The 57507-nt window shown below is 75.7% G+C and carries 52 protein-coding genes and 1 pseudogene (2 of these 53 cut by a window edge); 18 read left to right on the forward strand and 35 right to left on the reverse strand.

Annotated elements, in window-relative coordinates:
• Positions 1–1455, reverse strand: the 5' portion of a protein-coding gene (locus tag DQ238_RS08310) for a sacsin N-terminal ATP-binding-like domain-containing protein (protein ID WP_233495817.1). 1794 nt of this gene lie to the left of the window's left edge; only the first 1455 of its 3249 coding nucleotides appear in the window; its start codon is at positions 1453–1455; the stop codon falls past the left edge of the window.
• A 57-nt stretch (positions 1456–1512) separates the two neighbouring features.
• On the opposite strand from DQ238_RS08310, the gene ppk2 reads away from it, so the two are divergent.
• Positions 1513–2445, forward strand: a complete 933-nt coding sequence (ppk2, locus tag DQ238_RS08315; protein ID WP_113780828.1) for a polyphosphate kinase 2 — start codon at positions 1513–1515, stop codon at positions 2443–2445.
• An 83-nt stretch (positions 2446–2528) separates the two neighbouring features.
• On the opposite strand, the gene DQ238_RS23115 is transcribed toward ppk2, so the two are convergent.
• From DQ238_RS23115 to DQ238_RS08345, 6 genes are all read right to left on the reverse strand, one after another.
• Entirely contained in the window at positions 2529–2750 is a 222-nt protein-coding gene (locus DQ238_RS23115) for a hypothetical protein (RefSeq protein WP_199506206.1), read from the reverse strand.
• Positions 2750–3214, reverse strand: coding sequence for a MaoC family dehydratase (locus tag DQ238_RS08325; RefSeq protein ID WP_113780829.1), 465 nt, complete (start codon positions 3212–3214; stop codon positions 2750–2752). Before DQ238_RS08325 ends, DQ238_RS23115 begins: the two co-directional genes overlap by 1 nt.
• Positions 3215–3230: 16 nt before the next feature.
• Complete coding sequence (locus DQ238_RS08330) at positions 3231–4853, reverse strand: AMP-binding protein (protein ID WP_113780830.1); 1623 nt, start codon at positions 4851–4853, stop codon at positions 3231–3233.
• A complete protein-coding gene (locus DQ238_RS08335) occupies positions 4850–5734 on the reverse strand; it encodes an amidohydrolase family protein (RefSeq protein ID WP_113780831.1) in 885 nt (294 codons plus the stop codon). Before DQ238_RS08335 ends, DQ238_RS08330 begins: the two co-directional genes overlap by 4 nt.
• Before the next feature lie 9 nt (positions 5735–5743).
• Positions 5744–6655: an SDR family NAD(P)-dependent oxidoreductase gene (locus tag DQ238_RS08340; protein WP_113780832.1), complete on the reverse strand. Its 912-nt coding sequence runs from the start codon at positions 6653–6655 to the stop codon at positions 5744–5746.
• 158 nt (positions 6656–6813) lie between these two features.
• Complete coding sequence (locus DQ238_RS08345; RefSeq protein ID WP_199506207.1) at positions 6814–7725, reverse strand: PaaX family transcriptional regulator C-terminal domain-containing protein; 912 nt, start codon at positions 7723–7725, stop codon at positions 6814–6816.
• A 332-nt stretch (positions 7726–8057) separates the two neighbouring features.
• Here DQ238_RS08345 and DQ238_RS08350 point away from each other — a divergent pair, with 332 nt between their 5' ends.
• A complete protein-coding gene (locus tag DQ238_RS08350; RefSeq protein WP_113780833.1) occupies positions 8058–9572 on the forward strand; it encodes an aldehyde dehydrogenase family protein in 1515 nt (504 codons plus the stop codon).
• Positions 9573–9632: 60 nt separating this feature from the next.
• Here the strand turns inward: DQ238_RS08350 and DQ238_RS08355 are convergent, their stop codons facing one another.
• The gene (locus DQ238_RS08355) at positions 9633–10967 is read right to left on the reverse strand and encodes an MFS transporter (protein WP_113780834.1); all 1335 of its coding nucleotides are present in this window, start codon (positions 10965–10967) and stop codon (positions 9633–9635) included.
• A gap of 96 nt (positions 10968–11063) precedes the next feature.
• On the opposite strand from DQ238_RS08355, the gene DQ238_RS08360 reads away from it, so the two are divergent.
• The 4 genes from DQ238_RS08360 (at position 11064) to DQ238_RS08375 (ending at position 14728) form a co-directional block, all read left to right on the forward strand.
• Positions 11064–12062 carry a GlxA family transcriptional regulator gene (locus DQ238_RS08360; RefSeq protein ID WP_233495818.1) on the forward strand — a complete coding sequence of 333 codons (999 nt, stop codon included), beginning with the start codon at positions 11064–11066 and terminating at the stop codon, positions 12060–12062.
• A 228-nt stretch (positions 12063–12290) separates the two neighbouring features.
• Positions 12291–13703, forward strand: coding sequence for a DEAD/DEAH box helicase (locus DQ238_RS08365; protein WP_113780836.1), 1413 nt, complete (start codon positions 12291–12293; stop codon positions 13701–13703).
• Positions 13704–13868: 165 nt separating this feature from the next.
• Positions 13869–14084 carry a hypothetical protein gene (locus tag DQ238_RS08370; RefSeq protein WP_113780837.1) on the forward strand — a complete coding sequence of 72 codons (216 nt, stop codon included), beginning with the start codon at positions 13869–13871 and terminating at the stop codon, positions 14082–14084.
• Between the two features lie 104 nt (positions 14085–14188).
• Positions 14189–14728: a plastocyanin/azurin family copper-binding protein gene (locus tag DQ238_RS08375; protein WP_113780838.1), complete on the forward strand. Its 540-nt coding sequence runs from the start codon at positions 14189–14191 to the stop codon at positions 14726–14728.
• A 57-nt stretch (positions 14729–14785) separates the two neighbouring features.
• On the opposite strand, the gene xylA is transcribed toward DQ238_RS08375, so the two are convergent.
• Positions 14786–15964, reverse strand: coding sequence for a xylose isomerase (gene xylA, locus DQ238_RS08380; protein ID WP_113780839.1), 1179 nt, complete (start codon positions 15962–15964; stop codon positions 14786–14788).
• A 153-nt stretch (positions 15965–16117) separates the two neighbouring features.
• Here xylA and DQ238_RS08385 point away from each other — a divergent pair, with 153 nt between their 5' ends.
• Entirely contained in the window at positions 16118–17554 is a 1437-nt protein-coding gene (locus DQ238_RS08385; RefSeq protein WP_113780928.1) for an NAD(P)/FAD-dependent oxidoreductase, read from the forward strand.
• Between the two features lie 222 nt (positions 17555–17776).
• On the opposite strand, the gene DQ238_RS08390 is transcribed toward DQ238_RS08385, so the two are convergent.
• From DQ238_RS08390 to DQ238_RS08410, 5 genes are all read right to left on the reverse strand, one after another.
• On the reverse strand, positions 17777–18412 hold the full coding sequence (locus DQ238_RS08390; protein WP_233495819.1) for an alpha/beta hydrolase: 636 nt from the start codon (positions 18410–18412) through the stop codon (positions 17777–17779).
• Between the two features lie 185 nt (positions 18413–18597).
• Positions 18598–19275 carry an erythromycin esterase family protein gene (locus tag DQ238_RS08395; RefSeq protein ID WP_113780840.1) on the reverse strand — a complete coding sequence of 226 codons (678 nt, stop codon included), beginning with the start codon at positions 19273–19275 and terminating at the stop codon, positions 18598–18600.
• Positions 19276–19279: 4 nt separating this feature from the next.
• Entirely contained in the window at positions 19280–20071 is a 792-nt protein-coding gene (locus DQ238_RS08400; protein WP_113780841.1) for an SDR family oxidoreductase, read from the reverse strand.
• A 28-nt stretch (positions 20072–20099) separates the two neighbouring features.
• A complete protein-coding gene (locus tag DQ238_RS08405; protein WP_370447505.1) occupies positions 20100–21227 on the reverse strand; it encodes a glutamate--cysteine ligase in 1128 nt (375 codons plus the stop codon).
• Positions 21224–23203, reverse strand: a complete 1980-nt coding sequence (locus DQ238_RS08410; RefSeq protein WP_233495820.1) for an alpha-amylase family protein — start codon at positions 23201–23203, stop codon at positions 21224–21226. The genes DQ238_RS08405 and DQ238_RS08410 overlap by 4 nt, the downstream gene beginning before the upstream one ends.
• Before the next feature lie 107 nt (positions 23204–23310).
• On the opposite strand from DQ238_RS08410, the gene DQ238_RS08415 reads away from it, so the two are divergent.
• Positions 23311–24279 (forward strand): S1C family serine protease, encoded by a 969-nt coding sequence (locus DQ238_RS08415; RefSeq protein ID WP_233495821.1) that lies wholly within the window; start codon positions 23311–23313, stop codon positions 24277–24279.
• A gap of 668 nt (positions 24280–24947) precedes the next feature.
• Here the strand turns inward: DQ238_RS08415 and DQ238_RS08420 are convergent.
• The gene (locus tag DQ238_RS08420) at positions 24948–25523 is read right to left on the reverse strand and encodes a hypothetical protein (protein ID WP_113780844.1); all 576 of its coding nucleotides are present in this window, start codon (positions 25521–25523) and stop codon (positions 24948–24950) included.
• A gap of 369 nt (positions 25524–25892) precedes the next feature.
• Between DQ238_RS08420 and DQ238_RS08425 the strand changes: the two genes are divergently transcribed.
• The 4 genes from DQ238_RS08425 to DQ238_RS08440 all read left to right on the forward strand — a co-directional run bounded on the left by DQ238_RS08425 (position 25893) and on the right by DQ238_RS08440 (position 30143).
• Positions 25893–27602: an HNH endonuclease signature motif containing protein gene (locus tag DQ238_RS08425; protein WP_113780845.1), complete on the forward strand. Its 1710-nt coding sequence runs from the start codon at positions 25893–25895 to the stop codon at positions 27600–27602.
• A gap of 259 nt (positions 27603–27861) precedes the next feature.
• Positions 27862–28689 carry a helix-turn-helix domain-containing protein gene (locus DQ238_RS08430; protein ID WP_113780846.1) on the forward strand — a complete coding sequence of 276 codons (828 nt, stop codon included), beginning with the start codon at positions 27862–27864 and terminating at the stop codon, positions 28687–28689.
• On the forward strand, positions 28686–29084 hold the full coding sequence (locus DQ238_RS08435) for a VOC family protein (RefSeq protein WP_113780847.1): 399 nt from the start codon (positions 28686–28688) through the stop codon (positions 29082–29084). Before DQ238_RS08430 ends, DQ238_RS08435 begins: the two co-directional genes overlap by 4 nt.
• Positions 29085–29213: 129 nt before the next feature.
• Positions 29214–30143, forward strand: a complete 930-nt coding sequence (locus tag DQ238_RS08440; RefSeq protein WP_147263032.1) for a diguanylate cyclase — start codon at positions 29214–29216, stop codon at positions 30141–30143.
• Between the two features lie 78 nt (positions 30144–30221).
• Here DQ238_RS08440 and DQ238_RS08445 read toward each other — a convergent pair.
• The 3 genes and pseudogenes from DQ238_RS08445 to DQ238_RS08455 all read right to left on the reverse strand — a co-directional run bounded on the left by DQ238_RS08445 (position 30222) and on the right by DQ238_RS08455 (position 32312).
• Positions 30222–31033: pseudogene (locus DQ238_RS08445) on the reverse strand (SDR family oxidoreductase).
• Between the two features lie 87 nt (positions 31034–31120).
• Complete coding sequence (locus DQ238_RS08450; protein WP_113780849.1) at positions 31121–31300, reverse strand: hypothetical protein; 180 nt, start codon at positions 31298–31300, stop codon at positions 31121–31123.
• Between the two features lie 40 nt (positions 31301–31340).
• On the reverse strand, positions 31341–32312 hold the full coding sequence (locus DQ238_RS08455; RefSeq protein WP_113780850.1) for a YafY family protein: 972 nt from the start codon (positions 32310–32312) through the stop codon (positions 31341–31343).
• A gap of 90 nt (positions 32313–32402) precedes the next feature.
• Here DQ238_RS08455 and DQ238_RS08460 point away from each other — a divergent pair, with 90 nt between their 5' ends.
• On the forward strand, positions 32403–32918 hold the full coding sequence (locus tag DQ238_RS08460; RefSeq protein ID WP_113780851.1) for a DinB family protein: 516 nt from the start codon (positions 32403–32405) through the stop codon (positions 32916–32918).
• A 90-nt stretch (positions 32919–33008) separates the two neighbouring features.
• Here DQ238_RS08460 and DQ238_RS08465 read toward each other — a convergent pair whose 3' ends face one another.
• From DQ238_RS08465 to DQ238_RS08515, 11 genes are all read right to left on the reverse strand, one after another.
• On the reverse strand, positions 33009–34187 hold the full coding sequence (locus tag DQ238_RS08465; RefSeq protein WP_199506208.1) for a VWA domain-containing protein: 1179 nt from the start codon (positions 34185–34187) through the stop codon (positions 33009–33011).
• Between the two features lie 7 nt (positions 34188–34194).
• On the reverse strand, positions 34195–35190 hold the full coding sequence (locus tag DQ238_RS08470; protein ID WP_113780853.1) for a MoxR family ATPase: 996 nt from the start codon (positions 35188–35190) through the stop codon (positions 34195–34197).
• A complete protein-coding gene (locus DQ238_RS08475; RefSeq protein ID WP_113780854.1) occupies positions 35174–36061 on the reverse strand; it encodes an XdhC family protein in 888 nt (295 codons plus the stop codon). Before DQ238_RS08475 ends, DQ238_RS08470 begins: the two co-directional genes overlap by 17 nt.
• A gap of 139 nt (positions 36062–36200) precedes the next feature.
• The gene (locus tag DQ238_RS08480) at positions 36201–38615 is read right to left on the reverse strand and encodes an aerobic carbon-monoxide dehydrogenase large subunit (protein ID WP_113780855.1); all 2415 of its coding nucleotides are present in this window, start codon (positions 38613–38615) and stop codon (positions 36201–36203) included.
• On the reverse strand, positions 38612–39109 hold the full coding sequence (locus DQ238_RS08485) for a (2Fe-2S)-binding protein (RefSeq protein ID WP_113780856.1): 498 nt from the start codon (positions 39107–39109) through the stop codon (positions 38612–38614). The genes DQ238_RS08480 and DQ238_RS08485 overlap by 4 nt, the downstream gene beginning before the upstream one ends.
• A gap of 3 nt (positions 39110–39112) precedes the next feature.
• Positions 39113–40009, reverse strand: coding sequence for a xanthine dehydrogenase family protein subunit M (locus tag DQ238_RS08490; RefSeq protein ID WP_113780857.1), 897 nt, complete (start codon positions 40007–40009; stop codon positions 39113–39115).
• A 133-nt stretch (positions 40010–40142) separates the two neighbouring features.
• Entirely contained in the window at positions 40143–40478 is a 336-nt protein-coding gene (locus tag DQ238_RS08495; RefSeq protein ID WP_147263033.1) for a hypothetical protein, read from the reverse strand.
• Between the two features lie 159 nt (positions 40479–40637).
• Positions 40638–40925 (reverse strand): aldo/keto reductase, encoded by a 288-nt coding sequence (locus tag DQ238_RS24210; RefSeq protein WP_305037559.1) that lies wholly within the window; start codon positions 40923–40925, stop codon positions 40638–40640.
• A 105-nt stretch (positions 40926–41030) separates the two neighbouring features.
• Entirely contained in the window at positions 41031–41870 is an 840-nt protein-coding gene (locus tag DQ238_RS22735) for a nucleotidyltransferase domain-containing protein (RefSeq protein WP_158550737.1), read from the reverse strand.
• 214 nt (positions 41871–42084) lie between these two features.
• A complete protein-coding gene (locus DQ238_RS08510) occupies positions 42085–42738 on the reverse strand; it encodes a TetR family transcriptional regulator (protein WP_113780860.1) in 654 nt (217 codons plus the stop codon).
• Positions 42716–43741, reverse strand: a complete 1026-nt coding sequence (locus DQ238_RS08515; protein ID WP_199506221.1) for an MFS transporter — start codon at positions 43739–43741, stop codon at positions 42716–42718. The genes DQ238_RS08510 and DQ238_RS08515 overlap by 23 nt, the downstream gene beginning before the upstream one ends.
• A gap of 1 nt (position 43742) precedes the next feature.
• On the opposite strand from DQ238_RS08515, the gene DQ238_RS23120 reads away from it, so the two are divergent.
• Entirely contained in the window at positions 43743–43949 is a 207-nt protein-coding gene (locus tag DQ238_RS23120; RefSeq protein WP_233495822.1) for an EAL domain-containing protein, read from the forward strand.
• Between the two features lie 42 nt (positions 43950–43991).
• On the opposite strand, the gene DQ238_RS08520 is transcribed toward DQ238_RS23120, so the two are convergent.
• From DQ238_RS08520 to DQ238_RS08530, 3 genes are all read right to left on the reverse strand, one after another.
• On the reverse strand, positions 43992–45164 hold the full coding sequence (locus tag DQ238_RS08520; RefSeq protein ID WP_113780862.1) for an NAD(P)-binding domain-containing protein: 1173 nt from the start codon (positions 45162–45164) through the stop codon (positions 43992–43994).
• Between the two features lie 109 nt (positions 45165–45273).
• Complete coding sequence (locus DQ238_RS08525) at positions 45274–48630, reverse strand: chemotaxis protein CheB (RefSeq protein WP_147263034.1); 3357 nt, start codon at positions 48628–48630, stop codon at positions 45274–45276.
• Between the two features lie 202 nt (positions 48631–48832).
• Positions 48833–49876 carry an FAD-dependent oxidoreductase gene (locus DQ238_RS08530; protein ID WP_113780864.1) on the reverse strand — a complete coding sequence of 348 codons (1044 nt, stop codon included), beginning with the start codon at positions 49874–49876 and terminating at the stop codon, positions 48833–48835.
• A 76-nt stretch (positions 49877–49952) separates the two neighbouring features.
• On the opposite strand from DQ238_RS08530, the gene DQ238_RS08535 reads away from it, so the two are divergent.
• The 3 genes from DQ238_RS08535 (at position 49953) to DQ238_RS22740 (ending at position 52065) form a co-directional block, all read left to right on the forward strand.
• Positions 49953–50573 carry a maleylpyruvate isomerase family mycothiol-dependent enzyme gene (locus DQ238_RS08535; RefSeq protein WP_233495823.1) on the forward strand — a complete coding sequence of 207 codons (621 nt, stop codon included), beginning with the start codon at positions 49953–49955 and terminating at the stop codon, positions 50571–50573.
• Positions 50570–51358, forward strand: coding sequence for a trans-aconitate 2-methyltransferase (locus DQ238_RS08540; protein ID WP_113780865.1), 789 nt, complete (start codon positions 50570–50572; stop codon positions 51356–51358). The genes DQ238_RS08535 and DQ238_RS08540 overlap by 4 nt, the downstream gene beginning before the upstream one ends.
• 62 nt (positions 51359–51420) lie before the next feature.
• Positions 51421–52065 carry a TetR/AcrR family transcriptional regulator gene (locus DQ238_RS22740; RefSeq protein ID WP_158550738.1) on the forward strand — a complete coding sequence of 215 codons (645 nt, stop codon included), beginning with the start codon at positions 51421–51423 and terminating at the stop codon, positions 52063–52065.
• Positions 52066–52162: 97 nt separating this feature from the next.
• On the opposite strand, the gene DQ238_RS08550 is transcribed toward DQ238_RS22740, so the two are convergent.
• On the reverse strand, positions 52163–53533 hold the full coding sequence (locus DQ238_RS08550; protein ID WP_113780866.1) for an L-serine ammonia-lyase: 1371 nt from the start codon (positions 53531–53533) through the stop codon (positions 52163–52165).
• Between the two features lie 132 nt (positions 53534–53665).
• On the opposite strand from DQ238_RS08550, the gene DQ238_RS08555 reads away from it, so the two are divergent.
• Positions 53666–54334 (forward strand): GntR family transcriptional regulator, encoded by a 669-nt coding sequence (locus tag DQ238_RS08555; protein WP_199506209.1) that lies wholly within the window; start codon positions 53666–53668, stop codon positions 54332–54334.
• A gap of 270 nt (positions 54335–54604) precedes the next feature.
• Here the strand turns inward: DQ238_RS08555 and DQ238_RS08560 are convergent, their stop codons facing one another.
• Both DQ238_RS08560 and DQ238_RS08565 read right to left on the reverse strand, forming a co-directional pair.
• Positions 54605–55189: a sarcosine oxidase subunit gamma gene (locus DQ238_RS08560; RefSeq protein ID WP_113780868.1), complete on the reverse strand. Its 585-nt coding sequence runs from the start codon at positions 55187–55189 to the stop codon at positions 54605–54607.
• Positions 55182–57507: the 3' portion of a 2Fe-2S iron-sulfur cluster-binding protein gene (locus DQ238_RS08565; protein ID WP_113780869.1), read on the reverse strand. It continues 545 nt past the right edge of the window; 2326 of the gene's 2871 nt are visible here — the last part of the coding sequence; its start codon lies off the right edge, out of view; it ends in the stop codon at positions 55182–55184. Before DQ238_RS08565 ends, DQ238_RS08560 begins: the two co-directional genes overlap by 8 nt.

The raw sequence follows: 57507 nt of genomic DNA on the forward strand, positions 1-57507 counted from the left end.
GGACTGCCGCACGTCCTCGTGCCCGGCGACCGGCAGCCACGCGGTCTCGCGCAGCCGCTCCAGCGCCGCGGTGCCCAGCGCCGCGTCGAGCTCGGCGCCGGCCAGCCCGACCCGGGGCACCAGCGCGAGCACCGAGCCGTCCCCGCCCACCCCGCCGGCCAGCCCGGCGAGCAGGTCGGCGTAGGCGCGGGCGGCCTCGACGACCAGCGCGTCGGTGACCGGGCCGGGCAGCACGTGCCGCCGGTCGGGGCCCAGCGGGAGGGGGGCGATCAGCCGGGCCGGGAGGGCGAGGGGCTCGTCGCTGGGCGTGGGGGCGTGCACCTGCTGCGGCAGGGGCAGCGGCACCGGGCGGCCGTCGTCGTCCAGCGGCACGGCCCAGGTGACGGTGTACCCGCGCCGGTCGCGCTCCTCGACCGGCCGCTCGGCGAGCAGCTCGGCGGCCAGCACGCCGCTGCGGCGGGCCAGCCGCCAGGTGGTCGTCCGGCCGTCGTCGGTGAGGTCGGCGTCGCCGTCCCGGTGGCGCACCGCCAGCGACCGGGGGACGCCGTCGACGACGACGTCGAGCTCGGCCAGCCCGGGCAGCGCCAGCAGCAGCGTGGCGTCGAGCTGCTCCAGGGCGGTCCGGACGGCGGTCCGCGACCCGGCGCGCAGCGGCAGCACCACCTCGGTGGCCCAGCCCCCTGTCGTAGAGCCCTCTGTCGTAGAGCCCTCTGTCGTAGAGCCCTCTGTCGTAGAGCCCGCCGGCGGCGCCCCCTCGGCCGGCCACGGCAGCCGCAGCACCGGCACCGCGCCGCCGCGGCGGGCCAGCTCGTCGGCCAGCGCGGGTACCGCCGCCACCTCGGCGCGGGTGCGCGCGGCGCTGAAGGCGACCCCGCCGCTCGTCGAGCGCACCTGCGGTTCGTCGCTGACCGCCAGGACGGCGGCGAAACCGACCCCGAACCGGCCGATGGTGTCGACCGTCGGCCCACCCTCGACTCCGGAGCGGCCGACCGTGTCGACCTCGTCGCGCTTGGCCGAGGCGCGCAGCGAGGCCAGCCCCTGCACCCCGGCGGCGTCCAGCGGCGCGCCGGTGTTGGCCGCGCGCAGCACCTCGCCCCCGGCGCCGTCGTCGGCCAGCTCCAGCCGCAACCGGCCGGGCAGCCCGGCGCGGGCGGCGGCGTCGGCGGCGTTCTGGGCGAGCTCGACGAGCAGCCGGTCGCGGTAACCGCCCCGGACCAGGTCCTCCTCGGCGTTGGCGTCCTCGCGGAAGCGCGCCGGGGAGTCGGCCCAGGCGGCGAGCACCCGCCGCCGCAGCTCGGCGGTGTGGAACGGGTCGGGCGCCTCGGAGGCCTCGCGGGGGTCGGGCGTCTCCGAGGCCTCGCGGGGGTCGGGCGTCTCCGAGGCATCGAAGGGATCGGGCGTCTCCGAGGCATCGAAGGGATTGGGCGTCTCCGAGGCATCGAAGGGATCGGGCACGGCGGTCAGCATCCCAGCGGGCGTGCGAGGGGCCCGTTGCCGGGTACCCCGGAGACCGTGAGCGAGATTGATGTCTCGAGATACCGGCTGCAGGCCCTGCCGGACGAGGACTCCGACGAGGACTGGGACGACGACGGCGAGCTGTTCGGCCCCGACGGCAAGCGGGTCGAGACCTGGCGCGAGGGCTACCCGTACGCCGAGCGGCTGCCCCGCCCGGCCTACGAGCACGAGAAGCGCCGGCTGCAGATCCAGCTGCTGCGGCTGCAGAGCTGGGTCAAGGACACCGGGCAGAAGCTGGTGATCGTGTTCGAGGGGCGCGACGCCGCCGGGAAGGGCGGCACCATCAAACGGTTCACCGAGCACCTCAACCCGCGCGGCGCCCGGGTGGTGGCGCTGGACAAGCCGTCGGAGCGCGAGCAGACCCAGTGGTACTTCCAGCGCTACGTGCAGCACCTGCCGGCGGCCGGCGAGATCGTGCTGTTCGACCGGTCCTGGTACAACCGCGCCGGCGTCGAGCGGGTGATGGGCTACTGCACCGACGAGCAGTACAGGCGGTTCATGCGCCAGGCGCCGGAGTTCGAGCGGATGCTGGTCGACAGCGGCATCCGGCTGGTCAAGTTCTGGTTCTCGGTGTCCCGCCGCGAGCAGCGCACCCGGTTCATCGTCCGGCGGATCGACCCGGTGCGGCAGTGGAAGCTCTCCCCCACCGACCTGGCCTCCCTGGACCGGTGGGACGACTACACCGCGGCCAAGGAGGCGATGTTCGCCGCCACCGACACCGAGTGGGCGCCGTGGACGGTGATCAGGAGCAACGACAAGAAGCGGGCCCGGCTGGAGGCGCTGCGGTACGTGCTGTGGACCGTGCCGTACACGGACGAGGACGCGTCGGTGGTCGGCTCGCCCGACCCGAACATCGTCGTGGCGGCGGCCGACGTGCTGGAGGCCGACCGCGAGGCGCTGGAGCGCGAGGACCTGCTGGCGGCCCGGTGATCGAGCGCCGGACCCGCAGCAGCGGGAGCCCCGGTCACCGGGTCACCGCCACCGGAGGGAGCCCGTGCCGCAGCCCTCACGGGTCAGGTCTCCCGGGAGCTGGGGAACTGCGAGTCGTGCATGACGTCGACGACGGAGCGCCCGGAGCGCACCGCGGCGACCATGTCCCGCTCGCGGGCGGCGATCCGTTCGGCGAGCTCGACGACCTGCTCGGCGCCCTCCTGCGCGACGACCACCGCCCCGCAGGTGTCCAGCGCCGCCGGCCGGGCCAGCAGCGAGGCAGGCCCGGCCGGGCCTGCCGTCATCAGACGTACTGCCGGACCACGATGGTCGCCACGCACGCGGGCTTGGTGCCGCCCTCGGTTTCGAAGGTGACCGTCTGCTGGATCTGCACCCCGCCGGTGATCTCGGTGACCTCGTCGACGACGGCCTTGGCGCGCAGCTTGCTGCCCACCGGCACCGGCGAGGGGAAGCGCACCTTCTCTGTGCCGTAGTTGACGCCCATCGAGAAACCGGTGGTCTCGGTCAGCTGCGGCAGGAACCGCGGGACGAGCGAGAGGGTCAGGTAGCCGTGGGCGATCGGGCCGCCGAAGGGGCTCTCCCGCTTGGCGCGCTCGACGTCGACGTGGATCCACTGGTGGTCACCGGTGGCGTCGGCGAAGAGGTTCACCATGTCCTGGGTGATCTCGACCCAGTCGGTGGGGCCGAGCTCCTGGCCGACGAGGCCCTTGACGCCCTCGACGCCGTCGACGGTGGTGGGGGTGGCCATGGGTTCTCTCCTGTCCTCAGGTGGTCTGGTGGGCGGACGCGGCCACGCTACGGGCCCAGCCCAGGTCGGCCTTGCCCGAGGGGCTGCGGCGCAGCTCGTCGACGACGACCAGCTCGCGCGGGCGCTTGTGGTCGGCCAGCCGCTCGCCGACGAAGTCCCGGGCCTCCTCGTCGGTGAGCGCGGTGCCCGGCCGCAGCGCGACGACGGCCACGATGCGCTGACCCCACCGGGGGTCGGGGGCGCCGACCACCATGGCGTCGCGCACCGCCGGGTGGGTGAGCAGCACCTGCTCGACCTCCTCGGCGAAGACCTTCTCGCCGCCGGTGTTGACGACCCGGCTGCCGCGGCCGTGGAAGACGACGGTGCCGTCGGCCTCCAGGCTGGCCATGTCGCCGGGGACGACCCACCGCCTCCCGCCGATCTCGCGGAAGGTCGCCGCCGTGGCCTGCTCGTCGCCCTGGTAGCTGATGTGCTCGTCGACCGGCGCGGCCAGCAGCCCGATCTCCCCGGAGCCCGGCGGGACCGGCCGTCCGGCGTCGTCGATGACCGCCGCGCCCGGGAAGAGCCGGAACCGGGCGGTCTCGGTCGCCTCACCGCGCCGGGTCTCCACGACGGCGTAGGGCCCACCCTCCGAGGAGGCGACCAGGTCCCGGCAGACCGCGTCGGCGTGCCGCAGCAGGCGCTGCTTGACGTCCGCGCTCCAGGTCACCCCGACGCTGATCACCCGGCGCAGGCCGGACAGGTCGTAGGGGCGGCCGGCCGCCTCGGCGGCGTCGAGCGCGTCGGCCAGTGGGCGGGCGAAGACGTCGCCGACGATCGAGACCGTGTCCACCCCCTCCCGCTGCACGGTGGCGGCCAGCTCGTCGGGGTCGTAGGACCTCGAGGGCAGGTAGACCACGCGGCCGCCGGCCAGCAGCGCGCCGAACGTGGTGTACATGCCGGTGGCGTGCATCAGCGGCGGGGCGGGCAGGCAGACCATGGCGTCCCGGTCGAGGCCCAGCCGCGCCAGCGTGGCCCGCAGCTCCTCGAGCGTGCGCGGCAACGGCTCCCCGAGCAGGAGCAACCCGTTGGCGCAGACCACGCCGAAGAGCCAGGAGTGCCGGGAGAGCACGCCCTTGGGCCGTCCGGTGGTGCCCCCGGTGTACATCAGCCACAGGTCGTCGCCGCGCTCGATCCGCGGCGCCGGCGCGGCGGCGGAGATCGCCTGCTCGTAGGCGTCGGCCCACGGCGGGACGTCGTCCGGCCCGCCGACCTGCACCAGCGCCTGCAGCTCCGGCAGCGCGGAGCGGGCCTCGGCGAACCGCTCGGCCAGGGCGGCGTCGAAGACCACCGCCTCGGCCCGCGCGTCCTCCAGCAGGGCGACGATCTCGTCGCGCCGGTACCGGTAGTTGACGTTCAGCGGCACCGCCCGGAGCTTGAGGACCGCGTAGACGCTCTCCAGGTACTCGATGCCGTTGTAGAGCGCGACGGCGACCCGGGACTGCGGCCCGACGCCCCGGGCGGCGAGGTGCCCGGCGAGGTGGGCGGCCCGCTCGTCGAGCTCGGCCCAGGTGCGGGTGCGCTCGCCGTGGCTGACCGCCAGCCGGTCGCGGCGCAGGTCCCCGACCGTCTCCAGGACGGTCGCGAAGCTCTCGTTCACGCCCCGGGGCCGTCCAGCCCGAACAACCTCGCGGCGTTGCCCTTGAGGATCTTCGGCCGGACGGCGTCCTTCACCCCGATCCGCTCGAAGTCGGCCATCCACCGCTCGGGGGTGATGACCGGGAAGTCCGAACCGAAGAGCACCTTGTCCTTGAGCAGCGAGTTGGCGTACTGCACCAGCTGCGGCGGGAAGTACTTCGGCGACCAGCCGGACAGGTCGATGTAGACCTGCGGCTTGTGGGTGGCCACCGACAGCGCCTCGTCCTGCCACGGGAAGGACGGGTGGGCCAGGATGACCTTCATGTCCGGGAAGTCGACGGCCACGTCGTCGACGTGCACCGGGTTGGAGTACTTCAGCCGGATGCCGCCGCCGGCCCGCTGACCGGCGCCCACGCCGGTCTGGCCGGTGTGGAACAGCGCGACCAGGCCGTGCTCGGCGATGACCTCGTAGAGCGGGTAGGCCATCCGGTCGTTCGGGAAGAACGCCTGGGTGTTCGGGTGGAACTTGAACCCCTTGACGCCGTACTCGGTCACCAGCCGGCGGGCGGCCTTGACCCCGGCCGCGCCGCGGGCCGGGTCGATGCTGGCGAACGGGATGACGACGTCGCTGTGCTCGGCGGCGAGCTCGGCGACCTCCTCGTTGGTGGGCACCGGGTCCTCGCCGGTCTGGGAGACGCTGTCCACGCCGAAGGCGACCGCGGCCATCCTCCGCTCGCGGTAGTACTCGGCCAGCTCCGGCAGCGAGTACTGGGGCATCGTCCCGATGCCGAAGTACTCCCCCATGTCCTCGGCGCCGGCGGTGCGCGGGGGACCGCCCTGGACCGACTTGTGCACGTGGGTGTGCACGTCGATGGCGACGACCTGGTCGACGTCGATGGCCATGCCGGCGCCTCACCTCTCCTCGGGGACGCCGGGGATGGTGTCCGGCTTGAACGGCTGCAGGTGCGGCTGGAAGGTGGTCGGGAAGGCCTCGGCGATCGCGTCGGCGGTCCAGCCGCCCTCGCGCACCTCGGCGACGACCTCGGACGGGTGCGACCAGATGGAGATGCGGTCGCCGCCGAGGCCGAAGGCCTGGCCGGTGATCCCGGCGGCCTCGTCGGAGGCGAGGAAGACCACGAGCGCGGCGACGTCGGCGGGGGTGCCCAGGCCGCTGGCGCGGACCTCCCCGGGGATCGGCTCGCCGCGGTCGGCCTTCTCGACCAGCTCGGCCATGCCGGGGATGGTGGCGACCATGCGGGTCAGCGCGACCGGGATGACGGCGTTGACCGTGGTGCCGCTGCGCTCGAGCTCGGCGGCCCAGGTGCGCACCAGGCCGACGATGCCGGCCTTGGAGGCGGTGTAGCCGGTCTGGCCGAAGCTGGCGCGCTGGCCGGCCGGGGAGCCGATGAGGACGAGCCGGCCACCGCCGCCCTGCTCCTTGAACTGCCGGGCGGCGGCGCGGCCGCAGGTGAAGGTGCCGCGCAGGTGGGTCTGGACGACGACGTCGAAGTCGGCGTCCTCCATCTTCAGCAGCGAGCGGTCCCGCAGGACGCCGGCGTTGGCGACCATGACGTCGAGGCGGCCGAACTCCTCGACCGCCTTGGCGACGATCGCCTCGGCCGCCTCGGTGGAGCCGATCGCCGAGCCCTCGGCCACCGCGGCGCCGCCGGCCTCCCGGATGGCCTCGGCGGTCTCCTCCGCGAGCGCGACGTCGAGGTCGTTGACCACGACGGCGGCGCCGGCCGCGGCGAGCGCCTCGGCGTAGGCCTGACCGAGGCCGCGCCCGGCCCCGGTGACGACGGCGACCTTGCCGTTGAGCTGCATGTGAGTCCTCTCGACTGCGGGAACCGGACGCAGGAGGCGTGCGCCGAGCGCACGGACGCTCCTGCCGCCGCTGGCAAGTTATTCACCTCCGTGGCGGGCGTCAACGCCTGGTCGCAGTGCAGCGGTCCGGCGCCGACGGGTGGTCCGGTCCCGACGGGTCAGGAGGGCCCGGGGCCGCCGTCGGGTCCGAGCCGCTCGACCAGGCCGGCGGCGATCGCCGCCGCACCGGCCTCGTAGCGGGTCCGCAGCCGCAGCGCGACGTGCTCGGCGCGCACGGCCGGCCAGTCGGCCGGCAGGTACTCCACCGGCAGCCCCGGGTCGGAGCGGGCCAGCAGCGTCCACTCCGCGAGCAGCCACAGCTGGCGCGCCAGGTCGTCGGGCGCGCCGGGCAGCGGGTCGGGGCGGTCCCAGCGGGCGAGGAAGCGCTCGTAGCCGCGGGCGATCGTCGCCAGGTCCCACGCGTCGTCGATCAGCTCGGCGACCTGGCTGGGGGCGGCCACCTGCGCACGGAAGACCTTGAGGTGGTCGAGCACGTCCAGCTCCTGCACCAGCGCCTCGACGTCCACCACGCGCGGCGCCACCCACAGCCCGTTTTGCAGCATGCCGAAGCCCGCCCACTGCAGCCGGGAGCGCAACAGGTGCCGATCGGCCCGCCGGCTCTCGGGGAGGGAGAACCCGAGCAGCGTCCACTGCCCGTCCCACGTGCGGTTGACCGGCGACTGCCAGGCCCGCTCGCCTCCCTCGACCAGCTCCGCGCGCACCCGGGGGGACGGGGAGAGGTAGATGCGCTTGCCGCGCCGGCGCCGGTGCAGCGTGCCGCGGCGCAGCATCCGGCTGACCGTGGACCGGGCCGCGTGCTCGCCGACGCCGACCCGGGCCAGCGCGTCGATCAGCCCCGGTGTGGGGACGGCGGTCCCGGGGTCTCGCAGGTGCACGCCGCAGAACACCAGCACGTGCGTCTGCGGGCGCACGGCCACGGGCGCCAGCGGATCGGCCGCGACCAGGTCGGGGACGCCGTCGGGCTCCTCCGCGAGGTCGCCGTCGTCCCCCGAGGTCAGCACGGCGGTCACGCCGCGGACGCCGTCGTCATGGTGCACTCCTGCCGTCGTGCCGGAGGATCGGCGCGGCGGGGTCGCCCCCGTCCGTCGGCGACCCCGCACGCCGGGGGACGGCCAAGCCTCCTGCCACTCCCCGATGACGCAGAACAAGATACGCAGAGCCGTGACGATCGCCAGCAGCGTGCCTCTCTTGGGGCTGGCGACGATCCTGGAGACCGTGGCCGGCACGTTGGGCGCGGCGTGCGGCCGGGGGACCGGGTCGGCGTCGGGTTGCGCAGCAGCCCGGAGGACGTCGAGGCGGTGTTCGTCCGGTGGGGAGCGTGCGGTGGGTAGCGTGCCTGGCCATGGCGCTGGCACAGCAGGCGGACGCCTCCCTCGGGGACCGGTCCACGCCCACCTTCGCGTCCACCGACCCGGCGTCCGGCGCGGTCGTCGGCGTCTTCCCGGTGCGCGACGAGGCCGCCGTCCGGGCGGCGGTGGAGCGGGCCCGCACCGCCGCCGAGCGGTGGGCGGGGCTCGGCTTCGACGGGCGCCGCCGGCGGCTGGCCGCCTACCGCGGCTCCCTCGCCCGGCGGGTGCACGAGCTGGCCGACCTGGTGCACCGGGAGAACGGCAAGCCGCACGCCGACGCGGTCCTCGAGACCACCCTCGCGGTCGACCACCTGGCCTGGGCCGGCGCGCACGCGCGCACGGTGCTCGGTCCCCGCCGGGTCAGCCCCGGGCTGCTGGCCGCCAACCACGCCGCGTACCTCGAGTACCAGCCGCTCGGCGTGGTCGGCGTGATCGGCCCGTGGAACTACCCGGTGTTCACCCCGATGGGCTCGATCGCCTACGCGCTGGCCGCCGGCAACGCCGTCGTCGTCAAGCCCTCGGAGCACACCCCGGCCGTCGGCGAGTGGCTGGCCGCGGCCTGGCGGGCCGCCGTCCCGGACGCCGCCGACGCGCTGCAGGTCGTCACCGGGCTCGGCGAGACCGGCGCGGCGCTGTGCCGAGCGGGGGTGGGCAAGCTGGCCTTCACCGGCTCGGCCGCCACCGGCCGCAGGGTGATGGCCGCCTGCGCCGAGACCCTCACCCCGGTGCTGATGGAGCTCGGCGGCAAGGACGCGATGATCGTCGACGACGACGCGGACGTGGCCGCCGCGGCCGACGCGGCGGTCTGGGGCGCGATGAGCAACGCCGGGCAGACCTGCATCGGCATCGAGCGGGTCTACGCCACCGAGCGGGTCTACGACGCGTTCGTCGCCGAGGTCACCGCGAAGGTGCGCGGGCTGCGGCCGGGGTCGGACGACGCTGCCGCCTACGGCCCGATGACCATGCCGGGCCAGACCGACGTCGTGCGCCGGCACGTGGCGGACGCCGTCGCCGCCGGTGGCCGGGTGGCGACCGGCGGCACCGTCGAGGGCCGGTACGTGGCGCCCACCGTGCTGCTCGACGTGCCGGAGACCTCGGCCGCGGTCCGCGAGGAGACCTTCGGCCCGACGCTGACCGTCACGCGGGTGCGCAACGCCGAGGAGGCGCTGGAGCGGACCAACGCCAACGCGCACGGCCTGGCCGGCGCGGTGTTCTCCGGGTCGAGGGCGCGCGCCATGGACCTCGCCCGCCGGATGCGCAGCGGCATGACCTCGGTGAACTCGGTGCTCACCTTCGCCTCGGTGCCGGCGCTGCCCTTCGGTGGCGTGGGCGAGAGCGGCTTCGGCCGCATCCACGGCGCGGACGGGCTGCGCGAGTTCACCCGCGCCAAGGCGATCACCCGCCGGCGCTTCGCGCTGCCCGTCGACCTGATGAGCTTCGGCCGGCCGGCGTCCGCCGCCGACGCGCTGGCCCGCGTCGTGGGGCTGGTGCACGGGCGCCACCGCTGAGCGCCGCGCCGACGGCTCCTCCGCCGGGGCCCGGGTGTCGCGTCCGTGACCGGCCCCCCGTCACCCGTGGGCCTGGCCGGCGGCGGCCTGGGTGGGGGACGGCGGCAGCCCCTGCGGCCGGTCGCCGGGGGACACCGGAGTCCGGGGGACGAGGAACGACATGGCCGCCGCCGCGGTGCAGAGCGCCCCGGCGAGGAACCAGGCGAGGTCGTAGGAGCCGGTGACGTCGCGGACGACCCCACCGCCGAAGGCCGCGAGCGCCGCGCCCACCTGGTGGGAGGCGAAGACCCAGCCGAACACGACCGGCGCCCGGGTGCCGAAGAACTCCCGGCACAGCGCCAGGGTCGGCGGCACGGTGGCCACCCAGTCCAGGCCGTAGAACACGATGAAGGCGACCATGCTGACGTGCAGGTGGGGCCCGAACAGAGCCGGCAGCGCGAACAGCGACAACCCGCGCAGCCCGTAGTAGGCCAGCAGCAGCACCCGCGGATCGGCTCGGTCGGTGAGCCACCCGGAGAGCACCGTGCCGGCGATGTCGAAGACCCCGACGACGGCGAGCAACCCGGCGGCGGTGGTCACCGGCAAGCCGTGGTCGTGCGCGGCCGGGATGAAGTGCGGCTGGATCAGCCCGTTGGTCGACAGCCCGCAGATGAGGAACCCGCCGGCGAGCAGCCAGAAGGGGACGGTGCGCGCGGCCGAGAGCAGCCCGCGCACGGCCGTCCGCGCCGCGCCGGTGCGCACCGGGTCCACGTCGTCGGCCGCCGTCCCACCGTAGGGGGCCACGCCGAGGTCGCACGGCCGGTCGCGCAGCAGCCACAGCACCAGGGGGACGACGGCCAGCGCGGCCGCCGTCGTGCCCAGCGACGCCGACCGCCAGCCCCAGGTCGCGTCGGCCCAGGCGACCAGCGGCAGGAACACCAGCTGCCCGGTCGCCCCGCCGGCGGTGAGGACGCCCGAGACCAGCCCGCGCCGGGCGACGAACCAGCGGCCGGTCACCGTGGCCACCAGCGACAGCGCCATCGACCCGGTGCCCAGGCCGACGAGGACACCCCACAGCAGCACCAGCTGCCAGCTGGCGGTCATGAACACGGTCAGGCCGCTGCCGGTGGCGGTCAGCAGCAGCGCCGCGACGACGACCCGGCGGATGCCGAAGCGCTCCATCAGCGCGGCGGCGAACGGGGCGGTGAGCCCGTAGAGCGCCATGTTGACCGCGACGGCGGCGGAGATCGTGGAGACCGACCAGCCGAACTCCGCCCGCAGCGGGTCGATGAGCACCCCGGGGACCGCCCGGAACGCCGCGGCGCCGACCAGCGCCAGGAACGTCACCGCGGCCACCCACCAGGCGGGGTGGATCCGCCGGGCGGTGTCCGGGCGGGCGCGGTCGAGGACGGTCACGACCGGAGAGCATGACGGACGCCGGACTCCGCGACGAGTGGCCCGAAAGCCAACATGTGCAAGGATCCGGCCATGCCATCAGGCCCGGGTCCGGCCATGTCGCGTCCGCCCACGCCCCACGAGGTGGTCGTCGTCGCGGTCGACCGCGTCGTCGGCTTCGAGCTGGGCCTGCCCTTCCGACTGCTCGGCCTGGCCGAGGACGACCACGGCCGGCCGCTCTACCGCATCCGGATCGCCACGCTCGACGGCCGGCCGGTGCGCACCGCCGACGGCTTCTCGGTGCTGCCCGACCACGACGGGTCGATCCTCGCCGAGGCGGACACCGTGATCGTCCCGGGCATCATGGGCGGCCCCGCCGTCCTCGACGGGCGCATCCCGGACGAGCTCCGCGACGCCATCCGTCAGGCGGCTGCCCACGCGCGGATGGTGTCGGTCTGCACCGGCGCGTCGGTGCTGGCGGCGGCCGGGCTGCTCGACGGGCGCCCGGCCACCACGCACTGGCGGGACGCCGAGCAGTTCCGCCGGCTGTTCCCGACGGTCCGCCTCGACGCCGACGTGCTGTTCGTCGACGACGGCGACGTGCTCACCAGCGCCGGCGTCGCCGCCGGGATCGACCTGCTGCTGCACCTGGTGCGCCGCGACCACGGCAGCGAGGTGGCCAACCGGGTGGCCCGGCGCAACGTCGTCGCGCCGTGGCGGGAGGGCGGCCAGTCGCAGTTCGTCGAGCGGCCGCTGCCCGCGTCCGGGGACGCCGGGACGGCGGCCACCCGCGCCTGGGCCGCCGAGCGGCTGGGCGAGCCCCTCACCCTGGCCGACCTGGCCGCGCACGCGCGGATGAGCGTGCGCACGTTCACCCGCCGGTTCCGCGAGGAGACCGGGATGTCGCCGCTGCGCTGGCTGTCCGGGCAGCGGCTGGCGCTGGCCCGCCAGCTCCTGGAGTCCAGCGACGCGCCGATCGACCGGGTCGCCGCCGAGGCCGGCTTCGGCACCCCGGCGTCGCTGCGCCAGCACCTGCGGGCCAGCATCGGGGTGGCGCCGGGCACCTACCGGCGCAGCTATCGCGGCGCCGGTGTGACCGGTCCCTCCCCGGCGTAGGGCATTGCCGGACACCCGGTCTGGTTGAGTGGTCGTACCGGCGCCGCCCCGCGGCCCACTCGAGGCAGCGGGAGTCGACTGGCGTCGGACCCGCACCACCCGCGGCAGCGCCACCCCGGCGCGCCCGACCGTCCGACGTCCCGCCGACGACGTGCGCTCCTGCGCCCCGCGCACGTGCGCCGGCGTGCGCTCCCGGCGGCCGACCCCGAGCGCCCCTGAGGAACCGACATGACCCCGCACCACCCGTCCGCCCCCGCCCGCGAGGGCGCCCGTCGCCGCCGCGGCGGCCGCGGCCGGGGCACCCGCCCCGCGGCCGCCCCGCAGCCCCGTCCCGAGACCTCGCCGACCCCGCCCACCGACGGCGCCACCTTCGCCGACCTCGGCGTGCCCGCGCCGCTGGTCGAGGCGCTGGCCGCCGACGGCATCACCGCCCCCTTCCCCATCCAGGTGGCGACGCTGCCGGACACCCTCGCCGGGCGCGACGTCCTCGGCCGCGGCCGCACCGGCTCGGGCAAGACCCTGGCCTTCGGCCTGCCGCTGGTCGCCCGGCTGGCCGCCTCCGACGGGCGCCGGCAGCCTCGGCGGCCGCGCGCGCTGGTGCTGGTGCCGACCCGCGAGTTGGCCAACCAGGTGGCGGCCGTCGTCGACCCGCTGGCCCGGGCGCTGGGCCTGCGGGCGACCACCGTGTTCGGCGGGGTCGGCCAGAACCCGCAGGTGCAGGCGCTGGCCGCCGGGGTCGACGTGCTCATCGCCTGCCCCGGCCGGCTCGAGGACCTCATCGGCCAGGGGCACGCCGACCTCTCCGCGGTGGAGGTCACCGTGCTCGACGAGGCCGACCACATGGCCGACCTCGGCTTCCTCCCCGGCGTCAAGCGGCTGCTGGACCGGACGCCGGCCACCGGCCAGCGGCTGCTGTTCTCGGCGACCCTGGACAACGGCGTCGACGTCCTGGTGCGGCGCTACCTGGCCGACCCGGTGACCCACTCGGTCGACCCGGCGGTCGCCCCGGTCGCCACGATGACCCACCACGTGCTCCGGGTGGAGGCCGCCGACAAGCCGGCCGTCGTCCGCGAGCTGGCGTCGGGCCTGGGCCGCAGCGTGCTGTTCACCCGCACCAAGCACCAGGCCAAGAAGCTGGCCCGGCAGCTGACCGCGGCCGGCGTGCCCGCCGTCGACCTGCACGGCAACCTCAGCCAGAACGCGCGCGAGCGCAACCTCGAGGCCTTCAGCAACGGCACCACCCGGGTGCTGGTCGCCACCGACATCGCCGCCCGCGGCATCCACGTCGACGACGTCGCGCTCGTCGTCCACGTCGACCCGCCCACCGAGCACAAGGCCTACCTGCACCGCTCCGGGCGCACCGCGCGGGCCGGCGCCGGCGGCACCGTGGTCACCGTCTCCACCCCGGAGCAGGCCGCCGAGGTGCGCACCCTCGCCCGGCAGGCCGGGATCACCCCGGCGGTCAGCGTCGTCCGGCCCGGCGCGCCGGAGATCTCCGCGCTGACCGGGCCGGCGGCGCCGTACGTCGAGCCCGCTCCCGCGCCGCCGCCGCAGCCCGCGGGCCCGGCCGGCGGCCGGCGCCGCCGGTCCGGCGGCGCACCGGGCGCCGGGAGGACGTCGGCCGGCCGCGCCCGCCGCTGACCGACGTCGGGCCCGGCACCGGGACGGTCGACCGCGAGGCGCCGCACCGCCTCGGCGGCGCCCGGGTCGACGCCCGGTGGCAACGGGAGTTCCTCGCCCACGACCCGCGCGGACCTCGCCCGGCTCACCGTCCCGGTCCTGGCGATCACCGGGGAGGACCTGCAGGTGCCGGTCGGCGACCTCGACGTCGTGGCCGCGACGGTGCCGCGGCCGGTCGAGGTGCACCGCGTGCCGGACCTGGCGCACACGCTGCGCCGCCAGCCGGGTGCGGCCTCGCTGCGGGGGTACCAGGGTGAACTGCGCGGTCCGGTCGACCCGGAGGTGCTGGCGACCGTGGTGGGCTGGTGCCGGCGGGTCAGCGGCGTCCCGTCGCCGTCCTGAGCCGCCAGGATCGGGGGGCTTCCGCGGAGCCCGGGCAGGCCGCACGATCTCGGGCTACGGGGGCCGCCGACCGGGCGGGCTCCCGCCCGCCCGAGGAGGTCCGCGTGTCCCCGTCGTCCCGCTCCGCCCGCCGGACCTCGCCCCGGACCGCGGCCCTCGTGCTCGCGCTCGGGGCCGCCCTGCTCGGCAGCTGCTCGGACGGCGGCGACGGCGCCGGCACCACGGACGCGGCCGCCACCAGCGCCGCCGCGCCCAGCCCCACAGCGTCCAGCCCCACCGCACCGACCGGCGCCACCCCGTCGGCGTCGCCGAGCGTCACCCCGTCGGAGTCCCCGGGGTCCGCGTCGCCGACGCAGACCGAGGACCGGACGGTCACCGCCACCGAGGGCGAGATGTACGTCGAGCTCTCCGAGGACACCCTCTCCCCCGGCAGCTACACCATCGAGGTGGTCAACGAGGGCAACGTCGCCCACGACCTGGTGGTGGAGCAGGACGGCGAGGACGTCGCCGGCACCGACCGGATCGCGCCCGGCGGGTCGGCGACCCTGACGGTCACCCTCGAGGAGGGCGAGTACGTCTTCTACTGCTCGATCGGCAACCACCGCGCGATGGGCATGGAGACGACCGTGACGGTCGCCGCCTGAGCCGGCGGGTGGACGACGCGCCCCGCCGACCGGCGTCCACCCGCGGCCGGAGCCCGGTCAGCGCACGCCGAGCAGGTGCTCCAGGGCCAGCTGGTCGAGCCGCTCGAGGTGCATGCCGCGCCGCCCCATCGCGTCGGGGTCGCGCGCCTCGGCGCGCAGGTCGGCGAGCGACTCCCCCTCGCCCAGGGTGGGGACGGCGAGCTGGTCGACGCGGGCGGCGGCGAGCGCCTCGGTGACCTCGGGGTCGGCGCGGAAGGCGCGCACCCTCTCCCGCAGGACCAGGAAGTTGCGCATGCAGGCGCGGGCGGTCTCCCACACGTCGTCGGTGTCCTCGGTGCGCGGCGGCTTGTAGTCGAAGTGCAGGTAGCCGTCGTAGGCGCGCCCGGTGCCGGCCCCCTCCAGGACGTCGACGGTCCAGAACGCCCCGCGCAGGTTGCCCGCGCCGAAGCGCAGGTCCTGGTCGAAGCGCGGCCCGTGCTGGCCGTTGAGGTCGACGTGGAAGAGCTTGCCGTGCCACAGCGCCTGAGCGATGCCCTGCGCGAAGTTCAGCCCGGCCATCTCCTCGTGCCCGACCTCGGGGTTGAGGCCGACCCGGTCGGGCTCCTCGAGCTCGTCGATGAACGCGATCGCGTGGCCGACGGTCGGCAGCAGGATGTCGCCACGCGGCTCGTTGGGCTTGGGCTCGAGCGCGAAGCGGATGTCGTGGCCCTGCTCGCGGACGTAGCCGCACAGCAGGTCCAGCCCCTCCTTGTAGCGGTCCAGCGCCGCGGCGACGTCCTTGCCGGCGCCGGACTCCGCACCCTCCCGGCCGCCCCACAGCACGTAGGTGCGCGCGCCGAGCTCGGCGGCGAGGTCGAGGTTGCGCAGCACCTTGGCGATCGCGTACCGGCGCACGTCGCGGTCGTTGGCGGTCAGCGCGCCCTCCTTGAAGACCGGGTGGCCGAACAGGTTGGTGGTCGCCATCTCGACCACCAGGCCGGTCTCGGCCAGCGCCTTGGTGAAGCGGTCGAGCTCGCGCCGGCGGGCGGCCTCGTCGGGCACGAGGTCGGGGGGCAGGAGGTCGTCGTCGTGGAAGGTGACGGCGGCGGCGCCGAGCTCGGCCAGCCGGTGCACGGCCTCGACCGGGTCCAGCCGCGGGCGGACGGCGCCGCCGAACACGTCGACCCCCTGCCAGCCGACGGTCCACAGGCCGAAGCTGAAGCGGTCGTCCTCGGTGGGCGTGAAGCGATCGGTCATGCGGGGATCCTCGTCCATGCCGGCGGGGCAGGCCCCCGAGAGCACCACGGGTTGCGTGAGCTGCCGCCCGGCGGGTAGGGAGCCAGACTGACGGTGGCCCGGATCGCCGAGGGCCGTGCACGGTCACGAGACGCCGGAATGGGAGACTGCATCATGACGACACCACCCGTGACCGCCTCGGTCAGCAGCCCCCCTTCCGGTCGGCCCAGGGTCGTCATCATCGGGTCCGGCTTCGGTGGCCTGTTCACCGCGCAGGCGCTGAAGAAGGCCCCGGTCGACATCACGCTCGTGGGCAAGACCGGCCACCACCTCTTCCAGCCGCTGCTGTACCAGGTGGCCACCGGCATCCTCAGCGAGGGCGAGATCGCCCCGCCCACCCGCGAGGTCCTGCGGCGCCAGGAGAACACCCAGGTGGTGCTCGGCGAGGTCACCGACATCGACCTGGCCAACCGCACGGTCACCTCGACCATCCTGGGCCGCACCACCGTGCACCCCTACGACGAGCTGATCGTCGCCGCGGGCGCCGGGCAGTCCTACTTCGGCAACGACCAGTTCTCCGAGTTCGCCCCGGGCATGAAGAGCATCGACGACGCCCTGGAGCTGCGCGGACGCATCTTCGGCGCCTTCGAGCTGGCCGAGCTGGCCACCGACCCCGCCGAGATCGACCGGTTGCTCACCTTCGTCGTGGTGGGCGCCGGGCCCACCGGCGTGGAGATGGCCGGGCAGATCGCCGAGCTGGCCCACCGCACCCTGCGCCGCGACTTCCGCCGCATCGACCCCACGCAGGCCCGGGTCATCCTCCTCGACGCCGCTCCCCAGGTGCTGCCGCCGTTCGGCGAGAAGCTCGGCAAGGCGGCCCAGCGCCATCTGAACCGGATCGGCGTCGAGGTGCAACTGGGCGCGATGGTCACCAACGTCGACGCCAACGGCCTGGACGTCAAGGACGCCGACGGGCAGGTCCGCCGGCTCCAGGCCGCCACCAAGATCTGGGCCGCCGGCGTGCAGGCCTCCCCGCTGGGTCGGGTGCTGGCCGAGCAGTCCGGCGCCCAGGTCGACCGCGCCGGCCGGATCTCCGTCCAGCCCGACCTCACCCTGCCCGGCCACCCCGAGGTGCACGTGGTCGGCGACATGATGGCGCTGGACAAGCTGCCCGGGGTGGCGCAGGTGGCCATCCAGAGTGGTCGGTACGCCGCCGAGGCCATCCAGCGGCGGATCGCGGGCAAGGCCCCCCAGGGCCCGTTCCACTACCGCGACAAGGGCAACATGGCGACGATCTCCCGGTTCTCCGCCGTGGCCGACATCAAGAACTTCAAGTTCTCGGGGTTCTTCGCCTGGGTGCTGTGGCTCGCGGTCCACCTGCTCTACATCATCGGCTTCAAGAGCCGGATCACCACGGTGCTGCACTGGCTGGTGAGTTTCCTCGGCCGCGGCCGGTCGGAGCGGGTGGCCACCCAGCAGCAGGTCTACGGGCGGCTGGCCCTGGAGAAGCTCGGCCCCGGGTTCGCCGCCTCCGAGACCGGCGGCCCCAAGGACGACCAGGCACCGGCCACGGACGTCACCACGGACGTCGTCGAGCGCCGCACCGCCTGAACGAGGACCACCCTTCCCTCCACGCCTCGGAGGAGGACCCCTCTGCCCCCCACTGCTCGCAGGCTCGCACCAGGCCCCCTCCGGGCATCGGCCTCCTCCCGGGCACCACCCCCAGCGGAGTGAGGGGCGGGGAGGAGGAGGTCCTTCGACGAAGGGCTCGGGGAGGGGGTCCTTCTGCCTGCGGAGGGGCCGGCGGCGGGACCCTGCAGGGGGCCGGGCGGGTCAGCCGGCGTCGCCGAGCCAGCAGTCGAGCGCGGCGGCGACCAGCTCCGGCGGGACGACGTGGCCGCCGGCGAACTCCTCGTAGGTGACGTCGTAGCCGTCCGAGCCCAGCTGGCGGGCCAGCCGTCGTCCGCACCGCTCCACGGGCAGCACGCGGTCGGCGGTGCCGTGCGAGATCCAGATCCGCGGCCGGCCCTGGGGGCGCGGCGGGGTGGCGAAGCCGGGTGAGAAGGCGAGCACCGACTCGACCAGGTCACCGTTGGTCAGCCCGAGGCTGAGCGCGTAGGACGCGCCGTCGGAGAAGCCGCCGAAGGCCACCCGGGTGACCGGCTGCCGGGCGAAGACCTGCTCGAGGGCGGCGTCGAGCACCGCGACGTCCCGGCCGAGGCCGCCGGCGATGAGGTCCCACGTGGCGGCGACCGACGACGGGGCCAGCACCAGGGCGCCGCGGACGGCGGCGAGGTCGCCCACCGCGGCCAGGCTCTGCTCCGCCGTCCCGCCGGCGCCGTGGAAGAACACCAGCAGCGGTCGCGGCCCGGGGTCCCCGGCGGGCACGGCGAGCTGCGCCTCGGCGTTCGGGCCCAGGTCCAGGGCGCGCACGCCCTCCGGGTAGGGGGCCGCGGCGGGTGCGGCCACCGGGCGGCTGTCCAGCCGGCCGTCGACGGCCCGGCGGGCGGCCCCCTCCGGGGCTCCGCCGGGGCCCCGTCCCGGGCCGGCCCCGTCCAGAGGCTCGCCGCGGCCCCGTCCCGGGCGCCCCCCTGAGCTCGCGAGGGGTGGGGAGGACGGGGTCCTTCCACGGTGAGGGGTCAGGGGGTCCTCCATCAGACCGTGTGCGCCAGGGGCGGCACGTGCTCGTCGGCCCGCTCCAGGTGCAGCGGCTGCAGGGGGCGGGTGTCGTCGAAGTACAGGAAGGCGTCGTAGCGCTCGGCCAGCACGGTCGGCACGTAGTTGCCCCAGCGCTCCCGCTCTGGCCGGTAGACGACGCCGATGGCGCGGTGGTCCAACTGCCGGTCCAGTGCGGCCGGCCGGTCACCTCGCGGGAGGACCAGGAGCGCGTCCTCCCCCACCTGCTCGTGCAGCAGCGCCTCCAGGCTGCCCGCCCGGGCCTCCGGCACCGCCATCCGCTGCATCTGCGCGCCCCACTCCGATCCGGCGACGACCATCCCGCGGTAGCCGCCGAAGCCGACCAGGACGACGTCGTCGTTGGCCCACATCCAGGTCGGCCAGCGGGCGAACGCGTCCAGGACGTCGTACGGGTCGGCGTCGGCCCCCGGACGGAGCTTGACGCTGCGGTTGACCCGGTAGCAGTCGGGCCAGTCGCCCTCCCGGCCGCCTTCCGGGTCCCGCCCCGAACTCGCGAGGGGTGGGGAGGAGGCGGTCCTTCCACCGTGGCTGGCCTCCCCGACCGCGACGGTGCGGGCGTCCCCGACCCGCTCCAGCAGCGGGTCGAGGTCGGCCTCGTCCCGGAGCGGCCGGGCGAGGTCCCGCAGGCCGGTCACGGCGCTACTCCGCGCTCCCCGGCTCGGCCATCTGCCGGTGCGCCTTGGCCTTGAGTCGGTCGGGCAGGACGTCGTTGGCCGCCGCCTGCACCTTGGTCTTGACCGACCCGGCGACCACCTTGTCCTCCCCCTTCATCAGCGCCGCGAAGCCCTGCTCCGCCACCTGCGCGGGGTCGTCCTTCTTGCCGGCGCCGACCCTGGTGTCGCCCATCTCGGCGCGGTCGAAGAACTCGGTGTCGGTGGGTCCGGGCATCAGCGAGGTGACGGTGACGTCGGTGTCTTTCAGCTCCTCCACCAGCGCCTCGGCGAAGCTCTGCAGGAACGACTTCGACGCGTTGTAGACCGCCTGGAACGACCCCGGCATGGTCGAGGCGATCGACGAGGTGATGAGCACTCGCCCCTCGTTGCGGGCCACCATGTCCTGCAACACCAGCTTGGCCAGCCGCACGGTCGAGGTGACGTTCAGGTCGATGATCTCGAGTTCCTTCTCGATCGGGATCTCGACGAACGGCCCACCCTGGCCGACGCCGGCGTTGAGCGCGGCGGCCGCGAGCGGACGGCCGGTGGCCTGGACGGCGGCCCACAGCCCCTCGACGCCGGCGGCGGAGCGCAGGTCGGCCTGGAACCCCGACACGGCGGTGCCGGAGCTGCGCAGCTTGGCCGCGGCGGTGTCGATGGTGGTGTCCTCGGCGTTGACGACCAGGTCGAAACCGGCCTCGGCGAACTGCCGGGCCAGCTCGAAGCCGATGCCGCTGGAGGCGCCGGTGACGAGGGCGAGGGGTCGGGGTTCGGTCATGCCCGCCCCCTACCCGGGTCCGCGCCGCTCACGCCTCGACGGCGCCCTCCCGCACCAGCTGGGCGGCCACGGCGCGCGGGTCACCGGTCGCCGTCCAGGTGCGGCGCTGCCGCGCGGCCGACGTCCCCCGCTGCCACAGCCGGTCGAGCAGCCGGGCCACCTCGGCCTCCTCTGCGTGTGCGCGCAGGTCGTCGGCGAGCTCGGCGACCAGGCCGTCGACGGCGGCCCGCGCCGGCGCCGGCTCCCCGCGGACCGGGTCGACCAGCTCGCCGGAGAGGCCGTCCCGGGCCGCCCGCCACCGGGCGGCGCGCAGCAGCTCCGGGCGCGGGTCGGGCACCGGCTCGCCCGCCTCGGCGCGGCCGGCCAGCACCCGCACCAGCGAGCGCACCAGAGCGGCGTGCAGGACGGCGGCGTCGAGGTCGGTGCACACGTCGGCGAGCCGGAACTCCACCGTCGGCCAGCGCGCCGAGGGCCGCACGTCCCAGTACAGGTGCGAGGCGTCCTCGACCACCCCGGAGCGGACCAGCCCGTCGACGACCGCCCGGTAGCGCTCGGCCCCGCCGAGGAGCTCCGGCGGGCCGGCGTTCGGCCAGCGCGACCACCACGGCGTCCGGAAGCTCTCGTAGCCGGTGTCGACGCCCTCGTGGAACGGCGAGCTGCCGGTCATGGCCAGCAGCACCGGCAGGTACGGCCGCGACCGGTCCACGACCGCGACCGCCGTCCCCAGGTCGGGGACGCCGACGTGCACGTGGCAGCCGCAGATGTCCTGCTGGCGGGCCAGGTGGGCCCAGCGCGCCACCATCGCCTCGTACCGCGGCGCCGGCGTGACCCGCTGCTCGCGCCAGCTGCCGAACGGGTGGGTGGAGGCGGCCAGGACGGCCAGGCCGGCGCGGGCGGCGGCCGCGGCGGCCTCGGCCCGGGTGGCGAGCAGCGCGGCGCGCAGCTCGGCCAGGGTGGTGCACACGCCGGTGGAGGTCTCCACCTGCGTGGTGACGATCTCGGGGTGCACGTGCGCCCCCGCGCGGCCCTCGATCGCGGCCGCGGCGACCGTCGGACCGGGGGTCAGCGCGAACGTGACCGGGTCCACGAGGTGGAACTCCTCCTCGACCCCGACGGTCGCACCGGGCCGTGCCACCGTCCCGCCCGCCCCGGTCACGGTTCGGCGAACCAGGCGAAGCCCAGCCCGGGGACGACCAGCCGGCCGTCCCGGACCGGGAGCGGGCCGTCGCTGCCGTGCACCTGCGCGAAGGTGCCGAAGCCGGTGACGGTGTCGGCGTCGACGGTCCGGGGGTGCGGCGAGAAGTTGGCCAGCCCGACGAACGCGCCGCTGCGCGGGTGCTTGCGCCGCCACACCAGCACCGCGTCGCTGTCGGCGTCCACCACTGCGGACTCCACCCCGCCGCGCAGCGCCAGCACCGAGTTGCGGACCTCCCCCAGCCGCTGGACGGCGCGGAAGACCCGGCCCTCGAGCGTGGAGGGGTCGCAGCGGCGGGCGGCGGCGGCCCAGTCCATCGGCGGACGGTGCATCCAGCGGTTGTCCGGCGCCCGCGCGGGGTCGTCGAGGTAGCCGGTGTCGTTGCGCTGCGCGAGCTCGTCACCCATGTACAGCAGCGGGATGCCGCCCCACGCGTAGACCACCGAGTACAGCAGCACCAGCCGCCGGATGCCGGCCTCGAGCGCTCCCGGGTCGCCCCGGTCGAGCCCGTCCTCGATGCCGCACAGCGACGCGGTCGAGCCGGAGATCCGGGCGTCGCCGGTGACCTCGTTCTCCTGGAACAGCGCCCCGCGGGCGAAGGAGCCCGGGAACCTCCCCGAGTAGAAGTCGTTGAGGAACCGGCGGTGGGCGAAGCCGTTCAACCCCACGGCGGCGGCATCCTCGTCGGTGACCGCCCAGCCGATGTCGTCGTGGCCGCGCACGTAGGTGACCCAGGTGGCGGTCGGCGGGATGGGCCGCATCCGGCCCAGCGCCTGCCGGGCCAGCCGGACGTCCTGCGTGGCCAGGCTGCTCCACAGCACGACCATCAGCTGGTTGTGGTAGGCCAGCTCGCACTCGGGCCGGTACCGGTCGTGGCCGCCGAGGTAGGCCACCAGGTCGTCGGGCGAGACGATCGCCTCGGCCTTGAACACCACGCCCGGGGCGGCCAGCCGGGTGAGCGCGTGCAGCAGCTGCAGCACGCTGTGCGTCTCGGGCAGGTTCTGGCAGTTGGTGCCCAGCCGCTTCCACATGAACGGGACGGCGTCCATGCGGAAGACGTCGACGCCCCGGTTGGCCAGCCAGGTGATCTCCCCGAGCACCGCCAGCGCCACCTCGGGGTTGGCGTAGTCGAGATCCCACTGGTAGGGCCAGAACGTCGTCCACACCCAGCCGCCGGCGCCGCCGCAGGCCTCCGGCACCCAGCTGAACGAGCCCGGCGCCCGGTCGGGGAACACCTCGGGGATGGTCGCGTCGTAGGCGTCGGGCATCGTCCGGTCGGGGAAGGCGGTGTAGAAGCCGGCGTGGGCGGGGTCGCCGGCGAGCCAACCCCGCGCCCAGGGGTGCTCGCGGGCGGTGTGGTTGAGCACCAGGTCGATGCACAGGCTCATCTCCCGCTCGTGCAGCGCCGCCGCCACCCGCTCCAGGTCGGCCATCGTGCCCAGGCGCGGGTCGACCGACCGGTAGTCCATGACCGCGTACCCGCCGTCGTTCTCGCCGGGGCGGGGCCGCAGCAGCGGCATGAGGTGCAGGTACGTGGTGCCCAGCTCGGCGAGGTGGTCGAGGTGGTCGGGCAGCCGGTCGAGGGTGCCGCAGAACCGGTCGACGTAGCAGACGTAGCCCTGCACCCGGGCCCGCTGGAACCACGCCGGGTCGATCTCCCGGCGCCGGTCGATCCGGCGCAGCTCCTCGGGCCGCTCCGCCGCGGCGGCCAGCGCGGTACCCAACGCCCGGGCGAAGAGGGCGTCGATGTCGGCGCGGTGCTCGTAGAGGACGGCGAGCGGCTCGTGGACGTCGAAGAGCGCGAGGTCGACGCGGGCGACGAAGGCGTCGGCCTCCGCGGCACCCAGGGCGGCGACCGCGTCTGCCGCCAGCCGCGGCCGCAGCGCTGCCCAGGCCCGCTCCGCCGCCGTCCGCCGGGCGGCTGCCGTGACCGTCACCGGGTCAGTATCGCGGCGCTGTTCGCCCACGGCATGACCGGCGCCACAGTCGGCGCCGGAGGCGTTCACTGGTGTAAGCAGGTAAGCAAGTGATCAGGAGGTGCGCCGTGAGCGTGCTGCCGGAGCCGTCCGCCACGGGCTTCCGAGACGACATCGCGCTGGACGCCTACTCCCGCATCGTCACCGCGGTCGCCGCCCACCTCACCCCGCACGTCGCCGCCCTGCAGGTCACCGACGCGTCCGGGCGCGGTGGTGCCGGCTCGGCGGTCGTCGTCCCGGGCGACCGGCTGATGCTGACCAACGCCCACGTCGTCGGCCGGGCCCGCCGCGGCCGGGCGGTGTTCAGCGACGGGGGCGAGGCCGACGTCGACGTCGTGGGCGCCGACCCGCTGTCGGACCTGGCCGTCGTCCGCGCCCGCGGGGAGACGCCGTCGCCGGCCGAGCTGGGGGACGCCGCCGCGCTGCGGGTGGGCCAGCTGGTGGTCGCCGTCGGCAACCCGCTGGGCCTGGCCGGCTCGGTCACCGCCGGTGTGGTCAGCGGCCTGGGCCGGTCGCTGCCCACCCGCGACGGCCGGACCGCGCGGGTGGTCGAGGACGTCATCCAGACCGACGCCGCGCTCAACCCGGGCAACTCCGGCGGCGCGCTGGCCGACTCCGCCGGCCGGGTGGTGGGCGTCAACACCGCCGTCGCGGGATGGGGCCTGGGGCTGGCGGTGCCGGTCAACGACACCACGCGGCGGATCGTCGCCGCGCTGACCCGCGACGGCCGCGTCCGCCGGGCCTACCTGGGCCTGGTCAGCACCCCCGCGCCGCTGCCGGCGCCGCTGGCCGAGCGCACCGGGCGCCGGCGGGGTCTGCGCGTGGTCGACGTCGTCGCCGGGTCGCCGGCCGACCGGGCGGGGCTCAAGGCCGGCGACCTGGTGCTCGAGGCCGGACGGCAGCCGGTGGCCGAGGCGCAGAGCCTGCAGCGGCTGCTGTTCGACGAGGCGATCGGCCGGCCACTGCCGGTGACGGTGTACCGCCGCGGCGCGATGGTCGACGTCATCACCGTGCCGACCGAGCTCACCGGGGGGTGACCTCGCCAGGGGGTTGGTGATCGATGCCCACGTCCTGTCCGGTTCGTCGCCCTGGGCCGCTGCTCATCCGGTGACCGCTGCCTGGCCTGCCGTCGCGACGAACCCTGCCCACTCGACCTGTGGCGCTGGAACCGGCCCGCGGCGCGCTCAGCGACCCGACCGACAACACCGCGAAGGGCTTCCTGCACACCAACAGCAGCGGGGCCGGCACCGGCGTCTACGACCGGTGGACCCGCAACGGTCATCAGGTCCTGGCCGACGAGGCGGTGTGGCTGGCCCACGAGTTCCGGCGCGACATCGGCCAACCGGCCCGGGCCATCCAGCTGGCCGGCTGCGCGTGGCAGGCCGGCTGCCGCCATCCGTGCATCGCCGAGCACACGCCGCAGCCGTCGGCGCTCCCGGCCGCGCACCGGATCGGGCCGCAGCCGAGGCGGTCTGCACCACGGCGCTGGCCACCCGTGCCGGCGCTACCGCCCCCAGCTGGCAGGTCCTCGGCACCCGCGCCGACCTCATCGCTGGCCGCCAGGCCCGGCTCACCGGTCTCGCCGCGACGTCCTCGACGCCGATGGGAACCCGGTCCCGAGGCCGCGGCACGCGGCACCACCCGGTCACGCCGCGGCGCACCCACCGCTGCGCTTCGCGCGCACGGGGTAGCAGTCCCGGCCGCTCTACGCGGGCGGCGCTCCGCCGATGAGCGCCAGGGCTTCCTCGTACCGGCCCCCGCACTCCACCCGGGCGACGTCGGCGAACGCCCACGTGTCCGGGCGGTCCGCCCACTCGGCCTGCGGGGTGATCCCCAGCAGGTGCACCGACCGAGTGGTGAAGCGCACCGGACGGCCGACGAAGCACACCGTGGGGTCGTCCTCCTCGGCGTGCAGCGTCACCAACGACGCTACCTCGGCGGCGGTGCGGACCAACTCCGCGACGCCGTCGAGGTCCACGTCGACGCCAACCGGCGGCCACTCGCCTCGCGCGGCGAGGGCTCGCCCGACGAATGTGTCCGACCCGCCACACCGCTCGACCCTCGACACGCCGCCGAGGCGCAGAGCTGCGTAGCCGTTGAGGTGGATGTCGTGGTCCAGCTCGGCCAGCAGCACCCACGCCTGCCCGAGGCCCACGACGAAGCCGTCGAGCTCGTCGCTGCGCCGGATGCTCCACGAGACCCGGACCAGCGCCTGCTCCTGGGCCGCCTCGTCCAGCTCAGCGCGGACATCGCGGGCACTACGGGTCTTCACCTCGGACATCCGCCCAGTGTGAGCAGCCTGCGGTGCTGCCCCTCGCGACCCGCTCACGACACCAACCGTGCCGCTGACCCTCACCACCGCACCCGTCGCCGACAGCGGCGACGAGGCACCCCACCCCGGGCGACACGCCGGGGCTGGCCTGCACGGTCGTGCGCCACAGGGACGGCAAGCCCACTCGCCGCGGTGGAGCCCCGGATGGGCCTCGATCCAGACGTCCTGGCCAACACCCCTGCCGAGGTCACGGGCGGCTGAGCACGGGGACGGCGGGGCTTCGCCCCGGTCCCCGTCCGACCCGAGGCGTTCCCCCCGGGAACGTCGTCGACCGTTGAGCTGCAGAGATGTCACCCCTGCGCTCTACCCTCCGAACACGTGTTCGACGAGGAGGGTGTGATGGCCGAGGAGCCTGAAGGCGGCGAGCTGCCGGTGACGGAGTTGGCGCGACAGATGACCAGCGGTGCGGTGCGGCTGGCCGCGGCCACCGCGGCCTGGCTGGCGCTGATCGCCGAGTTCGACCGCCGGAAGGGCTGGGGCGGGGTGGGCATCCGCTCGTGCGCGCACTGGCTGGCCTGGCAGTGCGGGCTGTCCCCGGGCGTGGCGCGGGAGCACGTGCGGGTGACCCGGGCGCTGAACGCGCTGCCGGCGACCGCGGCGGCCTTCGCCGCCGGACGGCTGTCCTACGCCAAGGTCCGCGCCCTGACCCGGGTCGCCGAGCCGCACACCGAGGCCGAGTTGCTGGCGCTGGCACACGAACTCACCGCGTCCCAGCTGGAGCGGGTGGTCCGCGAATGGCGCCGCGCCGACGCCGTCGACGCCGCCACCGTGGCGGCCACGCGGCGCTTCGAGCACCACTGGGACGAGGCGGGCATGCTGCACGTGCGGCTGTGCCTGGACGCCGAGCAGGGCGCGGCGTTCCTGGCCGGGGTGGACTCGCTGGCCGAGCGCACCGCCCGCCGGGAGCGGGCCGCGGCGAAGAAGTCCGCCGCCCCGAGCGACGGTGCCGGGTGCGACGGTGCTGGGTGCGACGGTGCTGGGTGCGACGGTGCTGAGTGCGACGGTGCTGGGTGCGACGGTGCTGGGTGCGACGGTGCTGGGTGCGACGGTGTCGAGCCGGATGGTGCCAGCCCGGGTGACGTCGAGCAGGTCGAGCAGGACGAGGTGGCCCGGGCGCGGGACCGCTCCACCGCCCGGCGCTGTGCCGCGGTGGCCCAGCTGGCCGCGGCCGCGGCCGACGCCGACCGGCGGGCCGGCGACCCACCGCGCCGCGAGGTGGTCATCCACGTCGACGCCGCGGTGCTCGCCGACGACGCCGCCGCCGGCCGCGCCCACCTGGCGGGCGGGCCGGCGCTACACCCCTCGGACGTGCGGCGCATGCTGTGCGAGGCCACCGTGGTCACCATGCTCGAACGCGGCCGCGAACCGCTGGCCGTGGGCCGGGCCCGGCGGTTGGCCACCCGCGCGCAGCGGCGGGCGCTGCACCGCCGCGACGGTGGCTGCGCCCGTCTGGGCTGTGCGGAGACCCGCATCGAGCGGCTGCACGCCCACCACCTGCGGCCCTGGCTGTCCGGCGGGGGCACCGACGTGGCGAACACGGTGTTGCTGTGCGATGTCGATCACGGTCTGGCCCACGACCTGGACCTGACCATGGCCCGCCGGGACGGGCAGCTGGTGGTCACCACCCCGGATGGGCGGCGGGTGTGGGGTGCCGCCGACGCCGCCTTCCGCGATGGGGTGGCCGGACTGTCGGCACGGGACACCGATGCCGCCTTCGCCGGTGTGCCCCCGCTCGACACCGCCGTCGCACGCCGCCCGGCCGCCACCGAGACGCTCCGCGCAGAACGCGACCCGGCCGCAGCAGCCCCCGCCCTCGCCGACGACCCGGCCGCAACGACACCCACCGCCTCGATCACCCGGCTGCTGTTCCCCGACCGGACACCCGACCTGCCCGAGGCGGTGCCGGTCGACGGCGAGGCCATGGACCTGGCCTACGTCGTCGGGGTGCTGCTGGGCAACCGCGACCTGGAACGCCGCCTCGCCGCCGAGAACGCCGGGAACGCCGGCCGGCTGACCGCGGCGGCCTGACCGTGGAGCCGGCCCGGCACGTTCCCGCGGGAATGCCGGACGTGCCCGCCGCCAGTGTGGCGCGCCGACCTGCGGGGTCAGCCGCACGACGTCGCCGACCCCCCAGACCGCCGGCGGGCGGATCCCCTCATCGGCCAGCGCCCGCCCCAACCCGGCCAGAGTGGGGGGACGGTGCGCTGGGTTCACCTCCGGCCCTCGAGGACCAACACGCCGGAGCAGGTCCGGCGGCAGGATCACCCCGGGTGAGAGAGGAGGACCGGTGCTGCACCTGCGACACCGCGTGCCGGCCCCGCTGCGGCCGTTCGTCGCCGAGGCGCACGGCTACCGGGCGCCGGCCAACCCGTTCGGCGTCCACCGGGGCCTGCCCTCGCGGCACCTGACCCTGGTCGTCGAGCTGGCCGCGCCGCTGCGCGTCTCCGGCCTCGGGGCCGACGTCGCGGCGCACGCCGTCGTCGGGGGCCTGCACACCCGGCCGGCCCTGATCGACGCCACCCGGGCGCAGGACGGCGTGCAGTACGGGCTCACGCCCTCGGCCGCCGCCGCCCTGCTCGGGGTGCCCGCCGCCGAGCTCGGCGGGCGCGCCGTCGACCTGGCCGCCGTCCTCGGCCGCACTGCGGACCGGCTGGTGGACGACCTGGCGACGGCGACCAGCTGGGCGCAGCGCTTCGCCCGCCTCGACGCCGCCCTGCTCGACCGGCTGTCCGGGACGACGCCCGCGGTGCGGCCGGAGGTGCGGGAGGCGTGGCGGATGGTGCTCACCAGCGACGGCCGGCGGCGGACGGGCGAGCTGGCCGCGCACGTCGGGTGGAGCCGCCGGCACCTCGCCGCCCAGTTCCGCCTGGCGACCGGGCTCACCCCCACCCAGGCGGCGCGGATCGCGCGGTTCGAGGCCGCGCGCCGTCTCCTGCAGGATCCGCTGCGCCCGCCGCTGGCCGACGTCGCCGCGCGCTGCGGCTACGCCGACCAGCCGCACCTGGCCCGGGAGTGGCGGGCGCTGGCCGGCTGCAGCGTCGGGACGTGGCTGCGCGAGGAGCTCCCGTTCGTCCAAGACGACGAGGTCTTCGACCCGGCACCCTCTCCGGCATGACCACACCAGAACCCACCGTCTGGCCCAGCGTCGGCTTCGTCGACGTCGACGCCGGCATCGACTTCCTCACCGGCGGTCTCGGCTTCGTCGTCACCGCCTGCCACCGGGCCGAGGACGGCACCGTCGTGCACGCCGAGGCGCGCTGGCCCGACGGCGGCGGCGTCATGTTCGGCACCCGCGGTAAGCCCGGCGACTGGGGCGCGCTCGGCCCGCAGGGGGTCTACGTGGTCGCCGCCGACGCCGCCACCGTCGACGCCGTCTGGGCGCGCGTCCGCGGCAGAGCCGAGGTGGAGGTCCTCGAGGAGCTGCACGACACCGACTACGGGTCGCACCAGTTCGGCGTCCGCGACGGCGACGGCAACCTCTGGACGCTCGGCACCTACCGCGGCGCCTGACCGCTCCACCGCCGGGTGACCGAACGGCACCCTCGGTCACCCGGACAGGCGGTCGCCGCCTCACCCGATGGGGCGGCGACCGTCACACAGCGCTGCACCGCGTCCGGCCCCGCATCGATCCTGGCCGGGATGAACGGGGACCCCCTGCACCGGCCCGGTGGTACGGCGGTGCTGTCGCTGCTCTGGGCGCTGAGCGCGGTGCTGTGTGCCGTCGTTGCGCTGCAGCCGACGTCCCAGCGCACCGCCGTCCCGCTCCTCTGGGCGCTCACCGGGCTCGCCGCCGCCGCGGCCGCGGCCCTGTGGCTGCGCCGCAGCCGGCTCGGCGGCCGGACGGTGCACGCAGCCGTCGCCGTCCTGTCGCTGCTCCTCGGTCTGCTGGCCTGGCGCTCGGCCACCGCGGTCACGATCGTCGGTCTCGGCCCGGCCATGGTGGCGCTCGGCACCTTCGCCGCCCACGTCCTCTCCCGCGGCGCCGCCCGCGCGCACGTGGCGTTCCTGCTCGCCGTCACCACGGCCGGTGCCGTGGCCGCACGGCCGTCGGGGTTCGTGGCCGTCTGGGTGGCGACGGTGGTGACCGTCGCGGTGCTCACCGAGGTGCAGGCGCGGGTCTCCGGCGAACTGCGCCGGGCGGCCGGCACCGACCCGCTCACCGGGCTGGCCAACCGGCGGGCCTGGGAGGCCGAGTCGGCCCGGAACCTGGCGCACGCCCAGCGCACCGGCGAGCCGCTCACCGTGGCGCTGCTCGATCTCGACGACTTCAAGCGGATCAACGACGAACAGGGGCACGGCGCCGGCGACGCCCTGCTGCGGGCGCTGGCGACCCGGTGGAGCGCCCGGCTGCGCCTGGCCGACCTGCTCGGCCGCTACGGCGGGGACGAGTTCGTGCTCTGCCTGCCGGGCACCGACGCCGCGCGGGCCGAGGAGCTGCTGGCGCGGCTGCGGACCAGCCACCCGGCGGCCTGGTCGGCCGGTACGGCGACCGCCCGACCCGGGGAGACGCTCTCCGACCTCCTGGGCCGCGCCGACGCCGAGCTCTACCGGCACAAGCGCGGCGGCTGACCGGAGTAGTCCCCGTGCGAGCCGGTCTCCGGAGCTCGTCCGCTCACCCGACGTCGCGGCGCCCCGTCCAGCGGGTCGTCAGCCGCGTCGCCAGTCGTCGGAGGTCAGGTGCGAACCGGCCATCGGGCCCATCTGCAGCATCCCGCCGTCCACGGGCCACGAGGCGCCGGTGACGTACCCGGCGGCCGAGGAGGCGAGGAAGGCGACGACGGCGGCGACCTCGCGGGCGTCGCCGGGGCGGCGCAGCGGCACCCCGGGGCGCTCGTGACCGGGGGCGGTCGGGTCCTCGTCCTCCTGGCCGGTCATCGGGGTGGCGATCTCCCCCGGCGCGACGGCGTTGACCGTGATGCCGTGCTCGGCCAGCTCGATCGCGGCCACCCGGGTGAGCAGGCCGAGCCCGCCCTTGGCCGCGCAGTAGGCCGCGGCGCCGACCCGCGGCTGGTGCTCGTGCACGCTGGTGATGTTGACGATCCGCCCGCCTCGGCCGGCGGCCACCATCCGGCGGGCGGCGCGCTGCAGGCAGAGGAAGGCGCCGTCGAGGTCGGTGGCCAGCACCTCCCGCCAGGTCTCGAACTCCAGGTCGAGCAGCGGGGTCGAGTGGCCGGTGCCGGCGTCGTTGACCAGGACGTCGACGCCGCCGAGGGCCCGGCCAGCTCGTCGACGACGTCGGCCGCGCCGGGCAGCCGGGTGAGGTCGACGTGCCGGACCTCCGCGCGGCGGCCCAGCGCCCGAACCTGCTCCGCGGTCGCCTCGGCGTCCGCCTGCTCGCGATACCAGGTGATCCCGAGGTCGCAGCCGGCCTCGGCGAGGGCCACGGCGGTCGCCCTGCCGATGCCGGACTCGGAGCCGGTGACGATGGCGACGCGGGGTGCAGGTGCGCTGTCGGTCATGCCGGCGACGCTAGATGAAGGACCCCTCCGCGCCCCACCGCTCGCAGGCTCGCGGTGGGACCCTGCAGAGGGGCCGCGCGACGGGTTTCAGGCGGCGTCGAGGCGCTGGTCGAGGAGGGCGTCGACGTCCGCCTCGGCCTCGGCCACCCGTCGCGTGTTCTCCGCGGACGGGCAGCGGGTCTCGGCGCTGCGCGCGACACCGAGGGCGATGTAGGCGACCGCGATCTCGAGGTCGAGGGTCTCGATGCGGGTGACGGTGCGGGTCATGTCGGCCTCCCCGGGGGGCGGGGTCTCTGTGCTCCGCACGCTAGGCCGGGGGTACGACGGTTGCGGCCCGGCCGAACCGACGTCCCCACTCGTGCAGCAGGTCCAGCAGCTCCGGCGGGGATACCACGGTGACCTCCGCACCGAGCACCCCCAGCGCGAACGCCGGCCAGTCCAGCGAGTCGGTCTCCATGCGCACCCGGCTGCGGTCCGGTCCGTCCTCCTCGACCTGCGCCCACCGGCCGATGCGCTCCCGCACCCGGGCGGCCGGCGCGTCGACCAGCACCTCCACCGCCACCTGCGCCGAGGACGCCCCGATGCCGGCCCGGACGAAGGCGACGGCGTCCTCCGCGGGCAGCCGCCGGGGCGCGAAGCGGGCGCCGGTGGGCCGGGGCCGGGTGAGCCGGTCGAGCCGGAAGCTGCGCCAGTCCCCCCGGGCGAGGTCGTAGGCGACGAGGTACCAGCGCCGTCCCAGGGCCACGAGCCGGTGGGGGTCGACCTCCCGTTCGGTCGCCGTCCCGTCGGCCGCGGTGTAGCCGAAGGCCAGCCGCTCGGCGTCGCGACAGGCCTGCGCGGCGACGGTCAGCGCCGACGGGTCGACGACGTCCCGCGCCCCGCTCCAGGGCGCCGGCTCGGTCGCCGCCCGCAGCGCCTCCACCCGGCGGCGCAGCCGGGGCGGCATGACCTGCACGACCTTGGCCAACGCCCGCACCGACGACTCCGCCGTCCCGGCGATCGCGCTCTGCGCCGCCGCCTGCAGGCCGACGGCGAGCGCGACCGCCTCCTCGTCGTCGAGCACCAGCGGCGGCAGCGCCGCCCCCGGGGCGAGCTGGTAGCCGCCGTCGACGCCGCGCTGGGCCTGCACCGGGTAGCCGAGCTCGCGCAGCCGCTCGACGTCGCGGCGCAGGGTGCGCACGGAGACGCCGAGGCGGTCGGCGAGGTCGGCGCCGGCCCAGTACCGGCGTTGCTGCAGCAGGGAGAGCAGCCGCAGGGTGCGCGCACCGGGATCGGTCACGTCCCCGATCGTCCTCCCATTGCGGTCAAGATCTGACACCTGTGGTCCCTAGCGTGGTCGGTATCGGTCCCCCCAGGAGAGGCGGATGCCATGACCACGCCGACCACCACGCTGTCCCGCGAGCGCGCCGACCTCGTCGAGACCCTCGACCGGCACCGGGAGTTCCTGCGGTTCACCGTGCGCGGCCTGACCGACGAGCAGGCCACCCGGCGGACGACGGTCAGCGAGCTCACCCTGGCCGGCGTCATCAAGCACGTCGCCTCCACCGAGGCGACCTGGACCCGCTTCATCGAGGGCGGACCCGAGGCGATGAGCGCTGGTTGGACCCCCGAGGCGTGGGCCCGCGAGTGGCGGCTGGAGCCCGGCGAGACCCTCGCCGACGTGCTCGCCCGCTACGAGGAGGTCGCCCGGCACACCGACGAGCTGGTCGCGACCCTGCCCGACCTGGACGCCGACCACCCGCTGCCCGAGGCGCCCTGGTTCGAGCCCGGCGCCCGCTGGTCGGCCCGCCGGACCTTCCTGCACATCATCGCCGAGACCGCCCAGCACGCCGGGCACGCCGACGTCCTGCGGGAGTCGCTGGACGGCCAGAAGACGATGGGCTGAGCGCCTCCTCGGCCCGAGGCATGGGAAGCGATCCCTCTGTTTCGCGGCCCCTGATGCAGGGATCGCTTCCCATGCCCGCGGAAGACGGGCTCACCCCTCGCGGACGGCGGCCACCACCTGCTCCAGCGCGGCCAGGCTGTGGCCGCTGACGAACGCGTCGCACAGCGGCAGCGCCGCGGCCATCCCGCCGACCAGCGGGGCGTAGCCGGGCGCGGCCCGGCGCGGGTTGACCCAGACGATGCGGTGGGCCAGCCGGCGCAGCCGCCGCATCGCCTCGGCGACGTCCTCGGGGTCGTCGGTGGCCCACCCGTCGGACAGCACGACCACGACCGCGCCGCGGGCCAGCCCCCGGCGGCCGTGCGCGGTGACGAACCCGCCGATCCCCGCGGCCAGCCGGGTGCCGCCGGCCCAGGCCGAGTCGGTGGCGCCGGCCCGGGCCAGCGCCCGGTCGGGGTCGCGGGCGGCCAGGTGCCGGGTGAGCCGGGTCAGCCGGGTGGAGAACACGAACGCCTCGGCCCGGGCCCCGGCCACCGCCCCCTGCAGCAGCGCCAGGTAGACGCGGGTGTAGGGCTGCATCGAGCCGGAGACGTCGCACAGCAGCACCAGCCGCCGCGGCTGCGCCCGCCGGGCGGCGTGCACCAGCCGCACCGGGTCCCCGCCGGCGCGCTGGGCGGCCCGCACCGTGCGCCGCAGGTCCAGCCGGTCGGCGCGCCGCCGGGTCGGCCGGGTGCGCCGGCTGCGCCGCTGCGGCGTGCCGAGCACCAGCCGGCCGACCAGCTCCCGCACCCGGGTCAGCTCGTCCGGGGTGAGGTCGGCGAAGGAGGTGTGCCGCAGCCGCTCCTCGGGCGAGGCCGCGGCCAGGACGACGTCCCGCTCGCCGTCCTCGCCGTCCCCCGGCCCCGGGGGCGACACTCCCCGCCCCGTCGGCGCCGGCGCGTCCGCGGGCGGGCGGGAGTCGGGCGGGGCCGGGCGCATCCGCGGCTCGGCGCCGACCGGCGGGGGCGCGGTCGGGTCGCCGCGGCTGTCGGCAGGGTCGAGGCGGCCGTCGAGGGCGGCGTCGAAGACGGCGGAGAACACCGCGTCGAACACCGGCAGCTGGGCGCGGTCGGTGACCAGGGCGACCCGGCAGGTCCAGTAGAGGGTGGCGCGGTCGACCGGCGGCACGAGCTGCAGGGCCCGCGCCAGCCCGGCGGCCCGGTCCGGGGTGGTCGGCAGCCCGGCCCGGTGCAGCGCGGTGGTCAGCCCGACCGCGAGCGGGCCGGGTGCCACCGCCGGCTCAGGCACCGGCCAGCCAGGTCGCACCCCGGCTGCGGGCCAGCTCCTGGTCGTCGCGGTTCTTGAGCACCGAGCCCCAGGTGGCCTCGACCGCCGCGGGTTCCAGCCGGGTCACGCCCAGCACGTCGAGGGCGGCCACCCAGTCGATGACCTCGGCGATGCCCGGCGGCTTGACCAGGTCGAGGCCGCGCAACCGGCTCACCGCGCCGGCGGCGTCCAGAGCCAGCGGCTCGCTGCTGCCGGGCACCCGGCGGCGCACGATCTCGGCGACCCGCTCCGGCGGCGGGTGGTCGATCCAGTGGTAGAGGCAGCGGCGGGTGAGCGCGTCGTGCAGGTCGCGGGTGCGGTTGGAGGTGAGGACGACGACCGGCGGGTGGGTGGCCCGCACCGTGCCCAGCTCCGGCACGGTCACCGCCGCCTCGGCCAGCACCTCGAAGGTGAACGCCTCGAACTCGGCGTCGGCCCGGTCGATCTCGTCGAGCAGCAGCACCGCCGGCCGCGGCCCGGGGTGCTCGATCGCCTGCAGCAGCGGCCGCCGCAGCAGGTAGTCCGGACCGAACAGGTCGTCGGCGCCCAGCGGCTGCCCCGACGCCTCGGCCAGCCGGATGCCCAGCAGCTGCCGCGGGTGGTTCCACTCGTAGAGCGCCTCGGCGGCGTCGATCCCCTCGAAGCACTGCAGCCGGTACAGCGGGGTGTCCAGCACCCGGGCCAGCGCCTTGGCCGCCTCGGTCTTGCCGACCCCCGGCTCGCCCTCCAGCAGCAGCGGCTGGGGCAGGCGGACGGCGAGGAACAGCGCCGTGGTCAGCCCGGGGTCGGCGAGGTAGTCGACGCCGTCGAGGGCCGCGGCCAGCGTCGCGACGTCCGGAACCCGGTCGCGGACCTCCTCCTCCGCCCCGGCCCGGGCGGCCGAGCGGCCTTTGTGGCCACTTCGTCCGCCCGCCGGGGGGCCGAAGTGGCCACAAAGGCCGCTCGGGTCGGCGTCAGGGAGCGGGGGCATACCGGACGGGGTCGGCGAGGAAGGCGGTGCGGCAGCCGTCGCAGCAGAACCAGGTGGGGACGCCGTCGACCGTCACGTGCGGGTTGGCGTCGACGGCGGCGACGCGCATCCCGCACACCGGGTCGACCACCCGCGCCGGTCCGGTCGGCGGCACCCGGCGTCCGGCGCTGCGCCGCTCGGCGACCACCTGGGCCCAGACCGACAGGGCGATCTCCCCCGCCGTCCGGGCGCCGATGTCCAGCCCGGCCGGGCTGCGCACCCGCGACCGCTGCTCGTCGGTCACGTCGAGGGAAGCCAGCACGGCCGCGCCGCGAATCCGGCTCGCGACCAGCCCCACGTAGGGGACGCCGAGCCGCAGCGCCGCGGTCAGCGCCGGCTCCTCGCCCCGCCCGTGCGACGCGACCACGAGCGCCGCGTCGTCGGCCGCGGGTGCGGCGTCCTCCCCGGACGCCGGCTCGACGGCGAACCCGAGCGGCCCGCCGAGCGCCACCAGCGCCTCGGCGACCGGGCTGTCGCCGACCACGAGCGCGCGCGGAGCCGGCACCCGCGGCTCGAGGAAGACCTCCACCGAGCCGCCGGACAGGCACGGGTTGGCCACCGTGACCGCGCCCTCCTCCGCGGCGCCCGCCCCGGCGCCGGACACGATCCGCAGCAGCAGCGGCTCGCCCGTCGCCAGCGCCATCAGCCCGTACTCGCGCACCGACGCCTCGGCGCAGGCGCCCCCGACGAACCCGTCGACGGCGCCGTCGGCCCGGACGAGCGCAGTGTCCCCGGCGTGCGCGCTGGCCGGCCGCTGCGCCCGCACGACGGTGGCCTGCACGAACGGGACCCGGCTGCGCACCAGCTCGGCGGCCGTGTCGGCGACCGACATGCGCTCCCCCTCGCGGGCTGGATTCGTGGGTTCGGCCCCGCTGCAGGGGCCCGCCGCAGGCGCGGTGACCGGCTGGAACGGCCTTCTCGCAGGGGCCCGCGCCGAGCCCGCGAGGCGTGGGGGGCGAGAAGGTCCTTCTTCAGATCGGCGGGGTGGGGCGGCCCTGCACCGCCTCCCACACCCGTGCGGGCGTGCAGGGCATGTCCACGTGCCGGATGCCGAACGGCGCGAGCGCGTCGACGACGGCGTTGACCACCGCCGGCGGGGACCCGACGGTCGCGGACTCCCCGATGCCCTTGGCCCCGATCGGGTGGTGCGGGGACGGCGTCACCGTGTAGCCGGTCTGCCAGTCCGGCACCTCCATCGCGGTGGGGATGAGGTAGTCCATGAACGACCCGCCCAGGCAGTTGCCCTGCTCGTCGAAGCCGATGAACTCCATCAGCGCCATGCCCACGCCGTCGGCCAGTCCGCCGTGGATCTGCCCCTCGACGATCATCGGGTTGATCCGGGTGCCGCAGTCGTCGACGGCGACGAACCGCCGCACGTGCACCTTCCCGGTGCCGCGGTCGACGTCGACGACGCAGATGTAGGCCCCGAACGGGAAGGTCAGGTTGGGCGGGTCGTAGGTGACCTCGGCGTCGAGGTTGCCGTCGATGCCCTCGGGCAGCTCGACGGTGCCGTGCGCGGCGAGCGCGATCTCGGTCATCGTCTTGCCGATCGACGGGTCGCCGGCGACGTGCCAGCGGCCCTTCTCCCACTCCAGGTCCTCCGGGCGGGTCTCCAGCACCGCCGCGGCGATGGCGCGGGCCTTGTCCTTCACCTTGCGGGCGGCCAGCGCCACCGCGCCACCGCTGACCGGGGTGGAGCGGCTGCCGTAGGTGCCCAGGCCGAACGGCGTCTGGTCGGTGTCGCCGTGCACCACGTCGACGTCCTCCGGCGGGATGCCCAGCTCCTCGGCGAGGATCTGGGCGAAGGTGGTCTCGTGGCCCTGGCCCTGGGTCTGCACCGAGAGCCGGACGACGGCCTTGCCGGTGGGGTGCACCCGCACCTCGGCGCCGTCGGCCATGCCGAGCCCGACGATGTCCATGTGCTTGCGCGGGCCGGCGCCCACGGTCTCGGTGAAGAAGGAGACGCCGATGCCCATGAGCTCGCCGCAGGCCCGCTTCTCCGCCTGCTCCCGGCGCATCCCCGCGTAGTCGACCAGCTCCATCGCCATGCGCAGCGCCGGCTCGTAGTCGCCGGAGTCGTACTCCCAGCCGGTCTTGTTGCGGTAGGGGAACTGCTCGGGGCGGATGAAGTTGGCCAGCCGCAGCTCGACCGGGTCGACGTCGAGCTCGTCGGCCAGCAGGTCGACCATCCGCTCCACCAGGTACACCGCCTCGGTGACCCGGAACGAGCAGGCGTAGGACACCCCGCCGGGCGCCTTGTTGGTGTAGACGCCGGTGACCGAGCAGTGCGCGGCCTGCAGGTCGTAGCTGCCGGTGAAGATGGAGAAGAACCCGGCCGGGTACTTGGTCGGCTGGGTGGTGGCGTTGAACGCGCCGTGGTCGGCCAGCACCGTCGTGCGGACGGCGAGGATCCTCCCCTCCCGGGTGGCCGCGATCTCCCCGCGCATGACGTAGTCGCGGGCGAACGCGGTCGACATGAGGTTCTCCGACCGGTCCTCCACCCACTTCACCGGCCGCCCGGTCACGATCGAGCCGACCACGGCGCAGACATAGCCGGGGTAGATGCCGACCTTGTTGCCGAACCCGCCGCCGATGTCGGGGGAGACCACCCGGATCTTGTGCTCGGGGATGCCGGCGACCATCGCGAACAGGGTGCGGTGGGCGTGCGGCGCCTGCGTCGTCTCGTACAGGGTGAGCCGGCCGTCGACGGCGTCGTAGTCGGCGATCGCGCCGCAGGTCTCCATCGGCGCCGGGTGCACCCGCGGGTAGACCATCTCCTGGCTGACGACGACGTCGGCGGAGGCGAAGACCGCGTCGGTCTCGGCCGCGTCGCCGGCCTCCCAGTCGAAGACGTGGTTGTCGGTACGGCCCTCCAGGTCGTCGCGGATGACCGGCGCGCCGGGGTCCAGCGCCCTGCGGACGTCGACGACCGGCGGCAGCTCCTCGTACTCGACGTCGATGAGCTCGAGCGCGTCGCGGGCGGTGTAGCGGTCCTCGGCGACGACGAAGGCCACCTCCTGGCCCTGGAAGCGCACCTTGTCGGTGGCCAGCACGGCCTGGACGTCGTTGGACAGCGTCGGCGCCCAGGCCAGGTTCAGCCGCTCCAGGTCCGCACCGGTGATCACCGCGTGCACCCCGGGGTGGGCCGCCGCCTCGGTGGTGTCGATCGAGACGAGCCGGGCGTGGGCCAGCGGCGAGCGCAGGACGGCGCCGTGCAGCATGCCCGGCAGCACGATGTCGTCGAGGTAGCGGCCCCGGCCGCGGACGAAGCGCGGGTCCTCCTTGCGCTGCACCCGGCCGAAGCCGATCGGCCGGTCGGGCGCGGTGAGCGCAGGGTTGGGCTCGCGCTCCTGGGGCAGCGCGGAGCGCTCCTGCACGGTGGTCATGCCGGCACCTCCTCGGCGGGCTGCTCGGGCGCCCCGACGGGGTGCTCGGCCGCCCAGCGGACGGAGCGGACGATCGTGGCGTACCCGGTGCACCGGCAGATCTGCCCGGAGATCGCCTCGCGGATGGTGGCCTCGTCGGGGTCGGGGTCGCGGTCGAGCAGGGCGCGGGCGGTCAGCAGCATCCCGGGCGTGCAGAACCCGCACTGCAGGCCGTGCTCGGCCATGAAGCCCTGCTGCACCGGGTCGAGCGTGGCGCCGTCGGCCAGCCCCTCGACGGTGCGCACCTCGTGCCCGTCGGTCATCACGGCCAGGGTGGTGCACGACTTGACCGGCTGGCCGTCGACGAGCACGACGCAGGTGCCGCAGTTGCTGGTGTCGCAGCCCCAGTGGGTGCCGGTCAGCCCGAGCGTCTCGCGCAGGAAGTGCACGAGCAGCAGCCGCGGCTCGACGTCGCGGGTCACCTCGGTGCCGTTGACGGTCATCGTGACCTGCACGGTTCAGCCTCCTGAGACGGCGGTGGCGAGCACGTCGGCCCCGGCGCGGCCGGCGGCCGAGCGCAGCACCCGGCGGGTGAGCTCGTCGGCGAGGTGGCGCTTGTAGTCGACCGGGCCGCGCTGGTCCTCGACCGGCGAGCTGGCCGCCGCGGCGAGCCGGCCGGCCTCGGCGAACGCCTCCTCGCTCGGGTGGACGCCGAGCAGCGCCGCGCCGGCCTCGACCGCGCAGCCCTCGAGCCCGAGGGCGGTCAGCCCGATGCTGGCGTCGGCGATCGTGCCGTCCTCGCCCAGCACGACCTGGGCCCCCGCGGCGGCCACCGCCCAGTCGCCGACCCGGCGCTCGACCTTCTCGTAGGCGCTGCCCGACCGCGGCCGGATCGGCAGGCGCAGCTCGGTGATCAGCTCGGTCTGCTCGCAGGCGGTCTCGTAGGGGCCGCGGTGCAGCTCCTCGATGCCGATGACCCGCTCGCCGTCGCGGCCGGCGATGACCACCTGGGCGCGCAGCACGTCGCAGACGGTGGTGAGGTCCTCGGCCGGATCGGCCTGGCCGAGCGACCCGCCGATGGTGCCCCGGTTGCGGACGACGGGGTCGGCGATGACCCGCTCGGCGTCGTGCACGATCGGGAACAGCTCCCCGACCAGCTCCGAGGCCAGCAGCTCGGCGTGCCGGGTGAGCGCCCCGACCCGCAGCCGGTCCCCGTCCCGCGTGATGGAGCGCAGCTCGGCGAGGTCGTTGATGTCGACCAGCCACTCGGGGCGGGCCAGCCGCAGCTTCATCATCGGCAGCAGGCTGTGCCCGCCGGCGACGACCCGCGCCTCGGGCCCGTGCCGGTCGAGCAGCTGCAGGGCGTCGGCCACGCTCGTGGCGCGCACGTAGTCGAACGGGGCCGGCACCTGCACGGGGACTCCTTCCCGCGGGGTCGCCGCGGGACCCCGATGGCGCAGGAGCTTGTGACCTGCACCACGCGGTTGTCAACAGCGCCCCGAGCGGGACCCGGACCCGGTCGGCGCGGCGGGGGGTGCCGGAGGCGGGTCAGCCCTCGGACGGTGCGGCGGCGGTCCGGTCCGGCGTCCGGGCGCCCTGCACCGACTGCCGGCCACCCGAGACCCCCTCCGGGGCGGCCGGTCCGGTCCCGGCGTCCCCGCTCGGCGTCCCCTCCCCGCGGACGACCCGACCCTCGGTCATGTCCGGGTCACCGGCGGTCTGCTCGACCGGCGCCTCGCGCGTCCTGGTCTCCCCCGGCCGGTCGTGCACCTGCTGGACCGAGCTGCCCTGCTCGGCGACCCGGACGGCCTCGGCGACGTCGGCGCCGCTGCGGGAGGCGTCGGGCGAGGTGTCCTCGGTGGCGGGTTCCTCGGACGAGCTCACGGCGGCCTCCACGTCGTCGTCGGGCACGGTGCGGGCAGTCTCGACCCCGGCCGCGCGCCCGGCAAGGGCCCGGTCAGCCGCCGCGCTCAGGCCCCGGTCCGCGGCGCCTCCCACAGGTCGATGCCGGCGTCCACGGCGTGCTCGTCGATCGCGGCGAGCTCATCGTCGGTGAAGTCCGTAGACCCGGCTTGACCTGCACCTCCGCCGGCTCAACTTGACCACTACGGAAAATCCGTAGTTGTTGGCCAGGTCGAAGTGGGTGATCCCCAGGTCGAAGGCGCGGCGCAGGACGGCGCGCTGCCGCTCGAACGGGACGTCGTCGCCGAAGTTGTGCCCCAGGCCGAGGCTGATCGCGGGCAGGTCCAGCCCGCTGCGCCCGGTGCGCCGGTAGGTCATGGAGTCGTAGCGGGTGTCGGACGCACGGTGGGCCCTGCCCTGATCCAGCATGCCCCGATCCAACATGCCTGCGATCCGACCAGCGACCGCCGCGTCCGGCTCCCCGCCGTCCGGCGAGGTCGGGGCCGGGGACCCTGGTGCCGGCCGCCCACGGGCCTACGCTCGCAGGCGACAGTGCCCACGTCCTCCGGGAGGATGACCGTGCTCCGCTTCCTCGGCCTGCTGCTGGTCATCTGGTTGGCGATCACCGTCATCGGCGCCGTCGTCAAGGGCCTGTTCTGGCTGGCCGTCGTCGGCGGGCTGTTCTTCCTGCTCACCGCGGCGTTCGGCTGGGGGAAGCAGAGGAACCGGCTCTGACCACGGCCGCGCCGGTGCGCCGAGGACGGCGGTCACGGCGGCCGTCTCCGCGGCGAGGTCGGCCAGGGCGGGGTCGCGGACCGCGCAGGACGCGGCCAGGGCGACGATCCGCGCAGGCAGCGGACGGTCGGGCAGCCGGGCGGTGACCCGGTCGGCCCCGCGGGCCAGCAGCGCGGCGGCGGCGGCCTCGTCCCCGCGCGCCGCGGCGCGGACGGCGGCGACGGCGTTCATCAGCGCACTGGCCGGCCACGACCACGCGGGTCCGGCCGGGACCGGTCCGGGCGGAGGCAGCGGCGGGTGCGCGACGACCTCCAGGTCCACCCGCCAGAACACCGGCAGTCCGCGGAGGAGTGCGTAGACCAGCCGGCGGTCGGGGGCGGCGGCAGTCTCCGGGTCGAGCCGCAGCAGTCGCACCGGCCGGACCGATCCCAGGGCCGCTGGCAGCATCTGCAGGCAGGTGTCGCGATCGGCGCCGGCGACGTCCACGCGGAGGTCGATGTCGCTGAACGCGTCGGCGGTCCCGCCGGCGAGGGACCCCCGTAGGGCGACGCGGGCCGAGGGCGCCGTCCCGGCGAGCGCCGCGCGGAGGGCGTCGACGATCTCGGTCCGGCGCTCCTCCCGCAGGTCGAGGTCGGCCACGGCACCACGATGGCGGACGAGCGCGGCTCGGCCCAGCACGGGACCGGCCGTCACCAGCGAGGTCCCGCCGACGCGGACGGCGACCACCGCACGCCGGTGGTCGTCCTCCCTCCCGCGGGGCGACGGCCGGCGCGCGGTGGTCTCCGCCGAGGGTGACCGGTGCTCGGGGCCTGTTCTGGCCGGCCGACGCCCGGGGCGGGCGCGGGGCCGGCGATCAGAACCGCAGACCGGCCTCCAGGTGGCCGAGGGCCTCGTCGAACCGGTGGAACACCGAGGCCTGTCCGGCGGGCCCGTCGTCGGCCGTGGTGGCGGTGGCGCTGCCGACGGGGAGGACGGCGAGCACCACACCGACCAGCGCGCCCGCCATGACCCGGACGGCGGGATCGTCGGGCTGCCGTCCCGCGCGTTCGGCGATGACCTCGGCGAGCACGTCGAGGCTGCGCGCGAGCTCGGTCACCAGCCGCGCCGCCAGCTCGGGGACGGTCTGGAACAGCCGCTGCCGCTCGAACTCGCGGGCCAGGTCCTCGTCGGTCAACCGCTCGACCACGTCGCGGACCGCGGCCCGCATCGCCGGGATGAAGGGGAGCTCGGGGGGCTGGGCCCGGACGGCGGCGAGGAAGGCGGGGTCGAGGGCGTCGTGGGTGACGACGTCCTCCTTCGTCCCGAAGTACCGGAAGAAGGTGCTGGGCGAGACCTCGGCGGCCGCGGCGATCTGCTCGACCGTGGTGGCCGCGTACCCCTGCTCGACGAACAGCCGCAGCGCCTGCTCCTGGATCGCGGCCCGGGTCCGCGCCTTCTTGCGCTCCCGCAGGCCGGTGCCGGGCACCGGCCCGCGGGGGCGCTGGTCAACGGGTCGCGGGGACGTCATGCGGGGATTCTGCCGCGCGCTCCTCGGCGGCACCGTCCCCCGGCCGGGGCAGGAGGGCCGCGGCCAGCAGCGCGCAGGCCGCCGCGGCACCGGCCGCCACCCAGAAGGCGACGTCCATCCCGTGCACGAAGGCGTCACGGGCCGACTGCAGGAGCGCGGGTGCGCCGAGCTCCCGGGCGACGGCCGCGCCGCCGGGAAGGCCGGCCCGCGCCTGCTCCGCAGCCGCCGGCGGGAGGGCGTCGGTGTCCACGCCGGTCCGGTACAGGGACGCCAGCAGGCTGCCGAGGACGGCGACGCCCAGCGCCGCCCCGACCTGGCGCAGGGCCTGGACGACGGCCGAGCCCACGCCGCTGCCCTCGTCGGACAGCACCCCGATGGCGGCGTCCATCGCCGCCGGGAGCGAGGCGCCGAGCCCGATCCCGGTGAGGGCCAGCCAGCAGGCGGCGAACCCGTACCCGCTGTCGGCGCCGGTGGTCGCGGCTGCGGCCAGGCCCGCGGCCAGCACCAGGCAGCCGGCCGTCACGCGCACCCGCACGGAGCCGCGCCGGGCCAGCCGATCGCTGCCCTGCGCGCCCACGAGGAGTCCACCGATGAGCGGCAGCAACCGCAGCCCGGTGCCCAGGGCGTCAGCGTCGAGTACCCCCTGCAGGTACTGCGGCACGGCGAAGAGCACGCCGGCCAGCGCTGCGGTGACGACCGCGGCGACCGCGGTGCCGCCGGTGAAGGCGCGGGACCGGAACAGCGAGGGGTCCACCAGCGGTGCGTCGGTGCGCCGCTCGCGGAGGACGACGGCGCCCAGGCCGAGCACCCCTCCGGCGAGCAGCGCCAGGGCCGCGGCGTCGTCCCAGCCGCGGTCACCGGCCCGGATGAGGCCGGAGACCAGGGCGGTCAGGCCGGCGCTGGAGGACAGGATCCCGAGCGGGTCGACGCGGCCGGGTCGCGCGCTGCGCGACTCGGGCAGGAGCGCGGCCACCGCGGCCAGGGCCACGAGCGCCACCGGCACGTTGAGCAGGAAGACCGAACCCCACCAGAAGTGGTCCAGCAGCCAGCCGCACGTCGTCGCCGAGGGCGTCGAGCGCCCGGCGCACGCGGAGGTCCTGCACGACCTGGGCTGCCGCTCCGCCCAGGGCTTCCTGTTCGGCCGGCCCGCCCCGCTGGCCGCACTGCACGAGGACCTGCTGGCGGGGTCGGTGCCGGCCACCGCTCGTTGAGCGGTTCTGCGACGGCGGCCGCGTCGGGGTTCCTGAGCGCGGTCAGCCCCGCACGGCATCGGCGGTGGGCGCCGTCGCCGTGCGAGCGGCGACGGCGGGGACGATCAGCCGCGCGGCCGCGGTGCAGCCGCGCACGAAGCCGAAGAAGGGACCGAAGTCGTGGGTCGCCGCGAACCCGGTGACGAACAGACCCGGGACGCTGGTCTGCATGTGCTCGTCGAGCACGGGGAACCCGTTCGCGGTCGCCAGCCCCGGCACGTCGGCGAGGTAGGGCACGGCGGTGACGTCGGCCCGGTAGCCGGTGGCCAGGACGACGTGGTCGACGACGAGCGTCTCGCCGGTGGACAGCTCGGCGCGGATCTCCCCCGAGGGCAGCTCCACGCACCGGACGACCTCGGTCCGCGGGTGGCGGTGCACGACGCTCTCGGGCAGCCGCGGGGGCAGCCACGGCTCGAGCTTGAGCCGGCCCTCGGCCCAGAAGCGGCGGTCGACGGCCGCGCGCTCGTCGTCGGGCAGGGAGCGGTACCAGCCGGGGACCGACTCGGTGCGCTCGATCAGGGCGTCCACGAAGGACCAGTCGGAAGGCGTGAACGCGGGGGTGTCGTGGCGGTGGACGACGTGCACGGCCTCGACCCCCTGGTCGGCGAGCAGCGCGGCCCACTCGTAGGCGCTCTGCCGCCCACCGACGATCAGCGTCCGGGCGTCGCGGGTGCGGTCGAACTCGGTGAGGAAGCAGGTGTGGGCGTACCGGTCGGCCGACAGCCCGGCGACGAGGTGCCAGGGCGCCGCGGCGAAGGAGCTGATGCCGGGAGCGGCGACCACGGAGCGCGCCGAGAGGCTGCCCGCGTCGCCGAGCTCGACCTCGACCCCGTCCGGGCGGGGCCGCACGGCGGTGACCAGCTCGGGGCGGACCTGGATGCCCTCCACGTCCTGGAACCAGGTGGCGTAGTCGACGAAGAGCTCGACCGGGATCGGGTGGACGTCGGCCGGCCGGATGCCGCGCTCGGCCAGGTAGCGCTCCATGGTGTGTACCTCGGCGGCGTCGAGGTGCCAGTCGACCCCGGAGCGCAGCAGCATGCCCCGCGGCATGTGTCGGCGCCAGAAGGACATCGGTTCGCCGAGCACCAGGGTCTCGATCCCGGTGTGCCGGGCGTGCGCGGCGACGGCCAGCCCGTAGGGGCCGGCGCCGATGACGACGAGTGACAGGTCCGGCATGGTCGCTCCCCTCGTGGGCACAGCAGCCCGCGAGGGGAATGGTGCTCCGATGGAGGTGCCGGGCGCATCAGGGCCGACGCCGCAGGCGCTCCGGCTACCGGAGCCCCGGTCAGGGCAGGACGCGCCAGGACGAGCGGGTGGCGTCCTGGCAGCCGTCGGTGCGGGTCTCCCCGGCCGCCCGCGCGTCCCCGGGCAGCGACCGCAGCCCCTCCTGCCCTGCGCGCCGCGCCTCCTCGGCCTGCCGGCGGGCGGTGACGTCGCTGGCCGCGCCCACCCACTCCTCGACGCGGCCGTGTTCGTCGAGCAGCGGGACCGCGCGCGAGAGCACCCAGCCCAGCGATCCGTCCGGACGGCGGACGCGGTGCTCGAGCTCGAAGACGTTCCCGGTCCGCACCGCCTCCTCGATCGCCCGGGTGACCAGCGGCTGGTCGTCGGGGTGGATGTACTGGTCGAGCCAGGAGGCGGTGGGCCGGTCGGTGTCGGCGATGAAGCCACGGCCGTCGAGGGCATGCATCTCCGTCCAGTCGGCGTTCATCCGGTAGACGACGTCGAAACTGGCGTCGACCAGCGCCCGCCAGCGGCCCGCGCTGCGTCGGCGCAGCCGGGCCAGCTCGAGCTGGGCGCCGATGCGGGCCAGCAGCTCGCGGGGCGAGAAGGGCTTGACGATGTAGTCGTCGGCACCGGCGAGCAACCCCTCGACCGCGGACTCCTCTCCCGCCCGGGCGGTGACCAGGACCACCGGGACGTCGGCCGGCCCGTCGTCCCCGCGCAGCGCGCGCAGCAGCCCGGAGCCGTCGAGCCGGGGCATCACCACGTCGGCGAGCACGAGGTCGGGCCGCAGCGCGCGGGCCGCCTCCAGCGCCTCGACGCCGTCCCGAGCCGTGGCGACCCGCCAGTGGGGTTCGAGCAGCCGGCGCAGGTAGTCCCGCGCGTCGGCGTTGTCGTCGACGACCAGCACGCGCGCACCGAGCGCCCGGCGCACGATCCCGTCCGGCTGCGCCCCCGGGTCGTCGGCGGGCTCGGCGAGGACCGCCTCCTCCCCGACCGGGGCCGCGGTGACCCAGCGCTCGACCTCCTCGGCCAGCGCGGCGGCGACGTCGGACCGCGCGACGGAGACCGGCTCCCCCGGGTGGTCGGCGGCGGGCCGCCGCCCCAGCGGCAGCCACACCGTGAAGGTGGTGCCGACGCCGACCTCGCTGCGCACCCGGACCCGGCCGTGGTGACGCCGCACCAGCTCGTCGACCAACGCCAGGCCGATCCCGGCGCCCTCGTGCGTGCGCGCCCGCGTCCCGCGCACGCGGTGGAAGCGCTGGAACAGGTGCGGCAGGTCGTCGGCGGGGATGCCCACCCCGGTGTCGCGCACCTGCACCTCGACGTGCTTGGGCAGCGGCCGCACCGAGACCTCGACGACCCCCTCGAAGGTGAACTTCAGCGCGTTGGCCAGCAGGTTGGACAGCACCTTCTCCCACATCTGCGGGTCGACCCACACCGGTTGCGGCAGCCGCGGGGCGTCCACCCGCAGCTCGATCCCGGCCCGCTCGGCCGCGCTGCGGAACAGCCCGGCGACGTCGGCGGTCAGCCGGGACAGGTCCGTCGGCGCGAACGCCGGGCGCAGCCGGCCGGCCTCGGCACGGGAGAAGTCGAGCAGGCTGCCGACCATCCGCAGCAGCCGGCGGGCGTTGCGCCCGGCCAGCTCCACGTCGGCGCGCAGCTCCTCGGGCAGGTCGGCCCGGCGCTCGTGCAGGGCCTCGAGCGGGCCGAGCATCAGCGTCAGCGGGGTGCGGAACTCGTGGGAGACGTTGGAGAAGAACTCGGTCTTGGCGCGGTCGAGCTCGGCCAGCCGCGCCAGCCGCTCGCGCTCGCGCTCCCGGCCGCGCGCCTCGACCACCCGGGCGGCGACCTCGCGACCGGCCAGCCAGAGGAACTCGCGGTAGGCGGCGTCCAGCGGCAGCCGCGGGTGGACCCCGAGCACGAGCAGGCCGTTCGGGGAGTCGGCCCCCGGCTCCCGCAGCGGGACGAGCAGCGCCGCCTCGGGGACCAGCCCGTCCGGCCCGGCGGGGCCCCCGAAGCGGGCGGCGACGTCCTCGACCAGCAGCGGCTCCCCGAGCCGGGCGGCCCGGGCCAGCGGCCAGCCGGGGTCGCCGGTGTCCAGCTCGACCCGGGACGGGGCCATGGGTCCCCCGGCCTCGACCCCGACGGCGTCGACCAGGAGGGCCACGCTGCCCACGCCGTCGATCCGGTAGCCCACGGCGAACAGGACGTCCTCGCCGTCGACCGCGATCGCGGCCAGGGCGCTCTCGAGCGCGGTCCGCCAGGTCGTGGTGCCGGCCGTCCGGCTCCCGAGCTCGTGCAGGGTGCGCAGCCGCCGGTCGGCCAGGACCTGCGTGGTCCGCTCGACGACGGTGGCCAGGATGCCGCCGACCGCGCCGGCCTCGTCCCGGATCGGGGTGAAGAACAGGTCGAACCAGGCGTTCTCCAGCACTCCGGAGCGGGTGATCGGGTAGAGCGCCTCCCGCACCTGCACGGGGGATCCGGCGAGGACCTGGGCGTAGATCCCCTCGTTGAGGTGCCACACCTCGGGCCAGCAGTCCCGGTTGGCCTGGCCCAGCCCGGCGGGGTGCTTGACCCCCATGAGGTCGCGGTAGCCGTCGTTGTAGAGCTGGATGTGCCGCGGTCCCCACAGCAGGCACATCGCCAGCGGCGCCTCGAGCACCAGGCGGACGGTCGTGCGCAGCGCCGCCGACCACCCGCCGACCGGACCCAGCTCCGTCGTCGACCAGTCCCGCTCCCGCGCCAGCCGCGCCACCTCGGCGGGGCCGGCGAACAGCGAGCGGACGGCGGCGACGTCGGCGCTCGACGGCGGCAGGCCGCGGCCGGCCACCAGGTCCACGACGGCGCGACCGAGGACGTGCACCGCGAGCACCCGGTCGGCCGCTCCGGCCGTGGCCACCGCCCGCGGCATCGACGGGTGCTCGGAGGTCTCCTCGTCCTGCACGAGCACGGTGCCCCCGGCGGCGTGCACCGCCCGCGCGCCGGCGGCCCCGTCGTTCCCCATCCCGGTCAGCACCACGGCCAGCACCGCGTCGCCGAAGGAGTCGGCGACCGAGGCGAGCAGGCGGTCGAGCGGCCGGTCGGCGACCACGCTGTGCAGCGGCTGCGCGCTGCACGAGCCGTCGGGGAGCACCTCCAGGAGCGTGCGCGGCCGGGCCACCGTCACCAGCCCCGGACGCAGCTGGCCGCCCTCGTCGGCCCAGGCCACCTCCAGCGGGATGCGGCGCTGCAGGATCTCCACCAGGTGGCTGCCCTGGCCGCTGAGGTGCTGGGCGAGCACGACCGGCACGGGGAGGTCGGCCGGCAGCTCCCGCAGGACCCGGGTGACCGCGTCCAGCCCCCCGGCGGAGGTCACGATCGCGACGACGGCGAACGGTGCGGCGTCCTCCGCCGGGTGCGACGGCTCGTCCACCACGTCAGCTCCTCCCACCCCGACCCCGGCGGCGGCAGCGTGCAGGTCCCGCCGGGACGGCTGTCGGCGTTCGCCACTGTAGGCCGGTCGGCGCCCGGCGCGACGCCGCGGATCCGGACTCCGCGGATCCGGATCGGTTCCCCGGGAGGCGCTCAGCCGCCGGTGCCGACCGGCTTCCGGCCGGCACCGGCCCGCCGGTGCGCGGTCACACCAGCGATCCGACGCCGCGCAGGAGGACGTCGCGGACCGGAGCGGGCCGGCCGGCGAGCATGACGCGGGCGACCCGGGCCGAGCGGCGGACGAGCCGCTGGGTCGGCGGCCGGCGCTGCCGGTCGTAGGCGGCCAGCGCGGCCGGCACGTCGTGCTCGCCGAGCAACCGGGCGAGGGTGACGGCGTCGACGAGCGCGGAGCAGGCCCCCTGGCCGAGCGCGGGGGTCATGCCGTGGGCGGCGTCGCCGAGGAGGACGACGCGGCCGCGCACGTACGACGGCAGCGGCGGGGCGAGGTCGTACACCCGGTGCTCGAGGAGGCGCTCGGGGTCGGTGCGGGCGAGGACCTGCGGCACGGGGTCCGGCCAGGTCGCGTACCGGGCCTGCAGGGCCACCCAGTCGTCGCCGTCCGCGTCGGGCGCGGCGACCGCGGCGTACCAGTTGGTGCGGCCGGGCTCCATCGGGGTGAGCCCGAAGACCTGCCGCCGTCCCCAGGTCTCGCCGTGGACGGCGACCTCCCCGGCCACCCATCCGCGCCAGGCGACGAAGCCGGCGTCGCGGGGGCCGGTCGGTCCGGGGAAGACGGCGGAGCGGACCGTGCTGCGCAGGCCGTCGGCGCCGACGACCAGGTCGCAGTCGTCGGCGAGCTGCCGGGGGTCGGCGATGGCCGCACCGGTGCGGATCTCGACGTCCCCCAGCGCGGCCAGCAGCAGTTCCATCAGCGTGCGGCGGCCCAGGAGGACGACGGGACGTCCGCCGCGGCGCTCGATCCGGGCCAGCGGCAGGTCGGCCAGCCGCCGACCGGTGGCACTGCGGATCGTCGCCGAGCGGTAGGGCACGGACCGCTCGCGGAGCTCCTCCTCGAGCCCCAGGTGTGCCAGCGCCCGCTGCGCGTCGGGCCACAGCCCCAGCGCCGCCCCGTGCACGGTGACCTCCGGCCAGCGCTCGAGCACGGTGACCCGCCAGCCGCTCCGGCTCAGGCCGGCCGCCGTCGCCAGACCACCCACACCGGCCCCCACGACCACCGCCGTACGTCGCACGCCCGCAGACTACTACACCTGTAGTAGCACGGCGAGTAGCCTGGTCCGGAGCAGGCTCGCTGGGGAGGAGACGGCCGTGGACGACGACCGACGGGAGTGGGTGCGCACGCGGGAGGCCTTCACCCGGGCCGCGGGCTGGTTCGTCGAGACGACCGCCGGCGCAGCGGGACGCTGGGACGAGCCCGCGCTCGGCGAGTGGACGGTGCGCGACCTGGTCGGCCACACCGGCCGGGCGCTGTCGACGGTGCAGCGCTACCTCGGCGAGCCGGTCGACACGGTCGAGGTCCGCTCCCCCGTCGAGTACTTCCGGCGGGTCCGGGTCCTGGGGGATCCCGCGGAGGTCGCCCGGCGTGGCCGGGAGGCCGGGACGGCGCTCGGCGCCGACCCGGCCGGTGCGGTGGCGCGCCTCGCCGGCGAGGTGACCACGCTCGTGGACGGTGCCGACCCGGACGCCCTGGCGGCCACGCCGGCCGGGGGGATGCGGCTGGCCGACTACCTGCCCACCCGCACGTTCGAGCTGACCGTGCACACCTGCGACCTCGCCGCGGCGCTCGGCCGACCGCTCGACGTCCCCGAGGCCGCCGCCGCGGAGAGCCTGTCCCTGATCGGGAGCCTGGCCGTGCAGGGTGCCCGGGCCGGGGCGCTGCTGCGCGGGGCGACCGGGCGCGGCCTGCCGTCCGGCTTCACGGTCCTGTGACCGGCGGCTGGCACGCCGACGGGGACGAGGCCCCCCGGGTCGTCGACTGGGACGCCGCCGGGTACGCGCGGCTGTCCACGCCGCAGCAGTCCTGGGCGCGCGACGTGCTGGCCCGGCTGCACCTCCGGGGTGACGAGACCGTCGTGGACCTGGGGTGCGGGGCCGGGCTGGTCACCGAGCAGCTGGCCGCCCTGGTGCCGCGCGGGCGGGTCGTCGCCGTCGACGTCTCCGCCGCCATGGTGCGCGCCACGAGGGCCCGCCTCGGCGACCGGGCGGAGGTGGTCCGGGCGGACCTGCACGAGTTCACCTGGCCGGAGCCCGCCGACGTGCTGGTGTCGACCGCGACGCTGCACTGGGTCCCCGACCACGCGCGGCTGTGGCGGCACCTGCGCGGCCTGCTCCGACCCGGCGGCGTCCTCGCCGTGCAGTACGGCGGGGCCGGCAACATCCCCGGCGTCGAGGAGGCCATGGCCGAGCTGGCCGGCCGCGAGCCCTTCGCCGCGCACCTGGCGCCGTTCCGGTCGCCGTGGACGTTCGACGCGGTGGAGACGGCGCGGCGGGAGGTGGCGACGGCGGGCTTCACCGACGTCCGCGTGTGGAGCGAGCGTCGACCGGCGCGACCGCCCGACGTGCCGGCCTTCCTGGCCACCTCCGTCGCCGTGACCGAGCTCGACCGGTTGCCCGAGGAGCTGCGCGACCGCTACACCGCCGCCCTGTTCGCAGCCCTCGGCGCGCCGGAGGAGCTCGGCTACGTGCGGCTCGACGTCGACGCGCGGGCGGGCTGAGGCAGACCGCAGTCGGGGACACTGGGGCGGTCCCCCACAGCAGGCAGACTCGGAGGTCGGTGGTGGCGCGACGCACCGAGGCGCTCGACGCCGCGCTGGAGGTGCTGGCCGAGCGGGGCGCGCGCGGCCTCACCCACAGCGCGGTCGACCGGCGCGGCGGGCTGCCCGCGGGCACGACCTCCAACCACTTCCGCAGCCGCGACGCCCTGCTCGCCGGCGTCCTGGACCACCTGGCCGAACGCGAGCTGGCGGTGGTCGCCGCGCTCGACGTCGCGGCTGCGGGGCCGCCCGGCCCCGCCTCGTTCGTCGAGGAGCTCGCGGCCGTGGTCGAGTACCTGCTCGGCCCGGGGCGCACGCAGACGCTGGCGCGGCACGCCCTGTTCCTGGAGGCTGCCTGGCGGCCGCACCTGCGCGAGGCCGTGCTCGCCGCCACCGCCCGCTTCTGGCGGCTGCTCGAGGAGCGCCTGGCCGCGCTGGGCGCCGTCTCCCCCGCCCCGGCCGCCCGGACGCTGCTCGCCTGCGTCGACGGCCTCGTGCTCGACCAGCTGGTCCGGCCGCAGGAGGGTCTCGACCCGGCTGCGGCGCTGCGCCCGCTGGTGGCCGGCCTCATCGGGCGAGCGCCCGACGCAGCGCGGCGGGACGGTGCTCCCGGGGCCGCGGCGAGACCCTCCGCCCCGGCCTCCCGCCGGGCCGGCACGCACCCCTGAGGACGGCGGCGCGAGGACACCGGGGCGCGGGCATCGGGGCTCGGGCCGGGCCGCCGAGAGGCGTTCGGCGTCGGCGTCCTCGGCCACGGGTGCTCTCTCAGCACTCCACGATGTTGAGCGCCAGCCCGCCGCGGGCGGTCTCCTTGTACTTGTCCTTCATGTCCGCGCCGGTCTCGCGCATGGTCTTGATCGCCTTGTCCAGCGAGACGTGGTGCCGGCCGTCGCCGCGGACGGCCATGCGCGCCGCGGTGATGGCCTTGACCGAGCCGACGGCGTTGCGCTCGATGCAGGGGATCTGCACCAGTCCCCCGACCGGGTCACAGGTGAGGCCGAGGTTGTGCTCGATGCCGATCTCGGCGGCGTTCTCCACCTGCTCCGGGGTTCCGCCGATGACCTCGGCGAGGCCGGCGGCGGCCATGGAGCAGGCCGAGCCGACCTCGCCCTGGCAGCCCACCTCCGCACCGGAGATGGAGGCGTTCTCCTTGAACAGCAGCCCGATCGCCGCGGCGGTGAGCAGGAACCGCACCACCCCGTCCTCGGAGTAGGAGTCGACGAAGTCGCGGTAGTAGTGCAGGACGGCCGGCACGATGCCGGCGGCGCCGTTCGTCGGCGCGGTGACCACCCGCCCGCCGGCCGCGTTCTCCTCGTTGACCGCCAGGGCGTAGAGGGTCACCCACTCCATCGCACGGAGCGGGTCGGCCTCGTCCGGGTACTCCTCCAGCTGGGCGCGCAGCGCGGCCGCGCGCCGGCGGACCTTGAGCCCCCCGGGCAGGACGCCGGTGGTGCGGGTGCCCCGCTCGACACACTCCTGCATGACCGACCAGACGTGCAGCAGGCCCTCGCGCACCTCGGCCTCGCTCCGCCAGGAGAGCTCGTTGGCCAGCATCACGTCGCTGATGCGCAGCCCGGTCTCCCGGGTGTGCGCCAACAGCTCCTCGCCGGTGCGGAAGAGGTACCGCACCGGCGTGCGGTCCTCGACGATCACCGGGCCGGCCTCGTCCTCGTCCAGGACGAAGCCGCCGCCCACCGAGTAGTACTCGCGCCGGCGCAGTTCGTCCCCGTCCCCGTCCAGCGCCCGGAAGAGCATGCCGTTGGTGTGGAACTCCAGCCGCTTGCGTCGGTGCAGCACGACGTCGTCGTCCACCGAGAACGCGATGGGGTGCTCGCCGGCCAGCCGGAGTCCGCCCTCGCGGCGGATGGTCTCGACCCGCGGCTCGGCCGCGAGGGGGTCGACGAGGTCGGGCTGCTCGCCCTCCAGACCGAGGACGACGGCCTTGACACTGCCGTGACCGTGCCCGGTGGCGCCGAGCGAGCCGAACAGCTCGCACCGGACGCCGGCCACCTGTCCGAGCAGCCCCTCCTCGGACAGACGCGTGACGAAGGTGCTGGCGGCCCGCATGGGGCCGACGGTGTGCGAGCTGGACGGACCGATCCCCACCTTGAACAAGTCGAATGCGCTGATGGTCATGCGTGCCCTCTCACCGGTCCGCGACAGCCAGGAAAATCAGGTACACTTCTGATATACCAGATCTAGTGCAAGAGTATGTCGTTCTCCACACGGAGGCAAGCCTTGCTGGCTCTCCACCCGTACGATTCGAGCGTGACCGCCGTCCCGCTGGAACTGGACTCGTCCGCGCCCACGTCCCTGGCGGACAAGGCCTACGTGGCGATCAGGGACCGGCTGATCATGCTCGCCATCCGACCGGGTGATCCGATCGACGACGACGCGTTGGCCCAGGACCTCGGCGTGGGCCGGACCCCCGTCCGCGAGGCGCTGAAGCGGCTGGAGGTCGACCGGCTCGTCGTGTCCTACCCGCGGCGGGGGACGTTCGCGACCGGCATGGACATCTCCGATCTGGCGCACATCTCGGAGATCCGCGCTCAGCTGGAGCCACTGGCCGCCCGTCGCGCCGCCGAGCGGAGCGCTCGAACCGCATCCACCGAGCTCGAGGAGCTCGCCGCGCGCATCGACCACCTGGACGTCGCCCTGGTCGACCCGACCGAGCTGATGCGCTGGGACCTGGCCGTGCACCGGGCCATCTACCGGGCGGCGGGCAACCCGCACCTGGAGGACGTCCTCATCCGCTACGACAACCTGGCGACGCGGATCCACTGCGTGTTCCTCGACCGGCTGCCCACGGTGGACGTCCATGTCCGGGAGCACGTAGATCTGCTCCGGGCGATCGCCGCCGGGGACGCCGATCGGGCCGACGACCTCGCCCGTCGACACGTGCTCGGCTTCGAGCAGGCGATTCGCGCGGTGATCTGAGAAAGGACCCTCCTGCCCCCCACCACTCGCACGCTCGCGGCAGGCCCCTGCAGGAGGGCCGCCCGTCCTCCACCCCTCGCACGCTCAGGGTGAGCCTCTGGACGGGGCCTCCTCGCCCTCCACCCCTCGCAGGCTCGACCGACAGCGGCACGCCCACCTGGTCGTGGGCCGCGGGAAGAGCGCGGTGCAGTCCGGGCCGACCCCGCCGCGCGCGAGGGTCAGCCCGGACTGCACCGTCCGCGGCCGCGACGACTCCGGCCGCAGGACTGGTCAGCTCTTGTGGGTGGGGGTGAACTCCAGGGCGGCGTCCAGCAGCCAGTCGGCGAGGTACCCGGCGAAGGAGGACCGGACGAGGAGCAGGTAGTCGTCGCCGGTGTCCGAGAGGCCGAGCAGCACGACGCCGGCCAGGCCGAGGGTCGTCTGAGCGCTGCTGCCCCGGCCGAAGACCCGCGGGTGCAGGTCGATCGCGCAGCCCCTGGCCAGCACGTCGCGCACCCGCGCCCCGGTCAGCCGCAGGCCGATGCGCTGCGCGGAGACGTCCACAGCGGCACCGCCGAGCGGGAGGACGGCGCTCCGGACGCGGGCCTCGAACTCCTCCGGCGTCTCCGCCGTGCTGGAGAGCAGCCACTCGTCGGGACCGAGCCAGACGGCCCACCCGGAGTCGGTCGGCACCCAGGTGTTGACCGCCGTCGGCAGGTCGACGCCGAGCGCCGCCGACACCTCCGGGCCGAGGGCGCCGAGCCGGACGTCGACCATCGCGACGAACGGCTCGACGGTGGTGCCGACGGTGTCGGGCAGGCGCTCGAAGGCCGTGGCCCACGCCTCCAGCGGGTGGGTGCGCAGCAGCTCAGCCATCGCGACGGGCTCCTTCGGGATCGACCAGCACCGAGCCGGTGACCTCGACCGGGACGAGGGTGCCGTTGACGGGGACGTGGACGGTGTCGCCGATGCGCGACCGGCCTCCCTTGACCAGGGCGAGGGCGAAGGGACGCCCGAGCTCGGCGCTGCGGTAGCTGGAGGTGACGTGACCGAGCATCGGCACCGGCGGGGGCGGCAGCTCGCCGTCGGCGCGGAACTCCACGATCTGCGAGCCCTCGGGCAGCACGGTCTGCCGGTCCCCGGGCAGGAGCCCGACCAGCTGCTTGCGCAGCGGGTCGGCGTTGGCCACCCGGGCGAACGAGCGCTTGCCGACGAAGTCGGGCTTCTTCTTCGACACCGCCCACGCCATGCCGAGGTCCTGCGGCGTGACGGTGCCGTCGGTGTCCTGCCCGATGATCGGGTAGCCCTTCTCCGCGCGCAGGACGTGCATGGTCTCGGTGCCGTACGGGGTGATGCCGTACGGGCGGCCGGCCTCGAGCAGCCGCTGCCACACGGCGACCGCGTACCAGGGGTTGACGTAGACCTCGAAGGCCAGCTCTCCGGAGAAGCTGATCCGGGCCAGCCGGACCGGCACCCCCTCGAGGGTGGTGTCCCGCCAGGTCATGAACGGGAACGCCTCGGCGGAGACGTCGACGTCGGGGAAGACGGCGCCGATGACGTCGCGGGAGCGGGGGCCGACGACGGGGAAGGTGGCCCACTGCTCGGTGACCGAGGTGCAGTGGACGCGCAGCTCCGGCCACTCGGTCTGCAGCCACTCCTCCATCCAGTCGAGGATCTTCGCCGCGCCGCCGGTGGTGGTGAGGACGAGGAAGCGGTCCTCGGCCAGGCGCAGCACGGTGCCGTCGTCGATGACCATGCCGTCGACGCCGCACATGACGCCGTAGCGGACCGAGCCGACCTTGAGGCTGCTCATCAGGTTCGTGTAGAGCCGGTCGAGGAGGACGGCCGCGTCGGGGCCCTGGACGTCGATCTTGCCCAGGGTGGAGCCGTCGAGGATCCCGACGCCGGTGCGGGCGGCGGCGCACTCCCGCAGGACCGCGGCCTCCATGTCCTCGCCGGGCTGCGGGTAGTAGCGGGGACGCTTCCACTGGCCGACGTCCTCGAAGACCGCCCCGGCGGCCGCGTGCCACTCGTGCAGGGCGGTGACCCGCTCGGGGTCGAAGAGCCGGCCACGGTCCCGGCCGGCCAGCGCCGCGAAGGCCACCGGGGTGTAGGGCGGCCGGAACGTGGTGGTGCCGGTGTCCTGCACCGGGACCCCGAGCAGTTCGGCGGTGATCCCCGAGGTGAGGACGCCGGAGGTCTTGCCCTGGTCGTGCGCGGTCCCGATCGTCGTGTAGCGCTTGACGTGCTCGATGGAGCGCATCCCGGCGCCGACCGCCCGGGCGATGTCGGCGACCGTCGCGTCGCGCTGCAGGTCGACGAACTGAGTACGCGCTTGCGCGCCGGAGGCGTCCGGCACCCGCCACAGCACCAGCGGCGCGGTCGGGAGGACGGGCTGCTGGGCAGCCGGTGCGGGGTCCTCCCCCGGCGGCTGGACGGCCAGGGCCTCCAGCGCCGCGCGGGCCACCCGCTGCCCGTCGGCCAGGCACCCGGCCAGGTCGAACACGCCTGCGGCCGAGCCGGTGACGGACAGGCCCTCGAGTTCCTCGGCCGGGAGGAACGCGCCGAGCTCCTCGTCGTAGCGGAGCCGGCCGCGGGCCTGGCTGAACAGGTGCACTGCGGGGTTCCAGCCTCCGCTGACCAGGAGCAGGTCGCAGGCGATCGCGCTGTTGGCGCCGACCTCTCCGTTCTCGAACGGGGCGACGAGGGCGTGCGTGACCCGCTCGACGCCCTCGGTACCGACCACGACGGATCCGTCCAGGACCCGGATCCCGGCGCGCTCGCACTCCTCACGTCGGCGCGGCGAGCCCTCCGGCCGGGCGTCGACCACCGCCTGCACCCGCGCGCCGGCCCGGTGCAGGTCGAGGGCGGCGTCGTAGGCGCTGTCGTTGGTGGTGAACACGACGGCCTCGCGACCGGGCAGCACGCCGTAGCGGTGCAGGAACGTCCGGGCGGCGCCGGCGAGCATGACGCCCGGGCGGTCGTTGTCGGTGAACACGACCGGTCGCTCGTGGGCTCCGGTCGCCACGACGATGGCGCGGGTCCGGAAGCGCCACACCCGCTGGCGGGACAGGTGCTTGGGCGCGGTCGCACCCAGGTGATCCGTGCGCCGCTCGAGCGCCAGCACGAAGCCGTCGTCGTAGCCGCCGAAGGCGGTCGTGCGCTGCAGGTGCAGCACCTCCGGGTGCCCGGCC

It is taken from the genome of Geodermatophilus sp. TF02-6 (genome assembly GCF_003319115.1).
Classification (GTDB): domain Bacteria; phylum Actinomycetota; class Actinomycetes; order Mycobacteriales; family Geodermatophilaceae; genus Geodermatophilus.

Excerpts from the sequence above, each read along its gene's own strand:
- DQ238_RS23115 (WP_199506206.1), bottom strand. The coding sequence starts at position 2,750 with ATGACGGCAGGCCCGGCCGGGCCTGCCTCGCTGCTGGCCCGGCCGGCG.
- DQ238_RS08325 (WP_113780829.1), bottom strand. The coding sequence starts at position 3,214 with ATGGCCACCCCCACCACCGTCGACGGCGTCGAGGGCGTCAAGGGCCTC.
- DQ238_RS08335 (WP_113780831.1), bottom strand. The coding sequence starts at position 5,734 with ATGGCCATCGACGTCGACCAGGTCGTCGCCATCGACGTGCACACCCAC.
- DQ238_RS08340 (WP_113780832.1), bottom strand. The coding sequence starts at position 6,655 with ATGCAGCTCAACGGCAAGGTCGCCGTCGTCACCGGGGCCGGGCGCGGC.
- DQ238_RS08350 (WP_113780833.1), top strand. The coding sequence starts at position 8,058 with ATGGCGCTGGCACAGCAGGCGGACGCCTCCCTCGGGGACCGGTCCACG.
- DQ238_RS08360 (WP_233495818.1), top strand. The coding sequence starts at position 11,064 with ATGTCGCGTCCGCCCACGCCCCACGAGGTGGTCGTCGTCGCGGTCGAC.
- DQ238_RS08365 (WP_113780836.1), top strand. The coding sequence starts at position 12,291 with ATGACCCCGCACCACCCGTCCGCCCCCGCCCGCGAGGGCGCCCGTCGC.
- xylA (WP_113780839.1), bottom strand. The coding sequence starts at position 15,964 with ATGACCGATCGCTTCACGCCCACCGAGGACGACCGCTTCAGCTTCGGC.
- DQ238_RS08385 (WP_113780928.1), top strand. The coding sequence starts at position 16,118 with ATGACGACACCACCCGTGACCGCCTCGGTCAGCAGCCCCCCTTCCGGT.
- DQ238_RS08400 (WP_113780841.1), bottom strand. The coding sequence starts at position 20,071 with ATGACCGAACCCCGACCCCTCGCCCTCGTCACCGGCGCCTCCAGCGGC.
- DQ238_RS08420 (WP_113780844.1), bottom strand. The coding sequence starts at position 25,523 with ATGTCCGAGGTGAAGACCCGTAGTGCCCGCGATGTCCGCGCTGAGCTG.
- DQ238_RS08435 (WP_113780847.1), top strand. The coding sequence starts at position 28,686 with ATGACCACACCAGAACCCACCGTCTGGCCCAGCGTCGGCTTCGTCGAC.
- DQ238_RS08440 (WP_147263032.1), top strand. The coding sequence starts at position 29,214 with ATGAACGGGGACCCCCTGCACCGGCCCGGTGGTACGGCGGTGCTGTCG.
- DQ238_RS08450 (WP_113780849.1), bottom strand. The coding sequence starts at position 31,300 with ATGACCCGCACCGTCACCCGCATCGAGACCCTCGACCTCGAGATCGCG.
- DQ238_RS08460 (WP_113780851.1), top strand. The coding sequence starts at position 32,403 with ATGACCACGCCGACCACCACGCTGTCCCGCGAGCGCGCCGACCTCGTC.
- DQ238_RS08470 (WP_113780853.1), bottom strand. The coding sequence starts at position 35,190 with ATGCCCCCGCTCCCTGACGCCGACCCGAGCGGCCTTTGTGGCCACTTC.
- DQ238_RS08475 (WP_113780854.1), bottom strand. The coding sequence starts at position 36,061 with ATGTCGGTCGCCGACACGGCCGCCGAGCTGGTGCGCAGCCGGGTCCCG.
- DQ238_RS08480 (WP_113780855.1), bottom strand. The coding sequence starts at position 38,615 with ATGACCACCGTGCAGGAGCGCTCCGCGCTGCCCCAGGAGCGCGAGCCC.
- DQ238_RS24210 (WP_305037559.1), bottom strand. The coding sequence starts at position 40,925 with ATGCTGGATCAGGGCAGGGCCCACCGTGCGTCCGACACCCGCTACGAC.
- DQ238_RS08510 (WP_113780860.1), bottom strand. The coding sequence starts at position 42,738 with ATGACGTCCCCGCGACCCGTTGACCAGCGCCCCCGCGGGCCGGTGCCC.
- DQ238_RS08520 (WP_113780862.1), bottom strand. The coding sequence starts at position 45,164 with ATGCCGGACCTGTCACTCGTCGTCATCGGCGCCGGCCCCTACGGGCTG.
- DQ238_RS08550 (WP_113780866.1), bottom strand. The coding sequence starts at position 53,533 with ATGACCATCAGCGCATTCGACTTGTTCAAGGTGGGGATCGGTCCGTCC.
- DQ238_RS08560 (WP_113780868.1), bottom strand. The coding sequence starts at position 55,189 with ATGGCTGAGCTGCTGCGCACCCACCCGCTGGAGGCGTGGGCCACGGCC.